This is a genomic window from Yersinia thracica (genome assembly GCF_902170565.1).
Lineage (GTDB): Bacteria > Pseudomonadota > Gammaproteobacteria > Enterobacterales > Enterobacteriaceae > Yersinia > Yersinia thracica.
The window spans coordinates 57,672-100,312 of the sequence record NZ_CABHXX010000091.1 but is presented as its reverse complement, the minus strand read 5'-3'; the positions used below and the strand labels follow the sequence as shown (position 1 = coordinate 100,312).

Sequence of the window (42,641 nt, the reverse complement as noted above, 5' to 3'; positions counted from 1 at the left end):
GAATTTTATTGCTTAAATTACCGTAAATTGTTTCATTTTATTTATGTAAAAACCACGTCATTTTTTAAAAAACTTAATTAATTTTTACTTTTACAATGAGTTATATAAATTTAATATCTTTTCTATTAATAATAAAAAACAATATCATCAGTTTCGTTTATCAAGCCATTAGGAGGAAATGTATCATTTAGCACTGCGACTGCTCACCATTTTAAAGGAAAATCATATTGAATAAGAATTCGTAATTTGTGATCTTACACGTAAAAAATACTGACAGATCCAACCAGGAATAACTTTAGCAATGATATTATCGAGTGAAGTGCAATAAATTGTATGCTGGTTGGATAATGAAAACCAGCCGCTAAGCTGATTTTCATTATTTTAAATAATCTAAGACTCACTCTGATAAGGTTTATTTTTTCAGTTGCAATGTCGTCATGCAAGTTTGGCTTTCAGCTTGAGTCGCAAAAGGTGATGTCGCCTTAAGCCCTTGATAACTCACTTCGATCGTCCCTTCTATATTACGTGGCAACCACACACCAATAAAACCATTCTGATAACTGGTCAATTTATCCTGCAAGATAACTTTCCCGGCTTGATCGGTGATTTTCACATCGAAGGGGGTATTCGCCAATTCGCCACGGCAGCCAGATAAACTGTGATTAAAACACGGGTGGGTTTGGTTGATATAAGGCGCAAATGAGAGATAGAACTTATCACCCACAGGGAAAGAAAACTGCTGTTGCCCATCAGATAATTTCAACTCAGTCCCCGTGACCGAAGCTGAATACGCCAAAGGCCGTTCTTGTTTGGATTGATCAATTGTCTCAATCATTTGCTCAGTGGTTTTTCCAGATAAGCCTTGTTGAGCCAAAAACTCTGTTGCGGCGGTGGAAGAAGATGATGATGGTGTAGAAGAAGATTGTGCCAAAGCCAAATGGCTGAAAGTGACTGCGGCTAAAGCAACAATAGCCAGTCGGGCAGTTGAAACAAATGTCTTTTTCACTGTCATGGTGTCCTTTCGATAAGAGGAAAATGTTTTAGATAAGTTGAAATAATGACTGATAATCTAAACCCTCCCCTTGGGGGAGGGTCAAAGACAGATTTGAATAGAAAGGTAAACCATTGTATAGAAATGGATTTTTTTGATTTAAATCAAATTAGAACCGTGATATTCCTCTCAAAACGTTTTAGTTAATGTCTGGATGCTGAGCAATCAGATTCTTTCTCTTTTTCTCAAGTTCGGCAATTTGCTGATCAATATCCTCAATATTCTGTTCGATATGATCATGGTGCTCCTGCAACAGCTCTTTGGCTTCTGCTTTATCTGAAGCGGCGGGTGTTGCCCCTTTCAGTGGCATATTCGCCGTTTCTTTCATAAATATTCCAGTCACCAAGCCAATAACCGCAACCACCATCAAATAATAAGCTGGCATAAACAGATTTTGGGTGGTTTCAACCAGCCACGCGGCAACTGTGGGGGTCAGGCCGGCAACCAGTACGGAAATATTAAAGGCGATAGCCAATGCGCTGTAGCGAATATGAGTGGGGAACATGGCTGGCAATATGGATGCCATCACACCGGTAAAGCAGTTAAGTAAAATCGCCAGAATCAATAGGCCACAAAATATCAAACCGATAATGCCGCTGTTAATCAAAATAAAGCTAGGGATAGCGAGAATAAACAGCCCGATACTGCCGCAAATAACAAAAGGTTTACGGCCAAATCGGTCACTCATTAAGCCCATAACCGGCTGGACGAATAACATGCCGAGCATAATAGCGATAATAATCAATACGCCATGATCTTCAGAATAATGCAGGCTATGTGACAGATAACTCGGCATATAGGTCAACAGCATATAATAAGTGACATTAGTCGCAATCACCATGCCGACACAGATAGTCAGATTCTTCCATTGCTTGGTTAATATTTCGTGGAAAGAGACCTTGGGTGGCTGAGCTATATTATGGCGCGAATCATTATCGATTTTATCGACATGCTGCTGAAAAGTCGGCGTCTCTTCAAGTGCATGGCGCAAATAGATACCAATCAGCCCTAATGGTGCCGCGACAAAGAATGGAATACGCCAGCCCCATTCAAGGAAACTGGCCTCACCCACAATACTAGAAATCAGCAGAACGACCCCTGCCCCCAGCACAAAACCGGCAATAGAACCAAAATCCAGCCAACTGCCGAGGAAACCGCGCTTTCTGTCCGGTGAATATTCAGCGACAAAAATAGCCGCACCGGTATATTCGCCACCGACCGAAAAACCCTGCGCTAATTTTGCTAATAACAGCAGTATCGGTGCCCAAATACCTATCGAAGCATAAGAGGGAATCAACCCAATACAGAAGGTACTCACTGACATAATAATGATGGTGACCGATAGGACTTTCTGTCGCCCATATTTATCACCCAATGCACCAAAAAATATCCCGCCGAGGGGCCGAACCAGGAAAGGAACGGAAAAAGTCGCCAGTGCGGCGATCATCTGAATACCGGGATCAGCGCCGGGGAAAAATACCTGACCAAGGGCGAATGCAACAAAACCATACACACCAAAGTCGAACCACTCCATGGCGTTGCCCAGCGCCGCTGCGGTGATAGCTTTCTTCAGCTTGGTATCATCAATAATCGTAATATCATTGATTTGCATAGGTTTAACATTCTTTCTTCGTAGTCCCATTTTTGCTTCCTTATGTTCCCAATAGCTCCACTGCATAAAGCCAAAGTCAAAGTCATCAATTACAGTTATCCCTGTTACGGGATTAAAATCTTTATAGGGGATTTATACCCTAAATAATTCGAGTTGCAGGAAGGCGGCAAGTGAGAGAATTCCGATGAGCTTACTGTCTTGTAAGTGATTCGGATTATTAAACATAGCCAACGCACATGCAGCTTGAAGTATGACGGGTATATAAGAATAGTTGTAAAGCAGCGGGATGTGTAGGGAAAACGAGAGGATAATCATTAGAAACTCTAATGTAACGAGATTAAAAAACTAAAACTTAGCCTGAGTCTGCCACCTATTCCGCGGTGACAGACTCAGCTAATGATTAATGCTGCGGATCAGTATCTGACGGGTGTTTGCGCGATTTTGTCCATTCCCGTAACCGCTGAATATGCAGATACAGCGCCGGAATGAAGAAGATCCCCACGGCGGTGGCCATTAACATGCCACCAAACACGGTGATACCAATAATCTGACGGCTCATCGCGCCCGCGCCACTGGCAAAGACCAGCGGCATCACGCCGAGAATAAACGAAATTGCCGTCATCATCACCGCACGGAAACGCTGTTTGGCACCATCTTGTGCCGCCTGAGCAATACTCGCGCCCTCTTCCCGTCGGGCTTTGGAGAATTCGACAATCAATATCGCATTCTTGGCCGCCAACCCTATCAGTAATACCAACCCGATTTGCGCGTACACATCATTGGCAAAGCCCATCGTTGACAATCCGGCCACTGCGCCGCCGACCGCAAACACCACTGACAGAATCACCACCAGCGGGATACTCCAACTTTCATACTGGGCAACCAAGAACAGGTAAGCGAACACTAACGCAGCCAGATAAATAAACACCACCTGCCCGCCAGTTTGCTGCTCCTGCCATGACATCCCGCTCCAGCTATAACTGTAGCCTTGCGGTAAATTCTGCGCCAATAGTGCTTCCATCGCCGCCATTGCCTGACCCGAACTGGCACCGTCGGCCGCCGAACCACTGATAGCAACTGAAGGGAACTGATTGAAATTACTGATAAAAGGTGCACCCACTGAAGGCGTCAGAGTCACCAGATTGGCCAAACTGACCAATGCGCCGTTATCACTACGCACATTCAAACTATTGATCTGAGCGGTGCGCTGACGGAAATCCATATCATTTTGTAATTGCACCCGGAACATGCGGTTATTTAAGGTGAAATCACCGGCATTCATGCCCCCAAGAGAGGTTTGCAAGGTCTGGAAAATGCGGCTGACCGGCACCTGTAGTAATGCCGCACGATCTCGGTCAATACTCAGATTGGTTTCTGGTACCGAAGCACTGAAAGTGGTAAACACACGGCTCAGTTTCGGGTCTTGATTAGCAGCAAAAATAATCCCCTGACTGACCTGCGCCAGTTCTTGCGGCGTTTGCCCCAACAGGGCTTGAATCCGCAAATCAAAGCCCGAAGCACTGCCCAAACCGGCAATCGCCGGTGGATTGACCGCCATGATCATCGCCGATGGAATCGCCGCCAAATTGGCCTGAATGTTCGCCAGAACCTGATCAATATGCGGGCGTTGCCCCCAAGGTTTAAGCATCACAATAGCAAAACCGGCATTGGGTGAATTATTGCCACTGAGCAAACTAAAACCAGTGATTTTTATCACATCCTTGACGGCATCATTAGCGGTAACCTGTTGGTACATCTGATCCATTACCGTCTGAGTCCGATTCAGAGAAGCCCCATCCGGCAACTGTAAGCTGACGAAGAAATAGCCCTGGTCCTCTTCCGGCAAGAATGACGTTGGCAGTCGGGTATAACCCCACCAGGTGGCAAATCCCACCAACAACAGCGCGACGATACTGAATACAGCGCGGCTACTGATTTTCCCCGTCAATGCGACATAACCATCACGGGCGCTGTCCAACCCGCGGTTAATCCCGCCAAATACCCCAGTTGTTGACAATGTCCGGCGCTTAAGTAATACCGCGCACAGTGCCGGGCTTAAGGTTAACGCATTGATACTGGACAAAATAACTGCCGCCGAGAGGGTGACCGCGAACTGCCGATACAGCTCACCGACAATGCCCGGTAAAATCGCAATGGGTACAAATACCGCCATCAGCACCAAGGTGGTGGCAATAATCGGCCCGGCAATCTGGCTCATCGCCTTCTTGGTTGCCTCTGCGGGGGTTAGATTTGGGTCAATCGATAATAGGCGCTCGACGTTTTCGACCACCACAATAGCGTCATCCACCACAATGGTCAGCGCCAGAATTATGGCAAACAGACTGAGGGTATTCGCCGAGTAACCAAAGACATACAGCACCGCAAAGGTGCCCAACAGCGAAACCGGAATAGTGAGCGCAACAATAAAAGTCGCGCGCATACTTTGTAAAAACAGATATACCACCGCCAGCACCACAATCAGGGTCAAGGTCAGCGAAAGTGCAATTTCATGCAAAGTTGCCGTGACCGGCAAGGTGGAATCGTAGTTAATTTCATAGGTCAGATCCGGCGGGAAAGCCGCTGACAGGCGGGCCATTTCGTCACGAACGCCATTGGCCACCTCTAATGCATTGGCACCGGGCACCGGATAAACCACTAAGAATGCTGATTCAGTCTGGTTTTGCGCCGCACTGACTTGATAATTCTGCGCCCCCAGTGCTACGCGGGCAACATCACCCAGCCGAATCATACCACCCTGCGGATTGCTACGAATAATGACATTAGCAAATTCCTGTGGGTCGGAAAGCCGCCCCTGCCCACTGATAGTCAGGGTTTGCTGTTGGTCGGGCAATGATGGCGACGAACCTATTTGCCCGGCAGCCGCCTGTACGTTCTGCTGTTGCAATGCCGCGATGATGTCTTGCACGCTAACATTCAGCGACTCCATGCGTTGTGGATTCAACCACACACGCATGCTGTAATCACGGGCACCGAACACCTGCACATCACCCACACCATTGATACGCGCAATAGCATCACGCAGCTGTATGCTGGTGTAGTTACTCACAAACAGGGCATCATGAGTCTGTTTTGGCGAAAAGACACTCACTCCCAAGAGTAGATTAGAAGCGCGTTTGCGCACTGAAATGCCGTTTTCATTCACTTCAGCCGGGAGCTGGGCGCTCACCTGAGAAATGCGGTTTTGCACTTCAACTGCGGCCATATCCGGATCAGTGCCGCTGGCGAAAGTGATACTCAGTTGATAGCTGCCGTTATTGCCACTGGTGGATTCCATATACAGCATATTGCTGACACCATTGACTTGAGCTTCCAGCGGGGAGGCAATAGCCTGCGCCACATCGCGGGCGCTGGCTCCCGGATAAACCGCACTGACAGAGACAACTGGCGGCGTGATATCCGGATATTGCTCCACCGGAATCACATGCAATGACACCCAGCCAACAATGGTTATCACCAATGCAATAACAATGGCGAACTTGGGACGACGGATAAAGAAATGCAGCATCTGTCCTTCCCCTTAGTTCGCAGTCAGCGGTGGTGCAACACTGGCGCTCACTGTCATACCGGGCCGGACATGTTGTAGCCCCGACACAATGACTCGCTCGCCGACTTTCAGCCCCTCTTTCACTTCATATTGCTGCTCAAACTGCTCGCCGAGAGTGACGGGCCGCACTTCCACCTGATCTTTATCCGTTACCACCAACACAAAATGGCCCTGCTTATTCTGTTGCAATGCGGCAATCGGAATGGCCGCGACAGCTTTTGCTGTTTCGGCGGCCAGCGACACATTCACCACCCCGCCGGGCAGTAATAGATGCCGTGGGTTGTCAAAACGAGTTCGAATAGTCACCGTACCAGTCTGTTTATCAATTTGATTATCAACAGATTCAAAGACGCCGCTGTCCGGATATTGCTTACCATTCGCCAGTTGAATGCGCGGAGTAAAATGCTCAAATGCCAGTGCGCTGTTTTCACTCGCGGATGCGCCACTTGCTGCGGATAATTGATAGGTGGCGGTAATGTAATCTCTTTCATTAACAGCAATAGCGACTCGAATAGGGTCGAGCTGCACAATACTGACCAAGGTACCACTGGCCGGGTTAATCAAACTGCCGACGTTAAAGCGGCTGTGACCAATTTGGCCGGTGATCGGGGCATAAATGCGAGTAAAACCGAGTTGTAGTTGCTGAATTTGTAGGTTTGCTTGCGCCTGAGCCACCGCCGCCCGGCTGATATCCCGCTGTGCCTGTGCTTCATCGACTTCCGCCTGACTGACTGAGCGATTATTACCCAAACGCTGCAAGCGAGTGAGAGTCACCTGCGCATGGTTGGCGCTGGCGGTTGCGCTATCTAATTGCGCCTGTGCTTGAGTGACGGATGCCTGATGTAAAACCGGATCAATTTCATACAGTAAATCCCCCTGCTTGACCATCTGCCCCTCGGTAAACAATCTGGCGGCAATAAACCCTTCGGTGCGGGTTGTTACATCCACGGCCTGAATGGCTTCCACCCGTCCGAGAAATTGCAATGCAGTATCTGGCGTCGCAGAGGTCACTATCGCGACAGTCACCGCCGGTAAAGGTGCCGCTGCCAGCGCGCTATCTGTGCTGATACCCAGCATTAACACCATTGCATATGCGGGCAGATATGCGGGTAGAGAAGATAGCCGAGCACATAGGATTCGCTGCGCGTTAAGCATTATCGCGTTGCGAACCAAATTCAGTGTAGACATGGTCATTTATTCCTTACTCTCGGCGGGCAATTAGTTTGGGTATGGGGTCAGTAAACTTAGCGCGATTAATAATAATCTTAAGCCACTTTAACGTCTTGCGACAAAAATTCATATCGCAGACTGAAGCCCGAATAACCATCATTTTGGGCAGGGTGCAAAACATTCATCTCGGCGCACTGCTAAGCACTAGAGGCTCATTTAACATGAAAGGTAAATAGTCAGTTTAGTTTTATTTTTATTCTTTTTTAATGAAAAAACCGCAGAAAAACATCATATTATTCTAAGCTAAAATAATAACTCGGCGGAGTTATGCTAGTTTATATTATCTTAGTGCCTTCACTTTCGGCTGATTAGACAGTTATTTTCTCAGCGCGCCCAGTCTATTTCTCAGTGAGGAAAGATGGCAAACAGGGGTTGCCCATGGATGGCCGAGTAATAAGTGCAGCCAACACCGCTGCAATTTGAAAGATGATGGGTATAAGGGAATTCACTATGACAAACTCCACCCCACCTGAAGCAGGGGCCAGAGGGGAAAATGTTTTCTTTGCCAAACGGGCTTTGCGGACGATGGTTTTGCTCGTTGGGGCAATCATTATTATTGCCGCCACGGGCATTATCTATCTTGCTACACAATTAAATGAACAAGCCGAGTCCAATAGCCGTTTTCTGGTGGAAAAAGCATGGGAAACGCGCCAAAAATCGATCAAAACCAGAATAAAAGATAATGCTTATTGGGGCGATGCTTATGAGCATTTACATGTAACAGTCGATCCTGACTGGGCCTTTGTTAGCCAAAATCTGGGGCCATCGCTTTATAAAAACTTTGGCTATGAAGGTATTTTTGTCATTGATGGACAGGGGAAAACCCGTTATTCCGTCATCAATGGGCAGTTGGTGAATATCCGTCTACAAGACTGGCTCGATGAAGATATTACGCCGTTTATTGATTCGGTACGCCGTCAGGTTGAAAACCAAGATGCCGCCACGAAAATCGTCAATGTTGCCGGGGCACCAGCCATTGTTGCTGCAGCGGTATTAACTACCGGCAATGACCCCCGGATTAAACCCGTGGCTGGCCCACCGTCTGTTCTGGTCTTTACCAATATACTGACCCAAACCGAACTGAATGTTTTGGGGGAAAATTATGGTATTCACCAACTTCGCACGGCCCGGGATAAAAAAGATGCGGCGTCCAGTCCCGCCATTCAGCTATCGTCAACACCATTACCTTTAAAACAATCATCTTTAAAACAACCACCTTCAAAGCAATTATCCTCAAAAGAATTAGCGCCCAATGACGACACTGTAGTGACGCTGCACTGGAACCAAAATATGCCCGGCGCGCAACTGCTCAATATTTTACTGCCATTACTGGCGCTAATTGCCCTTATTCTCTGGCTGAGCGGCTGGTGGATTCTGCGGCGCGCGTTGTCAGAAGCGCGCACAGCCGATGAAAACAAAGTGGCGTTAATTGCCAGCGAAGAGCGCTTTCGCCACATGGCGGAAGCCGCCACCGATTGGCTATGGGAAACAGATGCCAACCTGCGCATCACTTATCTGTCCCAGCGGTTTTTCACTATTACCGGGCTGAGTGTCGAGCGCTGGTTGGGCCGTAATCTCGACTCATTGCTCAATTGTGACCATATTCCGCTGCGATCCTGGCTGCAATACACGCACTTAACCGAATCCCGCAATGAGCTGCAATGCACCTATTTCTCAGCTAAAGGCGACAAACGTATTTGCCGCGTTTATGCCAAACCCATCATCAAAAATGATGAAAACATTGGTTTTCGTGGCACCGTCTCTGACATCACCCAAGAGATAGAAGCACAGGAGCGAATTCAGCATCTTTCTCTGCATGACTCGCTGACTGGTTTACCCAACCGCATGAGAATGAAAGAATTTTTGGAAAGTAAGCTGCGTAATTTAACCGCTGCGCCGCATCCGTTGGTGATCCTCAATGTTGATTTGGATAAATTTAAGCCGGTCAATGATACCTTTGGCCATATTGCCGGTGACCAGGTGCTCCATCAGGTCTCTGAACGGCTGAGAAGTTGTTTGCGCGATCAGGATTTAGTGGCTCGTCAAGGGGGAGATGAATTCATTCTAATTATTACCGGGCTGTCTTCAATCAAAGAAATTGAAGACCTCTGCGCGCGGGTTATTGACCGCATCGAAAGCCCATATATCATTAATAATCAGGATATTTTCATCAGTGCCAGTATCGGTATTGCGCTGGCGCCACAGGACTCCATGCAAGCCGAGGAGCTGTTGCGCTTTGCAGATATTGCCATGTATGAAGCCAAAAATAGTGGCCACAACCGCTGGAGTTTTTATTCCAGTGAAATGAATGACCGCCTAATGCAACGCAGCGAATTAGAGCGTTTCTTGCGCCAGGCGATTAAACACAATGAATTCAACCTTTACTATCAGCCGCGCTATCGCATTGCAGGGACAAAACTTACCGGTGCCGAGGCGCTGGTGCGCTGGAACCACCCAGTGCTGGGACTACTGATGCCAGATCAATTCATTGCTCTGGCAGAAGAAACCGGCCTGATCACCGCCATCAGCGACTGGACGATGCTTCAAGCCTGTCAGGATGCGGCGACATGGCCCGCCTCACTGATTATTTCAGTCAATATTTCTGCCATTGAATTCCGCAGCCAACATCTCATCGAACGAGTACGACAAGTTTTGCGACTAACCGGCTTACCGAGCCACCGGCTGGAGTTGGAAATCACTGAGCGGATAATGATTGAAGATGCGGATGGCGCATTTAAAACCATGACCGCATTGAAAGCGCTGGGCGTGCGTTTATCAATGGATGATTTTGGTACTGGATATTCTTCACTGAATTATCTGCGCCGCTTCCCATTCGATGGTTTGAAAATTGATAAGAGCTTTATTGATGAACTGACGCAATCCCGAGAAGGGCAGTCAATTGTGGAGGGCATTATTAACCTCGGCCACGCGCTGTCCATGACCGTGACCGCCGAGGGGGTTGAAACCACAGAACAACTTGAGCACCTGCAAGCATTAACCTGTGATGAAGCCCAAGGTTATCTTCTAGGTAAACCAATGAAGTTAAATGAATTATTAAATATTACGCATCAGGCAGATTGCGATAAATAAAATATCAAGAAAAGCGGCTCAGCCTCTGGCTGAATGGCTCATAGAGGCTGAGCAGCAACAGTTTTATTGAGTGGGTTGGCTTTTTAGTTTGAAATTAACAATATCGTAGACCAAACCATCTATTGTACTTTTGACTTGTTCCGCAGAAATGGGTACGCCGCTGTTACTGACATCCTTACCATAAGCTTTGCGTACTACGACAATAACGGGTTTGCCGGTATTGGAATCAATAACCTGTAATTCCAAATAAAGCGCAGTATGCTGAGTGCGGTTACCGGTCGCCGCCATAGTTCCAGCAACAACAGCGGCTATAGGTATCATTTCATAAACTTCAAGATCTTTATCTTCAGCAGAAACCGCAGTAATGGCTCCCCGCACAATCAAAATATTCCGTTTCTTCGGTGAATTGACGAGTGGTAATTGCTGGCTAACAGCTTCTTTCAGTCTTTTATTCGCGTAAGCTAATATTTCATCTAATGTTTTCTGACTGACTCGTTGAGTTGGACCCGATTTTGGATAATAGATCAATGGTGTGTAATAAATGCCAGTATATTTTTCAACATTAAAATCTGGGGAAACCCAACGCAATACTTTCTGGCCACTGGCAGACTCGGACTCCTGTAACTTACTGTAATCAACAAGAAAACCAGAATACTGCGCACTGGTTGTAACCTTTGAGGCGCATCCTGCCACTAATATCCCGACGGCAAACAGCACCGCTATCTTATAACTGTTCAGAATGACCATTGTATTTTCCTATATGTTAATTAGGGATCTAAAAAACAGAAATGTAGAAAAGGCCGGGAAAGCAAAAGAATGAGAATGTTCTCCATTTAAATATTAAACCATGGCAAAACATTTGCAGGATATAAATTAAAGAATTAAAAGCCCCCGTAGAGACCTATAATGAAATTTAATTTGAGAATAAAACCGTAGCAGAAAAGAAAAGTCATCGGATAAAAATTAAGACGCCAAAGTATCCAGTTGATAAAGGCCATCCAGGAATGCAGAAACAAAACTCCCCTGCCCGCCGACTTGCGACATAACTCTACACGGGTCACCGCCAGTCAACCACGGGCGGCGGCAATCACCGCCTGCCCCAGCGCCAGACCGCCATCACCGGCGGGCAGGCGCTGGGGCATCAATAGCGGGAAGTCGTGCAGTTGCTCGCGGAGTAATTCGCGCAGCAGCCGGTTATGCAGCACACCACCGGAAAAGGCAATAGTATCAATGCCATAATGCAGTGCCGCCTGTCGGGCTAAGCGGGCAAAACCCTGTGCGAGAGCAAAGTGAAAAGCATAAGCGCGCTCAGCCGGTGAAGCATCAAAAGCCAGCCATTGCCGCCAGAAAGTGGCTAAATCCAATTGATTGTCGAGCAGTGGCATAGTGACGGGCGGAACTGTTCGGGAACTTTGCCATGCCAGCGCCTCCAGCAAACACGCGGCTTCCCCCTCCCAGCTTAAGGTCGATGGCCCAATATTCAGTGCGGCGGCCACAGCATCAAATAGCCGCCCTGCCGATGAGGCCAATGGCGCATTAATACCGCGCGCAATCGCCCGCGCCAGTACCTCACCCTGCGGTTTGGGAATAGCCACCGCTGCGGGTAAGTTTTGCCAATCCGGTACAAAGCGCTGAAACTGCGCCAGTAAATTGCGCCACGGTTGGCGAGAGGCCAGATCCCCGCCGGGTAAGGCCACCGCAGGCAAACCGCCCACATATTCACAATTCACATAGTCGACCAGAAAACATTCGCCGCCCCATAGTTTCCCCTGCGCGCCATACCCCAGCCCATCCAACGCCAAACCTATCACCGCCCCCCCCTGGCGCGGCCAGCCATGTTCCGCCAAACAAGCCGCCAAATGAGCATGATGATGCAAAACTTCGGTGCAGGGGATATTTTGCTGCGCGGCCCACTCTTTGCCGAACTGGTGGCTGATATAACCGGGGTGCGCATCCACCACCACCGCCTGCGGGGTAAAATGATAAATATCGCAAAACAGCGCTAATAACTGTTGTTGCTGCTGCGCAATATCGCGGTCTGCCAGATCGCCCAGATGCTGGCTCAGCACCGCATTACTGTCTCGCAGCAAGCAAAAGGTGTTTTTCATGTCGGCCCCGAGCGCCAGAATGGCCGGGTGCTGACTAAACCCCGGCGGCAACTCGAAAGCATCTGGCACATAGCCTCGGGCGCGGCGCAGCATTTCAGCCCCTTGCGGAGTCAGGCGCACCAATGAGTCGTCGGCGCGCTGCACAATTTCCCTGTCGTGTAATAGCCAGTGATCGGCAATATCACTCAGGGCGCATAGGGCTTGTTGATTACTCAGAGCGGGCGGTTTGCCGCGGCCATTGCCGGAGGTCATGACCAACGGGCGCGCCACCTGTTGCAGCAGTAAATGTTGCAGTGGATTGGCGGGCAGCATAATGCCGATTTCAGGTAACTCTGGCGCGATCGCCGCACAAAGAGGGCTTTCCGGCGGCTTCGCCACTAAAACTATCGGGGCCGCGGGGCTGCGCAGCAAACTCAGTAATGCATCATTATCAGTCTGTTGCACACAGGTTTGCAGCCAGTCGATACCAGGTAACATCACCGCCAACGGCTTGGAAGGCCGCTGTTTGCGCTCACGCAAGCGGGCTACTGCGGCGGCATTGGTGGCGTCCACCGCCAGATGAAAACCGCCCAGTCCTTTGACAGCTACAATTTCGCCAGCCAGCAGTGCAGCGGCGGCCTGTTCTAGCGCGGCGAAGCCATGGGTCACGGCCTGCCCATCAGCTTTCGTCAACCACAGTTGCGGGCCACAATCCGCACAGGCATTGGGCTGGGCATGAAAACGGCGGTCTGCGGGGTGGTCATATTCGGCCTGACAAGCCGCGCACAGCGGGAACTTGCTCATGGCGGTATAGGGCCGGTCGTAAGGCATGCGGTGGATGATGGTAAAGCGCGGGCCACAATGGGTGCAGTTGATAAAAGGATAACGGTAGCGGCGGTTGGTAGGATTATTCATTTCACTCAGGCATGCATCACAGGTCGCGGCATCCGGTACGATTTGGGTATCCATCTGCCCGACCCCGCTATGGTGAATCACGAAATCCAGCGGCGGCTGCGCCCAGTGGTATGGCGTGGTGACGATGCTATCAATATGCGCCAATGGCGGGCAATCTTGCGGCAATGCTTGTAAAAAGTCCGCCACCGCCGGAGCTTGCCATAAATGAACCGTCACCCCCGCGCTGTCGTTACTGACATCACCGAACACCCCAAAACGATGGGCTAGTTGCCAGATATAGGGGCGAAAACCCACCCCCTGCACTTTGCCCTTTATCCGCAGACTGAGGCCGTTTATCTCCACAAAAACTCCTTAATGAAGCGACTAACAAAGCTGTTTTGTGGTTTGGCGACAGGCGGGGCGACTGCACCGATGGGCGCTCCGGCGACTGACGTCGCTACGACCCATTCGCCACATTTCCCCGCTTATCAACATTGTTATCCGCCAGTTTATTTCCGTAACAGGAGGATCAACATATACGGGGTAATGGTTCGTCTAGAGGTAAGTCTAACCGCCGTGAAACACCAAATGCGCCGCATAACCGCACTTGTTTATTCTCCGTCACCTGTCCGATAACCGCGGCATCACGGCCGAGTGGGTGGCGCTGTAACTCAGTTAAAACAGCATCTTGCGCCTCAGGTGAGACCACCAGCACCAGTTTGCCTTCATTGGCAAAGTTGAGCGCATCCAGCCCCAGTAATTCACAAATACCGCGCACCGCAGGTTTCAGTGGCAAATCTGCTTGGTTGATTTCCATGCCGCAACCACTGGCAGCGGCAAATTCGTGCAAAATTGCCGTCACACCACCACGGGTCGCATCGCGTAGCGCCCGCACACCGCTAATATGGCGCAGGGGGGCAATCAAAGGAGTCAGCAGGGCGCAATCACTGACTAACTCCGCCTCCAGCCCCAAACCTTCGCGCAAATTTAAGATTGTCGCGCCATGATCGCCCAAGGTGCCGCTGACAACTATCCGATCGCCGGCACGGATCATCGCGGTTCCCCATTGGATATCCGCTGGGATCACCCCGATGCCGGTGGTATTGATGAAGATCTTATCCGCCGCGCCGCGCTGCACCACTTTGGTATCCCCGGTGACGATCTGAATCCCCGCCTGCTGTGCCGTGGCCGCCATGGAGTGCACAATGCGCTCCAAATCCGCCATTAGCAGCCCTTCTTCCAGAATAAAACCACATGAAAGATAACGCGGAGTCGCGCCACTGACTGCCACATCATTGGCCGTGCCGCACACCGCCAATTTGCCGATGTCGCCGCCGGGGAAGAAAATAGGATCAATGACATAGCTGTCAGTCGATATCGCCAGCCGATCGCCCTGTGCTGTCAGATCTGCCAGCGCAATGCGCGCCTGATCTTCCCGCTCATTCAGTGCCGGATTAGAAAACGCCGCCAAAAACAGCGATTCGATCAAGCTCTGCATTGCCCGCCCACCACTGCCGTGTGCCAGGGTAATTTCTTGTTTATTCATTTAGTTGTGACCCATTGAAAACAATACCCAAAGTCATTGAAGTGAACGCCGCTAACACCCCTGCGGCTTCAAGTGCGAAGGGCTATCGGTATTGATAATAAGCAGAGCAAGCCCCTTCGGAGGAAACCATCAGCGCGCCGAATGCATTATCTGGCGTGCATTCACCACCAAACAGCGGGCATTGATCCGGTTTACAACGCCCGGTCAGCACATCGCCGCAACGGGATCGCGGATCATCCGCCACCCGCTGTTGCTGCGGGGTGAAACGCCGCTCCGCATCAAACGCCTGATAATCCGGGCTAAGTTGCACTCCAGAATCGGCTATTTCGCCCAATCCGCGCCACTCACTGCGGGTTTTCACCACAAACACCTCGGCCAGCGCTTGTTGCGCTAGCAGGTTGCCGCTGTCCGGCACAATGCGCCGATATTGGTTTTCCACCGCACAGCGCCCACTGACCCTCTGCTCCAGCAGCATCACCAGCCCTTGCAAAATATCCAGCGGTTCAAAGCCGGTGACCACCAGCGGCTTATTGAATTGGCTGCAAATAAAATCGTATGGCGTGGTGCCGATCACCATGCTGACATGGCCGGGCGCGAGGAAACCGTCAATGCGTACATCGGGCTGTTGCAGTAAGCTGCGCAAGGTAGGAATAATAGTAATGTGCTGGCAGAACACAGTGAAGTTGGTCAGCCCCAGCCGTTTGGCTTGTTGCAGTGTTAAGGCGGTGGCGGGCATGGTGGTTTCAAAACCGAGACCGAAAAACACCACTTCGCGATCCGGATGACGCTGTGCCAGGGTCAGGGCATCCAGCGGCGAGTAAACCACGCGAATATCAGCCCCGCGCCGCTTGGCATCCAACATCGAGCCATTGCGCCCCGGCACCCGCATCGCGTCGCCATAAGTGCAGAAGATCACCGCTGGATCGGCGGCAATTTCCAGACAACTGTCAATGCGGCCCATCGGCAACACGCACACCGGGCAACCCGGCCCGTGGACAAACTCCAAACCGTCCGGTAGCAATTGATCCAAGCCGAATTTGAAGATCGCATGAGTGTGACCGCCGCACACTTCCATAATTTGTAGCGGCAAACGCTGTTGATCCGCAAGTTGCGGCAGTAAGTTTTCGATCCGCTGTAATAATGCACTGACCAGCGCCGGATCACGGAATTCATCAACGTAGCGCATCATTGGCCCCACTGGCGATATCATCCAAATCCAGTCCCACCGCCTGCATATGCGCGAGCGCCGCGAGGGTTTGCTGGGCTTCTTCTTCATCAAGCAAGCTCATGGCAAACCCGACATGCACCAATACCCATTGGCCGAGTAAGTCAGCCGGTGACGCGTCACACACCAACGCGATATTGATTTCGCGTTTTACGCCGCTCACTTCCACCCAAGCCAGTTGGTGGATATCTTCACCCACCGCCACTATTTTGCCGGGTACGCCTAAGCACATCGCTGTGTCTCCAGCCATTCCAGCCACAAATCCATCCCCTCACCGCTGCTGGCTGACAATGCAATCACCTGAATATCCGGGTTCACCTGGCGGGCATAATTGATGCACTGCTCAATATCAAAATCCAGATACGGCAACAGGTCGATTTTATTGATAATCATCAAGGTAGAGGCGGCAAACATATGAGGATATTTCAGCGGCTTATCTTCGCCCTCTGTCACTGAAAGCACCGCGACCTTATGGCGTTCCCCCAGATCAAAGCTGGCCGGACACACCAAATTGCCCACGTTTTCAATAAATAGCAGGCTGTCATTGCTGAGATGCAGGCGGTGCGCGGCATCATGCACCATCTGCGCATCGAGATGGCAACCTTTGCCGGTATTGACCTGAATCGCGGGGACACCGGTGGCGCGAATGCGTTCGGCATCATGAGTGGTTTGCTGATCACCCTCAATCACCGCGCAGGGCACTTGCCCGGCCAACAGTTGCAAGGTGGTGGTCAACAGGGTGGTTTTGCCGGAGCCGGGACTGGAAACCAAATTCAGCGCCAAAATATGTTGCTCGACAAAATGCTCACGATTATGGCTGGCTAACTGGTTGTTTTTGCTCAGGACGTCCTGCTCGATTTGCAACAAGCGGCGCTGCCCCATACCCGGCGCATGGCTACCGGCTTCACCCTGACCATAATGCAGCCCCAGCTTGTCAGCATGAACTTGCGGAGTGAAAGGCTCGGCGGCGGGCGCGTCAGTATCCTCGGGCTGAATGTCCTCAAATTCAATGGCCGCCATCGGTTCTGGCGCTTTGCCATGATAGTGATGATGGACATCGCCCTGATGGTAATAATAGTGATGGTGAACAATGACCGGATGCGTCCCCTTGGCAACATATTTGTGTTTATGTTTATGCTGAATCTTTTGCGTCGGGGCAGCCGTTTCGTGATGATCATGCTGGTGGCCGTCATCGTGATGATGATGGTGGTGGTGGTGATCATCATGTTGATGATTGTCGTCGCCCTCGATCTTTCTCTCGCCGCTGGCGCAACCACAAGTCGTACACATAGGAATTCACTCCTTCAGGATTATTCCACTTCTATCTGTTTTACCTGCAAATTGCTGCCACTCTCTACTTGCAGAGCATGGCTGCCACAATGCGGGCACCCGGCATCATGCCGGTCAATGGCAACACTGTTGCTGCACTCCCAGCACCAGGCCACTGCGGGTAGGTAGCTGAGATGCAATTGACAATTTTCTGCCAGTGTCTGCCGGCTGGCGGCATCAAAGCTGAAGCGCAAGGCGCTTTCCTCAATACAGGAGAGCGCGCCAATTTCCAGCCAGACCGCGGTTATCCGTGAGGCACCGTTAAGCCGCGCCTGTTTTTCAATCAGCTCCAGCGTACTGAGACACAAACTGATTTCATGCATGCTGATTCTTTATTTGGCTAACTTTGTTAAACAAGGCTCGCCGCCGGGGATTAGCGGGCGCATCAGCATCCACCACCGGCAGTGAGAGCGCCATGCGCGCACTCTGCTCCGTCAACTGCAATGCCCGTTCGGCACTGAGCGTGGTGTCCAGTGGCGACATCAATGAGCGGCTGAGATACTGGCCGCAACCAGCAATTTCGCTGACGGTAAAATCTATTTCGCTGACAATAAAACTAATGCTACCGCAAGGAAGTGCCAACATCAGGCGCTCACCCACTGCGCGGCGTTGCCAACTCTGCTGCGGCCCCGGCAATACCACCAAACTGAGCATCCACGGGGTCAATAATGCGCCGATCCACTGCTGCTCAAATAGCTGAAACCCGCAGGCGCGCAGCGGAATAAGGTCGCGGTAAAATGGCAAGCCGCGCATTTCATCGGCCGCCACCTGGCCGAATACCTGTTCCAACAATGCCGCTGGGTTTTGTTCATGGCCCGCAATGACATCAAACATGACTTTCTTCTCGCGCCTTAAGGGTGATCCCGCTGGCGCGTAATGCCGCCAGAATCTGTTCCAGCGCCGGTTCAATGGCCCGCGTGACTGTCGGGGTCAGGCCAATTTTTGGCGCTAAAGACTCTGGCTCCACCCCCACCAGGGTCAGCTGGCGCGGGAACTCATCAGTCAGTTGCAGCGCCATCAGCACATCACATAGCCCCAACTGATGCGGCGACACTTTGCGGCTAAACATCGCCGGAATTTCTTTATCCCGTAATACCGCGACACTGCCCGGTGGCTGCCCGGTCAGCACCGCATCGGCGACAATCAAATGCTCGCGATTGGCCATGGCTTCCATCAGTTCCAGACCGGCGGTGCCGCCATCCAGCACCTCAACCCCCGGCGGGATGTGAAAGCGCTGCTCCAGCGCTTCGACAATGCGCACCCCGACAGCTTCATCGCTGAGTAATAAATTACCTATACCTAATACCAAAATCCCCATCACAGCACCTTGACTTTGGTCACTTCGTTGCCCGTTGTATCAACAATATGTACAGCACAGGACATACACGGGTCGAATGAGTGAATGGTCCGCACCACTTCGAGTGGTTTGGCAGGATCTGCAATCGGTGTCCCCACCAGCGCTTGCTCGTATGGCCCCGGCTCATCGTTATAATTGCGTGGGCCAGCGTTCCAGGTTGATGGCACCACCGCCTGATAGTTGGCGATTTTGCCATCCTTGATAACCACCCAGTGCGACAACATGCCGCGCGGCGCTTCTTCAAAACCCACACCACGGATCTCGCCGGTTAGCGGGATATCCGGCTTGATAAAGGTTTCGACATCACCGGTGCCAATATTGGTGACCAGCGCCGTCCATTGCTGGGCCAAAGTTTCATGCAGCACACAGCAATGCACCGCCCGACCAATAATGCGCCCCAGTGTGGACGGCAACTGTTCAGGGGTGATGGCCTGCCCGCTCAGTTTTTGGTAAGCCGCACCGATGTCAGTGAAATGCTGTTTAGTCGGAGTGTGTCCGGCGGCCAGTCCGCACATGAGCCACGCCAGCGGCCCCACTTCCACGGTTTTGCCGTAGAAAGTCGGCGCTTTTACCCACGAATATTTGCCATCTTCCTGCCAGCCGGTGTAATTCGGGTTGGTTTTGCCCTCCCACGGGGCCAGCGGTTCGTCATCTTGATACCAGGCGTGCTTGCCGCTCTCGGCGATACCTTCTATCAAGTACGGATCGTTGTGATTGGCTATCGGGCGGAAGCTGCCGTTTTCCAAATAGCCGCCCGGCAGCAGGAAGTTTTCCCCTTTGCGGTCAGTCGGCAACTCCGGCACGCTGAGATAATAATCCGCCCCTTTTCCCAGATGGAGCCAGCCAGGATAGTGGGCGGCGATCACCGCGGTATCGACCTTATAAACCTGCTCAATAAAGCTGCCCAGCCGGTCAATAAAGGATTTCACCAGCATCAGGCGCTCTAGATTGAGCACGCTGGGCATATCCAGATTGATTGGATTGGCAACGCCGCCCACGGCAAGATTCTGAATATGCGGCGTTTTTCCGCCGAGCACCGCCACAATGCGGTTGGCATCGCGCTGGCATTCCAGTGCTTGCAGATAATGCGCCACCGCAATCAGATTGACCTCTGGCGGCAATGCCATCGCCGGGTGGCCCCAGTAGCCATTAGCAAAAATACCTAACTGCCCACTGGCGACCAAATCTTTGATTTTCTGCTGCACGCGGGTAAATTCTTCCGCGCTGTTTAGCGGCCAACTGGACAAGCCACTCAGCATGGCTGCCGCCTTTTGCGGCGAAGCTTGCAGCGCCGAGGTAATATCTACCCAGTCCAACGCAGAGAGTTGATAAAAATGAACAATATGGTCATGAATACTGTGCGCCGCCAGAATCAAATTGCGGATATGCTGAGCATTAACCGGCACTTCCATCCCTAATGCATTTTCCACCGCCCGCACCGAAGCAATGGCGTGAATCGTGGTGCATACGCCGCAAATGCGCTGCACAATCATCCAGGCATCGCGCGGATCATTACCTTGTAAAATTTCTTCCATGCCACGCCACATGGTGCCGGAGGACCAGGCTTTAATGACCTTGCCGTCCTCAATTTCGCAGTCGATCCGCAGGTGCCCCTCAATGCGGGTGACGGGATCAATGGTGATGCGTTGGCTCATGCTTTACCTCTGTCTGATTATTCTTATGTAACTGGCCGTGAGCAGGAAGCACCGGCAACAGCCGAATCAATAAAATGTAGGCGCAGACCTCAATGGCGACGAAGCCGATGGAGATCAGGATTTCACTGGTGGTGGGAAAGTAGTTGTAGCCGCCGCCGGGGTTAAAGGCTAACAGCGAGTAATTGAGCCGCCAGAGCGCCGCGCCGCCTATCATGCACAGCGCGCCGATAAACAGTAAGCGGCTGTCTTCTCTTGCCCGCCGAATGCGGAAGATCAGCAGCGGCAAAGCCATCAGGACAATTTCAGCCCAGAAAGCCATCGCATAGCGGTCAAAGTGCCACAGATATTCTGTCTTATGGCGCACGATAACTTCACCGAGACGCAGTAGAATAAACAGCAGCAAGAACAGGTCGATAATGGTGGTTAATCGCGTGAACAATGGCGCTTCATTGGCCCCGCGCCCGCGCAATCCGGCCTGTACCAAAGAGCCTTCGAAAATAACAATCGAGAAACCCAAAATGGCGGCGGTTAGCAGGGAGAACAGCGGCAACATTTCATAGCTTTGCCACAGCGGATGGATCTTAGCCCCGGCGGCTATCATCAATGATCCCATGGAAGACTGGTGCATGGTCGGCAGCAACGCACCGAGCGCGATGACAAAAAACATCACTTTGTTCAGCCGCTTAAGTGAGATTTTCCAGCCCAGTCGCTCAAACAGCGCCGGGGCGAACTCCACCGCCATCACGCCGATATAAATGGTCATACAGACGGCGGTTTCGAATAGCACCGAGTTGACATTGAAATGGCCGGGAATAAAGAAGTAAGGCAAGTTCCAGTAGCGGCCCACGTCGATGGTGATGGAAAGGCCACCGAGCGCGTAACCAAACAAACTGGCGAGCAGCGCCGGGCGCACCAGCGGGTGATATTCCCCCCGATTGAACACATAAACTGCCCACGCCAATGCCCAGCCACCACAGGCCAAACCGGTGCCGACCAGTAAGTCGAAAGCAATCCAGATGCCCCACGGGAAGCCGCCATTCAAATCACTGACAGACCCCAGCCCGAGCACCAAACGTTTGACAATCAACAGCGCGCACAGCACGACAAAAGGCGCTAACAGCATCACCGGCCAACTGACCAGCCGCCCACCCAGTGGGCTGGATTTATGCATCGTCATCATGGCCGTCCTTGTTATCGTGCTTATCAGCATCGCTATCTTTGCGCTCATCGCGGGTATTGCGATGCACCAAAGCGGTGACACCGGCCAACACCGCCAGTGGCAAGATCATGCCCTTGTACAGGGTGTGCTGGACATGCTCAGAGCGCGCGCCGGTCGCCAAGTCTGCCAACGGCGGCAGATCCAGTTTCTCGGCCGGAATCCCCGTCAGCACCAATACCTGGGTACCGCCGCCCTCTTTTTCACCGTAAACATGGTGGTCATAGTGAGCGACCGGATGTTCGTAGGTGTCATTGGCGCTGAGTGTTTGCCGTGGGAAGCGGTAATTCTCGCCCGGTTTGAGAGTCAGCCGCCGCTTCGCCTCTGACAGCAATTCTTCACGAGTGCCGAAAATCACCGCACCGGTCGGGCAGACCTCGACACAGCCGGGCAAGCCGCCCTTATCAAGCCGCTCGACCCCTTGCTGATTGCATAATTCACATTTATGAATCTTGCCAAAGGGATTGTGATAATCATATTTCGGCACATTGAACGGGCACCCGACCATGCAGTAGCGGCAACCGGTGCAAACATCGGGGTCATAGTGGACAATGCCGGTTTTGGCATCTTTGCGCAGCGCACTGACCGGACAAACAGAAACACAATTCGGATCAACACAATGCATGCATTGCTTTTTGATATAGGCGTAGCCGTCTTCCAATTGATCTTTATGAATGCCCGCACCGCGAGTCCAGACCTGAATAATATTGTTGGTATAGGGGCTGAGTTTGTCATTATCTGACCAAAGCACCTCGCCACTGGCATAGGTTTTACCCTGTTCAAACAATTCACTGTGGTTCACTTGCTGGCATTTGCTCACACAGGCCTGACAGCCGACACATAATGTGGAGTCATACAACATGCTCAGCGCGCCGGGGATCGGCGGCCGATTTTGCACCTCGGCTTGGGTGCTGGGCGCAAGCCCCGCCAACAGCACACCGCCAGACGCTAATTTGAAAAAGTGACGTCGGTTCACGGCTATTCCTCCCGCGATGAGTGATCGTCATCTTTGCGGCGCTGTTTCTGTTGCCGCCCCAGTTCACGAACCGTCATCAAGCTGACGCCCGCGACCAACCCCACCACGCCGCCCAGCAATGCGGTGGCGGTGGTCGAAATTTCGCCGCCCTCCGGGTTATTAATCAGCGGTTTTTCCGCGCGCGGTGTCGGGTTCTCGACATTCGCCAGTTGGGCGATGCCTTTGGTGAAGCCAATCCCTTCTTCATTACAGCCATAGCAAGGGTGCCCAATACCGACCGGCCAGATGCCACCGCCGACATCGCAGAACTCCAGTGTCGGGCAATTGCCGTAGGTTTCCGGCCCTTTGCAACCCAGGTGATAAAGACAAAAACCCTGACGGTGCCCTTCATCACCAAATTGACGGGCAAAGCGCCCGGCATCAAAGTGTGGGCGGCGCTCGCAGTTTTCATGGATTAAACGGCCATAAGCAAAAGTCGGGCGGTTTTTGCTATCCAGCGCCGGTGGCCGCCCGAAAGTAATGATGTGGGCCACTGTCGCCAGGAAGTTATGCGGATTGGGCGGACAGCCGGGAATATTAATCACGGTTTTGCCCGGCAGCGCCGCTTGCAAACTCACCGCACCCGTCGGGTTGCCGCCCGTCGCGGGAACCCCCCCCCAAGCAGAGCACGAACCAATGGCAATAATCGCCGCCGCATGTTCCGCAGCTTCGCGGATATGCTCGACAATAGGTTTGCCCGCCACCATGCAGTAAATTCCACCGTCTTTCAGTGGAATCGACCCATCCACCACCAGCACATATTTCCCTTTGTACTGTTGGATGGCCCGGTGTTTATTCTCCTCCGCTTGTTCACCAAATGCCGCAGAGAGCACTTCGTGATACTCCATTGAGATAACACTCAACAGCAGGTTTTCAATGGTCGGGTGAGTGGAACGTAACAGTGATTCGGTGCAGCCAGTGCATTCCTGAGCACCAATCCAGATAACTGGAGGGCGCTGGGGGGAACTGACTGTGTTGGCAATTTCAGCGGCAGCCTTGCTCTCTAGCCCCATGGTGGCCGCCAATGCGGCACAAAGCTTCATAAAATCACGACGGTTAACGCCATGCTGGGAAAGCATGTTTTTTCCCCTGTCATTATTATTCTATTGTTTACATACCCGATATTAATGCCGAGCATATCCCTATAAAAAACAATATCTTATACCCAATAGATTTCAAGTTGCAGGAAGGCGGCAAACGAAATAATCCCGATGAGCTTACATAAGTAAGTGATTCGGGTAAGTGAGAGCAGCCAACACACCTGCAATTTGAAAGATGAAGGATATTCTGTTAATAGCTTGTAACTTTAGAAACTTAATTAAGTTGATCTCAATCAATGGAAATTGATTGAATTAACGCGAGGGAAATATCTGTGAACTAAAACCGTTTCAGCAAAATATTTTATTTGCCACGAAATAGAAAATCTGTCAGGAGGAAGTCTGGTGAATGCAGATGGAATTGAATATCATTAACTCAATAATGAAACCAATCTCAATAACTTTAATTAAATATTAGTTATTTTAGTTAGTTAACTAAAAATGAAAGTTTCACTTCATATAAAAATGAAACAAAAAAAAGACATAAATATAAATCATAAAGTGCAATTAATAATGAATAATACTGCGACAAAAACTGTTCATTATTAAGCCGGATATCAATCAGATTTTTATCAATTTCATTAATTTTAACGGTTTAAAGTTCTGCTTTTTCCCTCTGAATCGCCAAATCTTAATGTTACAAAATGGATCAGCCCGGCATGATGTTTAAAAAACAGCCAATATGAATTAATTGTATCTTTTGTATATAAATCAAACTTTTGGTAAATAACTCGTGCTATGATTCATTTGCCGGTCAATATTCAACCGGTTATGCGCTAAAAGGGGCTTTTATGTTAAAACCACTCATTGTTGTTGCTATCGCCGTCGCCACACTCAGTGGCTGCGCAAATAATAACACCCTTTCGGGCGATACATTCAGCAGCGCTCAGGCTGGGCAGGCCCAAACTGTCACTTACGGTACTCTGGTTTCTGTGCGCCCGGTAACTATTCAGGGCGGTGATGGGAATAATGTCGCCGGTGCTGTTGGCGGGGCGGTTGTCGGTGGTTTCCTCGGTAATACAATAGGCGGCGGAACAGGTCGGCGTCTCGGCACTGCCGCTGGTGCTGTTGCCGGTGGTGTTGTTGGCCAGCAAGTGCAGAGCATGATGAACCGCAGTAGCGGAGTTGAATTGGAAGTTCGCCGTGATAACGGCACCACCTTCCTGGTTGTTCAGACCCAAGGTGTGACTCAGTTCCAACCGGGGCAACGAGTCACCATTGCAACCCATGGTAATACTGTCACTATCACACCGCGCTAATGTTGGCCGCCCAAACGCCGTGTTTGGATGCAGCTTATAGCATGACGGGTACAACGTTAAAAAGCACCGCCCAGCCCTAAGAATTCGAGGGGTAGGATGGGCGGTGAAAAAAGAATATAATTATCCGGCTTTCTTCGCTGCCGGTTTCACTACATTCTCTCCGTGGTTACCAAAAAATTGATATAAGGTATCTGAGGCCGTTTGGGTTAATACCATGATTTCAATACGGCGGTTTCTAGCCGCAAGAGGTTCCGCCGGATCCAGTAGCATCTGATCCGCCATGGCATTAATTTGCAATACTCGCCCCTCAGTTAACCCACCTTTGACTAACGCCCTATGGGCCATCAACGCCCGCTCACCAGACAGGTTCCAGTTGTTGTACATCACTTGATCACGATAGCGGGAAGCATCGGTATGACCGGTAATAATGATTTTATTGTCCATTTCATTAAATGCCGGGGCTAATTCAGCCAGTAAACGGCCAAAGAATGGGGTCAATACCGCACTGCTACGCTGGAACATATCGCGCTGCTTATCATCCTGAATCAGAATACGCAGCCCTTGCGGCACCACTTCCATTTGCAAGTTGGATTGCGCATCGTAGGCGGAAGTAATTTGCATAATAATGCGGGATAACTCTTCCATTTCTTGACGTGATTTATCCACCACATCTTCCAGAGACTGTTCTGGCTCCGGCACTTCGACCGCCAGATTACTTTTGATTTCTTTGGCCTGTTCATGGCCATCGACACTGTCAGAGAACTTGCCAGCGCCACTTTTGCTTTGGGAGGGAATCGAAATAAATGACTGCTGCGCAAAAATGGTTTTGCCATGCAGCTGCGCGACGATTTCTTGCCGTTCTTCTTCCGAGACCACCCCGACAATCCATAGCACCATAAACAGCGCCATCATCGCTAAGGTAAAGTCGGCAAAAGCCACTTTCCATGCGCCAGAATGCCCTCGATTGTGTCTTTTTCTGGTCATGCGTCTAATTATGGTGGTTTGCCCGTTTCTGGCATGACTTCTCATTACACGCCTGCCATCATCAACTTGTTAATCCAGGAATCCAGCGTGGCAAAAGTGGGTTTGCTGTCTAATGGCAGCATCTTGCGACCGGCATCTACCGCCAGTAACGAAGGTTTACCCGCCACATGACTGACCAGCACTATGCGCACACATTCAAAGAATGCCAGCTTCTTTTTCATCTCTTGCTCCATGGCATTAGCCATCGGATCCATCAGGCAATAACAGATAAACACCCCGAGGAAGGTGCCAATCAAAGCCGCCGCCACTTTGATACCAATCAGTGCAATCGAACCATCAATAGACTGCATGGTGATGATAATGCCTAATACCGCAGCACAAATACCAAAGCCGGGCATGGCTTCTGCGGTGCGGTGAAAGGAACGCGAGGGAACCAGCAGTTCCTCTTCTACGGCGGATAACTCTTGCTGTAAGATCCCTTCAAGTTCGTATTGATTAATTTTCCCCATCGCCATTAAGCGGAAATTATCGGAGATAAAAGTCACTAAATGGTGATCATGTAAAATAAGCGGGTAGCGCTGGAATAATGGACTATTAGCCGGTATTTCAATATGTTCATCAAGGCGCTTTAATCCCCCTTCATCGACCATTTCCAGTAATTCATAGAGCAGCATTAATAATTGTTTCTGAAATTCATCGGTATATTCACTCTTGCGTGTTACCGCAATAATTTGACACCACATTTCTTTGAGGACATAACCTGGGTTCGCCAATATCATAGCACCGATACCGGAACCAAAAATAATAATAATTTCCCCTGGTTGCCAGAAGGAAGATAATATTCCGCCCGACATAATATATCCGCCAATCACACATACCATAATGACCAGCAGACCAAATAATTTCTGCATAACACCCTCGATAGTTTAAAAAAATGATTTAATTTTTTGTACTAACTTTTTATTGAGCTGACAAATTCGTGCTTCAGTAAGATCTAATACCTGAGCAATTTCTTTCATACTCATTTCTTGCTGATAATAAAGATGCAGAATCATTTGCTCTCGCTTCTCAAGTGACGCAATAGCATGGTTCAGATTATCTTCAATAATAATACTTTCTTCTAATACTCTGCTCTGTAAAGCATCAGTCGGCGTGTCTAATGACAGTATTTCGTCCAAACTCTCCATGGCACTGGCACTTTCCAAAAGCAGGTATTCTTGATATTCCTCCGCCGTCAGTTGCAGCGCGGTCGCTATCTCCTCAAAGCTCGGTTCATGGCCTAATCGCTTGGCTAATTGTCGAATTGCCTCATTAGTCTTGTGCGTTTTTTGCCTTAACCGGCGCGGCCGCCAGTCATGTTCTCGCAGTTGATCCAGCACCGCACCACGAATTCGATGGACGGCATAGGCAGCAAATTGCCCATCGGGGTGACCATAGCGGCGTAATGCCTCTAATAGACCCATCAATGCAATTTGCTGCATATCCTCCTTGCCGATAACACTGTCTGTCTGAAATGAAAGTTGTCTGACAATACGTTTTACCAGCGGTAAATACGCTTCCAGATATTTCCCTTCCTCTACAGGAGTCAGTGCTAAATTATCATTAAGTTCCATTATTGCCATATTGATTATTGGAAGACCATTCGGCTAATTACCACATCATCAAATGGCATTGGCGCATTTAATTTTTCAAAATCTTTTTTATATTCATTCATCAACTGACGACGTAAATCAACAATAGACGTATTACGTACTACTTGATAATCCATATGAGAAAATAAGTTAACTGTAGCCGATTGAATGACCGGCACCATCGCGATAACTTTCTTAATATCATCATCATCACCCGTTGCCACACCTAATTCCAGCTGCAGGTAGCGCTCAGTTTTGGTATCTTTTAGTGTGATAATCATGTTCTTAATTTCAACAAACTGAACTGTTTTATCGCCCCGTACAAAAGATTTACTGATAGCAATGGGCTTATTATTTAATTTTTCCAAAATAACATCATGATATATTACCGCCACTGCAACCAATGCAATTAACAATAACAAGCCCCACACTTTCATTGAAAATGTTTTTTTCTGTGTGTTCATTTATAGTCCTTTATACGGTGATGAGGAGCGTACCGTCGTCGGCACTCATATTTTCTTGAGCCTCAATATGACGTGCTGCCAAAATATCAGCATGCGCCTGTTGGTTCTGCTGTCGTTGCTGTTGTTGCTGCTGGCTATTCGCCGATATCTGTACCTCTACAGCAGCACTATTTTGCCCGGTTAATGTTTGTCGTAACTCTGCGCAGCTCTGTTGCAATGCCCGATAAACATCCCCCTGACTTACATTAATATGAACTTGTAACTTTCCTCCTTCCATATGCACTGAAATATCAATTTTACCCATATCCGGTGGGTCTAACCGAATAGTGGCATGTTGCACTTTGTTCTCCACCTGCAATTGCAGGCGCTCACCGAGCACATTATGTAACTGTTGCGACCACGCTTTCGGGTTAGCCGCTAATGTCAGTTGGCTCTCCATCCGAGGGGCGGCCACTTCACCGCTGTTATTGGCAATATGACTCAGCGTGGTGGGGATAGCCGCACTTATTCCCTCTGGCATAATCCGGCTAAGAAGCAAATTTTCTGCCGTTGGTGCTGTCGGTTGAGCTGTAATATCCAGTCGTGGGCTAATCGATTTCGGCAAATTTATCAATGATGATGAATTATCTGATGCAAGTTGGCTGACTATCTGATGACTATCCACCACAGGTACAAAAGGCATAGTAGCTGTAGATTGTACAGTTTTCATCGGCGTGTTCTGTCCGTGAAATTGCAGCAATACATCAAGCAGTTGCTGATTCTGTTCATCAGTTGGCGATAGCGTGCCCGCATCATCCGCCACCAAATTGCCATCAAATTTCGCGATCAAATCCATCACTACTGATGGGCGTAACAAGATAGGTTGATGGGGTACCCATGCTTGTGACAGTGCCTCATCAAACCCCGCCAGATGATCAGTGCCGCCCTCTTCTGCATTGCCCACGATCGGCGTATTTTCCACCGCCAGTTGTCTGCCAACCGGGGTAAAACCAGTTAATGTAATCACCGGGTTCCCTCTTGTTGCGCCATATTTTGGTAGGCGGTAACCGCCATGGCGGCGTAGGCGGAGATGCCCTCTTGCGCCGCTCTCATACGGGCTATTTCATCTTTTAATTGATGCTTTTGCAGACCACAACATTCATAGGCCCGTTGATACATTTCCTTTAAGCGCTGCATCGCCGACTGCTGCTCCAATGAGAACAAATTATCTGGCCGCTGTGACAACCACTGAACCACGCGGCTATCTACCGCCTCTATTTGCTCCCAATCTTGTTGCCCAATCGCCAAATCCAGGGTGGCAATACACTCATTAATTAACAACAAATCATTCATTAGCTCTCCTGGTTTGCTTCCCAACCTGAACGCAGAGTGGCTAATATCTTTTCCACTTCATCAATATATTCCAGTGACATTTTGATACTGGCGTCATATAGCCGATAAACGCAGTGGCTATATAAGCTGGCGGTACTGTTGGCCAGCTCCCCGCCATTAGCAAAATCCAATGAACCGGTCAGTGCATTTAATACATCAATACATTTATTGATGCTGTTGGCTTTGTGCTCATAGCGCTTAGCTTCAATATGCCCTCTGGCCCGAACCAACTCATCCATTAAGCCATTGAACATAATCAACACTAATTGCTGTGAGGTCGCGGCTGCCGTTTGAATACCAATATCTGCGGATTGATAATCATGAAAGTTTTGATCCAATAACATTAAAAACTCGCCTGTTGATCAAACATATTCATGGTGGCTTGCATCTTATCCATCATCTCATTCAGGCGATTAAATTTGAGTAGGTTAGTCTTTAATACTCTCGCATAATTGTTTTCCAACCCTTCCTTGGTTCTTTCCAGAGATGTTTTGCGCATCGCCAACATCTCTGAACGCGCTTTTAGTGAGCCGTCACTGGCATTCAAATAAGGGTCTAGCGCTTTATCCAGCTTATTGATTAGCCCATCGGGGCCGCTCATCAAGTCAGTGATGAGTGTTGGCGAGGTCTTCAATACTTCGGTTAATTTTTTGCTGTCTAATTTCAAATCACCATTACGATCAAATGACACCCCAATCATGCCAAGGGTTTTGCCGCCATAAAGTTTGCCGACCAGGTTATTTAAATTTTGCTTTAACGCGGTGGACAATGAATCGCTATGATTATTTGAACTGACCGCAGATTTAGCGCCATTAAAGGCATCAATAAATTTCTTAATTTGCGTTTCTGTTTGCGCCGGTTCGACTTCAACCTTGACTTCCAGCAGTGGGTCACCCACCTTTTGCACTTTAATCAGCTCAATGGTCACCCCATCAATCACTTTATCCAGCGTGTTGCTGCTGCTTTCTATCTTCAGGCCGTTCGATGGGTCGCCGATATACACCACAGAATCCTCCGCGAGGGAAAGTTCCTGTTGGTTGGTGGTGCTCAAAATAGCCGGGCGAGATGCACCGAATTCTATTTTATTGGCGGCGCCGCTTTTATCACTGGTCAGTAATAAGATTTGCTGGCCATTACTGCGCACCACCGAGGCGGTGACTCCGGGGTTATCATTATCGTGATTAATGGCATGGGCTAAATCTGCCAGGGTATCAACATCCTTCAGCTCAACACTAAAGGATTGACCATTAACCGTTAATTCCAGTGGGCTTTGTTCCGCTTTAACCGCCGTATCTGTCAAGCCGGTATAGGCCAGTTGATGGGCGCTGGCTAACTTCTCTACAAAAAATGAATAACTGCCTTTGAGCGCTTTTTCATTGGCGCTAATGGTGGCTACTTCTTTAATGCTGGTGCTGGTTTTATTTTTCAGCAAACCTTCTTCGACTTTGCCTAAATCTTTTAATGCGGTGCGAAAAGCACTTAAGCCCGATTTTTGTTTATCCAGTGCCGCTTGCTGCGTTTTTAATTGCTGCTCCAGCTTATGGTGTTTTTCTTTTCTTTTGGCGAACAGACCGTTGGTGACCTGCTTACTTAACGCATCGACATCAATTCCCATTTGTGTGTCTCCGATAATTTGTTTTATGCCACCCACTTCAGGATAGAGCGGTTAATACCCTCAATGACTCACAATAAAGCAATAGTTGTGCCAACTTTCAACTCATTGATTTTCATTGATATTATTTTTAACCTGGAAAGCTTTCTTCCTTATTATCCTCAAGGGGAAGCAAATTGCGGCCAAAAAAATACCGCCATAATCAGCGGTATTTTTGAGTGGCAAAAATGATTAGAACAACTGTGCAACCATCTGACCCATTTGGGTATTTTTGGACAGTGCTTTAATACCGCTGTTCATCAGCAACATTGCGGTGTTTTGTGCCGTAGAAGCGGCAACAGCATCCGCATTCATAATGGAATCTTTAGCGGCCTGGTTACCATCACGCATATTGGTCAGGTTGTCGCTGGAATAACCCAGGCGGTTAATACCCGCTGCCAGTGATGCGGTCACTGAGCTGTAGTCACTAATAGCAGAGGTCAGCTTAGTAATCGCTTCTTTTGCATTGTCAGCCGTGGTTAAATCCAAACCGACCAAACCACCAGATTTGTAGCGAACATCATTCTTTTTCAAATGGTCTACTGCCGCGTCGGCTTTAGCCTGATCGGCCACAAGGTCTTGATAGACCTGATTGGCATTTTCCCAGTCAACAACAGCACCAGTAGCAGTAGCACCACCTGCTTTTTGTGCGACCTCAAACACAGCCTTTGCTTTGTCAAATACATGCTGCGCATCGACCACACCCTTTTTGGCATCCTTTGCTGCATCTTCCGCAACACCTAATAGCTTTTCAATCGAGTTACTAGCACCCTTAGAATTACCGACTGTACCTGTAGATGAAACGGTATCTCTTAAACCCGTAATCTGTGAAGAAAGGTCAATTTTAATCACATCTTCAGCACTGGCACCGGTCTGGAAGACCAGCTCACCATCTAATTTACCACCGGTGGCAAACAGGGTGCCGTCACCAAAGGTAGATTTCTCTAACGTAGACTTCAATTCTTCGCCCAGTGACTTAAATTCTGCATTCAACGCGATACGGTCTTGAGTACCATTGGTGGCGTTCGAGGCCTGGGTTGCCAACTCTTTCATACGGTTCAGGATACCATCAGAACCGGCCAGCGCACCGTTAGCCGCTTCCAGCATCGCGGAGCTTTGTGAGTTGTTACGCAGTGCCACATTTTGGCCAGTGATAGCCGCATTCAGGCCAGCTGCAATTTGTGAACCCGCTGCATCATCTTTGGCACTCAGAATACGCAGGCCAGTAGACAATTGGCTGGTGGCCTTGTTGTACATGTTCTGTGATCTGTTCAGTGCTTTAGCCGCGATGAAAGCTTGTGACTGGTCGTTGATGCTTAATCCCATGATAATTTTCTCTATTTGGCGAGAGCTACCTATTAGCTCCCTGCCGGTATCTGAGAAAAGCGTCACCGCCGCTGGGAAAATTAAATACGAAATTAAAAAAGATAAAATAGTGAAGTGAAACTATATTACGGAAGGTAAAAGATAATATTTAACACGCGCAGATGAGACGACACTATTAATTTGAAAATTAAATTAATATCCTTTTTTATACCCTAAATAATTCGAGTTGCAGGAAGGCAGCAATTGAGCGAGTCCCCAGGAGCTTACACCAGTAAGTGACTGGGGTGAACGAAAGCAGCCAACGCACATGCAGCTTGAAGTATGACGGGTATATGACTATTTATTCAAAATTGACATTTAAATTGTTAGTTCCAGCATAACCATGATAGAAGTGCATTTGGTTTATCTTGCTCATAAACAGCTAATTTTATATGATGCGCCTGAGTTTATTAGGTGTGTTCAGATAATAAAATTGATAGCATAACGCATCTTACAAAAATATTTTGTTTGATATCAATACAATACGGGTAAAGTTTTCACTCTCGGTAGATTTAGGCGGGCATTTATTGCCAATAAGTTAATACCCACAATACTACAGTGGGTTACCTGCTGTTCTAGGATTATTCCTGCGAAAATAAAAATGAAAAAACACCAATATATTGTTAATAAGTGGTCGATTGACCTCACTTCCGGCTTTATCAGCCATCAGGAAACCGGTGAACAAAAACGCCTGGGTGAATATCAACTTAAATTACTGAATGTGCTACTGCAACATCCAGGGCAAATTCTCTCGCGGGATGAGCTGACCAATTTAGTGTGGAAGCGCCGGGTCATCGGTAATAATAGTTTACCGAATGCCGTCCACACTTTGCGGGTTGCCTTGGGGGATGATAAAAAGCAGCAGCGTATTATTCAAACCATCCCTAAAATCGGCTATTTATTAGACGCGACTTACTGTGAAATCATTGAAGAAGATGAGCCGCCCCTCACGCCAGGTGAGGTAGAAATTGCTGATGACCCATTAATGGTTAATAGCAATTCCCCCGAGAATGCCGATCAAACTTTACTTCTTACTGTGGCAGAACATCATGAAACGCCGCAAGAAATGAATAATTTCTCGGCAGACGGCGCCGGTTTATCTCATCATCAGCGATTAAGCACGGATATTGAACCGCAGGAAAAAGCTGCTACAGAGTTACCCTTGGCTTCTCCCCCACCGCCAATGCTGGTAGCACGTGCTCCCCAACAACAAGGAATAACAAAAAAAACCAAATGGCTGTTAGCTTTACTGGCGATGGTCACTATTGGCTGTGCCATAGCGCTCTATTGGTTTTTTCAAGGGCAAAGTGCCGCTAATTATCAAGCGACAGAACAAGAGAAAGGGACTTACAGCAATATCAGGATGTTTCAGATTGAAGACAGTCGCTTTGATAAGCAAAATGCCGATAATCTGTATACCCGGCTAAAAGACACGCTGTATAAAATTGATAAAGACCTCAAAATTAAAAATGCACATTTGACTATTTATTATCATATGTCCTTGCGGAGGCTGGATTACACTATTTCAGTTGAAACGAAATGTGATAAAAAACAGCTTAATATGACGATTTACCATTGGCGGCAAGACGACAATTTATTGAATAACGTTATCTATGATGAAACTGAGAGAAAAATAAATGAAATATCTGCCTGCTAAAATTAGTCCTATATTGCTGATCTGTGGTGTGTCATTTACTGTATTGGCGCTCACTCATATCGATGATATCTCCGTCACTCCTCATAGCGAGATGCAAATGGGGTTCTATGATCTGTTATCCCATAAAAAAGAGATCTACGATGTCCGTATTACACCAACCCCTCACGCAGTGATCAGTACCATAACCAACCCCAATGATAATAGATTTATTTTTAAGGGGAAATTCACCGTAGAAGCGATGAAGAACCAACAAGTTAATTTCAAATATACGCCGATATTCTATAACAACCCAACATCAGGGCGCATGATTGATGGTTTTATGGATTATATGACTCATAACAATATTTTTATGACGCCGATGACCGTCGCTGGCCAGCCATTACTTTACGGATTGAGTGGAATATTTCTCGATGATAGTCATATGACAAAGGGGAAAGAGTAATTTCCCCTATACCCGTCATCTTTCAAGATGCAGGGTTGTTGGCTGCCATCAATCCCCCAATTCATTGAGTTATCTCAACTCCTTGGGTTCATTTCGTTGCCGCCTACCTGCAACTCGAAATCTATTGGATATATATCTTTATCTGATTAAGTACAAAAAATTATTTTACAAATAGGTTTTTGACAATGGCACTATGCAAATAACCTTGGCTGCTGTGTGATAGCGCGGCATAAGATGGGCGCTCGGAAAATTGCTTGTGCGCTAATCGCTCCGCAATAGATATTGCACTGTTAGGTTGGATAATACCGGCCATCCCTGCCACCCGTTCACGGGCATTATCTTTGAATTTATTCAATTGGCGCAATTCGCCAGTAATATGTGTTAATACCTGTTGCAGATCTTGGGTATATTCTTTAGCCATAAATGGCTGCCCGACGATCTCTTTTACCTTGTCCGCCAACACACTCTCGGCCTGTAATTCAATAGATTGGAATTTATCTGCCGGATAACGCGAACCTTCTCCGCGCACAATCAAATTTTGGCTTAATCGCTGCCAGCGTTTCTCATCAATCTGGAATGCCAGTTGGCCGTCATTATCCAGTTTGCCATGAATGCCCAAGCGCCCTAACCCTTTATTAAGTTGCAGCATTTTTTGTTTGGCTGAACTTTGCCCAATAAGTTTGACCGCCACAACACTATTGGCAACATCAGCTAATGAAAACAGCAAGGTCTCATCTTCTGACGCCTGCAACAGCTTATTAGCCTCCTTAAAGCTAAAATTAACTTTAGGGCTTTCTTCTAAGGATATATTGAGCTGTCGATCAACTGCATCACCGGAGACAATTTCTCTTTGTTCCAGCCACAATAATAGTTTCTGCGACTGTTGCTTAATGGCCTTAGGATTATGACTGATAGCCTGTTGAAGCTCTGATAATTGACGTTCAGTGGCTAATAAATAGTGATCCGCCAGCTGCAAACTGGTTAATTGGCTATTAAGTTGCACATTGTAACGCAAAGGTTCTGTCGAAAGGTAGCCAGACTCTGGAAAGGCAGCCGGTGTGACCCGCGGCTTTAGCGGCTTTATCTGCTGAGAGGGTTCAACGCCAATGCGTTTATTAACCGCTAGCCCGGCAGCAATGCCGGGACTAACACTGGAGGATCTTACTTGCATAAATTCCTAACCTAAATATAGTTAAAAAGGGATAACTGACTTATTTTTGCTTGCATACTATGGGCAATTTTTGTTGATAACAAATTACTCTGCATAGCAGCATTAACCTGAAATATATCAATCCCTGCTAAGTCATTTTCCAGATTAGCATTCACAATTTCAACGTCATCATGAAGATTGGATAAATGATCAAGACGATTTTGTTTAGCGCCTAACTCAGTGACCATGCCGCCAATTTTTTTAGTCGCCGTTGCGATAGCCGTCAGATTATCACTAATTTCCTGGTTATAAGTAGCAGGCGCAATGCTCGAATCAATCATTTTATTGGCTAACTTTTTCAAATTAGTCAATATCTCTAAATCATTTGCCGATGTTGACAGTGCGCTACTCAGATCAGTATTTTCTTGTAAGGTGATACCATTACCGACCACCGTATCACGCCGCTCATTGTTACCATTAAAAGTATATGTTTGCGTTGCTGGGTCATACTCAACAGGCTTAATATTACTTTTAGTCCCAGAAAATAAATAATTCCCATCGGGATTTTTAGTATTAAGATCAGACATCATTCCATCAAGTAACAAATTTATTTCATGGCCAAAGGTTGCAGACTCTGTTGCAGAATGATTGCCATTTTTTGCGGCCAACATTTTATCACGCACCACGATCAATTGGTTGTCCAGCGATTTTAAACTGGCCTCTTGTACAGAATAGTTACCGGACAAACGGACGACATTGGTTTTATATTGTTCGACATCTGATTTTGAATTTTCTAATTGAACCAACTGCATACTGGCAACAGGATCATCTGATATTTTATTGACTCGCTTACCGCTGGTTAACTGCTCATTTAATTTTGCATATTCAGCCGTGCGATTCGCCATACTGTTCATCATTATTCTGGACATGCTAGTATTAGTTATTCTCATTATTTACCTCTATTTTCAAATCTATATTTTATATATTCAGCGCATGAGTGCCAAAAAGTCAGAGAAAAGCTGCTCACCGATAGAAATGACCTTCATATTTGCCCGGTATGCTTTGCTGTATTCTAAAATATTGTTGCCTTCTTCGTCGCTATCCACACCACTGAGGCTCTCGCGATTTAATATTGCGCTACTCAGTACATTTTGAGTCCGAACAATCGACTGCTGATTATTACTGCTGGCAAAGGCAACTTTTCCAACCAATGCAGTGCTGGCATCTGAAAATTTAGTTGGCCCAAGCCCCGCAATAGTGATTGTTTTATCTTTTAATGCCAATAACGCATGTAAATTAGTCGCATTTCCCACATGAGTTGCATTATCCGAAAACCCTAATTCGCCTGGCTTAATATCAGTAACAGATAACATTCCCGCTGGATTGGCAGCATCAAATGAAAATAATGCAGCACCGGCCGCACCACCTAAATCATAGCCAGCCGCTAACTGGGTATTGACCTCGGTGGTTAATACCTGCGCCATTCCTTGTACAATACTTTCAGTCTCTTTTAATAAACCTTGTTCATAGTTATTAATCGAGCCAAGGCTAGCACCGCAAGACATATTTATTTTCGCACTATTGCCAGCAAAATGGATATCTATCTGTGGCTGTGCGCTACCCGTATTTAACGCTAATGTGGCTACTGTCTGCCCATTAATTAATGGCAAACCATTTTTCATCGATATATCATAGCCACCATCAGTCCCTTTGATGACGTTAATATCTACCATTTCACTTAATTTGTTGACGAGTTGATCTCGCTGATCTTGTAATACATTGGTATTGGTCCCATCAGAACCCAGCTTGACGATTTTTTGGTTATATTCATAAATACTCTTGGTTAACCCATTAACTTGGCTAATTATCGCGGTTCGTTGAGTCGCAATAACCTGTTTCTGTTCCTGAGCTGATTGATGAAAATAATTAAAATTCAGCGCCAGCGATTTAGCTTCATTCACCACTTGTTCACGATAAGCAGATGAAGACGGGTCATTTGATGCCGATGACAAGCTATTAAAAAATGCTCGCATCCCCGCAGCTAAGCCGGTATTTTCATCACCCAGTGAATGTTCCAACTTGCTAAGAGCATTTTGAGAGGCACTAAAATATTGATGATTGCTGCTCGCTTTCCACTCTTCACTCACCAGATACTGTTCAGATAAGCGTTTAAAAGCATCAACATTAACCCCATTACCGGCGCTGTAAGCACTATTTCCGCTGGTGTTAACCGCACTTTGTTCAGCACGCTGGCGGCTATAACCCGGCGTATTGACATTAGATAAGTTCATTGCCGCCGCAGAGAGACCGGCTTGAGCCGCCTGTAAGCCACTTTGTGCAATTTTGGTAAAATTCATGATATTCCCTGCTGTAATCAATTAAATAACAGATACACGTTAGTAGCAAAAAGCGGTCAATCCACGGCCAAACTTAAATATGAATGGCTGCCCCCTGTAGCGCCAATGACCCAGGGGGTAATCAGCCGCGCTATTTCCCGCCTAACTGCTGAATCAGTAAATGAGCGATACCACTACTACGCTGCGAGGCCAGAGTGGAAGCCAGTTTGTCATCATAAAAATCCCGCATCATGCGCTGTTGTTTGCTGTTAAATGGGTCGTCATCAGCAGCCAATGCTTCAGCCGCTTTGCGCATTTGCGCCAGTAAGGTGCGCATAAATACCGCCTCAAACTGCACTGCGGCCTGCTCAAGATCCTGTGGCAGGAGTTCTCCGGTAAAGCTCCCCGGCACCACCGGGGCTGATTTACTTATTGCGTTAATCATCAGTCATCCTTAAATTACGACCAGTTCGGCATCCAGTGCACCGGCTTCATGCAAAGCTTGTAAAATGGCCATGATGTCATCAGGAGAAGCGCCTAAGCTATTGATGGTATTAACGATACTGCGCAGGCGTGTTCCCGCAGGGACGATAACCATTTGATTACGTCCCTTGGTCACTTCAATGTCACTTTCTGGCGTGGTGACGGTTTTCCCCCCGCCAAGCACATTAGGTTGGCTGACATTTTTCTTCTCACGAATACTGACCGTCAGATTGCCGTGAGAGACTGCCGCCGCGCGCACCCTGACACCTTCGCCAATCACCACCGTCCCGGTGCGGGCATTGAAGACCACCCGTGGCGACTGCTTGCCAGCATTGATTTGCACATCTTCCAACAAGGACATAAAGGCCACCCGCGCCCCCGCATCTTGTGGTGCATTGACCATCACGTTAGTGGCACTTTGCGCCACCGCGGTGTTAGAGCCAAAAGCACGGTTCAGTGCCAATGCCACATTGTTGGCTGATTTAAAGCTCGGCCGTTTCAGGTTAAGCACCACCTGGCTATTGCTTTGGAAATCACTCGGAATTTCGCGTTCAATACTGCCGCCATTGGGGATGCGCCCCACCGTTGCGGTATTCACCGTCACACTGGAACCACTATTGGCTTCGGCTTTCATCCCCCCCACAATCACGTTGCCCTGTGCCAATGCATACACTTCGCCATCAGCACCGCGCAGTTGGGTTAATAGCAAGGTGCCGCCGCGCAAGCTTTTGGCATCACCAATTGACGATACGGTGATATCAATAGATTGACCGCGCGCATAACCCGGTGGCAGGGTGGCGCTGATCGCTACCGCCGCCACATTCTTTACCTTGGGATCCATTTTTTCTGGCAGTTGCACACCAAACTGGCGCAACATGTTAGCCATTGATTGGCCGGTAAATTTCACCTGGTTTTTATCGCCAGAGCCGTCAAGCCCCACCACCAGGCTGTAGCCCACCAGTTGGTTGCCACGCACCCCTTGAATATCCACCAGCGATCCCAGTGGTTGTGCTATCGCGGCGGGCAGAGCACACCACAACCCAATCAGCACAAAATAACGTCGTAACATATTGATTCCTGGTTAGATAGGGAATAATGGGTGGTTGAAGAAGCGCGTTAACCAACCGGCGGAGTTGGCATCGCTGAGCGCGCCGCGGCCCGCGTAGGAAATACGCGCGTTGGCGATCCGCTGAGAAGAGACTGAATTATCCCGCTCAACATCATCGGCCCGGACTAATCCAGTCACGCGCATATATTCATCGCCCTGATTAAGGGTCAGCCACTTTTCGCCACGAATAACCAATACCCCGTTCGGCAATACCTGATGTACCGCGACTGTAATCGAGCCACGTAACATATTTTGCTGCGCCGAGTTGGCACTGCCGTCAAAATCACGCTTGCCGGATATTGATCCCCCCAGCTTGTTCAGCTTTTTCCCCAATATCTCGGGGATGCCCAAGCTCATGTCGTTTTTTTTGCCAAAGTTGGTTTTAGCCTGCTTACTGGATTGAGTGGATTCATCCAACTTGACCGTCAGAATGTCACCGATCCGATACGCACGCCGGTCCTGCAATAGTGACCAGTTGTACGCGGGCTGGAACAGCCCGCCGCCTTCTTTAACCGTGGTCGACTGGATCAAATTGGCTGGTGGTGCAAAAGCAGCATCGTCTTTCTGCACCAGCAGCGCTGGGGTTTCACAACCGCTCAACGCCAGCACCAATGGTGTTAATAATAAAAACCTTTTCATGCATCATTCACTTTTCAACGGAGGCGACGGCCAGTTACAGCTTCTGAGTGACAAACTTCAGCATGTCGTCGGCAGCAGAGACCATTTTGGCGTTCATCTCATAAGCTCGCTGTACGGTTATCATGTCGACCATTTCTTCGACCACTTGCACATTGGAGCCTTCCAGTGATTTATGCGCCAGTGCGCCAAAGGACTCTTCCCCTGCAACACCTTCCGTTGCGGTGCCGCTGGCAACGGTTTCTTTGTAAATATTGCCGCCCACAGCTTCCAAACCGGCCGGATTCACAAAGTTGACCAAGGTGATTTGCCCCAGTTCAGCGAATTCTGCCTCTCCCCCGATACGGGCGCTGACCGTGCCATCTTTGGCGATCGCCAGATCTCTGGCACCTGCTGGCATCTCTATTTGTGGTACCAATGGCATACCTTGCGCATTGGTCAGTACCCCATCAGCATTGAGGGAAAAATTACCGGCACGGGTGTAAGCAATACCGCCATCGGAAGTTTCAACCTGGAAAAATCCTTGGCCCACAATCGCCACATCAAAATCACCGCTGGTGACCTTAATATTGCCAACGGTAAATTGCTTTTGTGTCCCCACCACTTTGACGCCGCTACCAAACTGAATGCCATTCGGCGTGGCATTGTTTTGATCCAAGGGTGCGCCGGGGGTGCGCTGGTTTTGGTAGAACAGATCTTCAAACATCACACGATCGCGTTTAAAACCGTCGGTATTCACGTTAGCCAGGTTGTTCGAAATGGCGTTCATTTTGGCATCTTGTGCTGCCAACCCGGTTTTACTGACCCATAAAGCTGAATTCATAATGACTGCTCCCTAATTTCTCTATCAATGAAATAACGATCCATGAAATAACCTTGTGCTGACAGCAGCATTAACTGCCACGGATAATCCGGTTACCGGATTGCGCCAGCTCTTCCGCCACTTTCATCATTTTGATTTGCGCTTCAAACTGGCGGCTGAGGGAAATACTGGCGGTCATTTCGCTGATAGCGGAAATATTGCTGCTTTCCAAATGCTTACTCACCAGTTGAACATTCTCGTCGCGTGCCGCAGCACCACGGCGAGTGACCAATAAGCCACGGTTATTTTTGCTCAATTGATTAGCAGGAATATCCACCAGCTTGATGCGATCAATTTCCGCCGGTGTCTTGATACCGCCGTCTTGCGGGATAATGGCAATAGTGCCGTCATCGGCGACCGATACCGAAGAGTAAGGTGGCAACACAATCGGGCCGCCATCGCCTAATACCGGTAAGCCATTGATGGTTAAATCACCGTCCGGGCCAATGTCCATCTGGCCGTTACGGGTGTAAACCTCGCGGCCACCACTGAGCACCGCAATCAAGCCACGATCTTTAATGGCGACATCCAATTCGCGGCCCGTTTCTTGCAAACTGCCCGCCGTCATATCCACACCCGCGTTTTGGCTAAGCACCGCCACGCGGCTGTTATAACCGCCGCCCAGCACCTGAGTCGCCGTCGCGCGCTCCAGATCAGCACGGAACCCCTGCGTGTTGACATTAGCCAGGTTATTGGCATGAATCTGTTGTTGTGTCAGGCTGCGATTGGCCCCGCTGACGGCGGTATAGAGAAGTTTGTCCATTACAACACCTGGAACAGCGCATTCATCATGCTGTCATTGGTGCTGATGATTTTGGTATTCGCCTGGTAATTACGTTGCGCCGTCATCAAACCGACCAATTCAGCGGTTAAATCGACATTCGAGGATTCCAATGCACCCACTTCGATGCCGCCTAACAACCCCGTGCCGGGCGCACCTAATAGTGGTCCACCCGACTTGCCAGTGACACTCCAGGTGGTGCCATTCTGCGCAGCTAACCCATTAGGATTGGCAAAATTTGCCAATGCCAATTTGCCTTGCAGCATCCGCTCGCCATTACTAAAAGTGGCATATACCGAGCCATCACTCTCAATGCGCTCACCGTTTTTAGTGCCCGCGGTGTAACCATTGCCTTTATTCAGGGTAGGAAGAAATTCAGATTGGAACTGAGTGGTACCGGTGTAATTGAGATCAATATTGAAGCCAGCAGCACCGGCTGGGCTATAATTGCCGTTGATGTTTTGGGTGTTACCGCCCGTCAATACACCTGAT

The 42,641-nt window shown here is 48.7% G+C and carries 38 protein-coding genes and 2 pseudogenes (1 of these 40 only partly in view); 4 read left to right on the top strand and 36 right to left on the bottom strand.

The features are described from left to right. Nucleotides 1-412 precede the first annotated feature (412 nt). The 4 genes from cueP to FTA91_RS12955 form a co-directional block, all read right to left on the bottom strand. Entirely contained in the window at nucleotides 413-1,006 is a 594-nt protein-coding gene (gene cueP / locus FTA91_RS12970; RefSeq protein WP_050112488.1) for a copper-binding periplasmic metallochaperone CueP, read from the bottom strand. A gap of 184 nt (nucleotides 1,007-1,190) precedes the next feature. After that, nucleotides 1,191-2,693, bottom strand: a complete 1,503-nt coding sequence (gene proP, locus FTA91_RS12965) for a glycine betaine/L-proline transporter ProP (protein WP_145534929.1) — start codon at nucleotides 2,691-2,693, stop codon at nucleotides 1,191-1,193. Between the two features lie 370 nt (nucleotides 2,694-3,063). Then, entirely contained in the window at nucleotides 3,064-6,189 is a 3,126-nt protein-coding gene (locus tag FTA91_RS12960) for an efflux RND transporter permease subunit (protein WP_145583466.1), read from the bottom strand. Between the two features lie 12 nt (nucleotides 6,190-6,201). Continuing rightward, a complete protein-coding gene (locus FTA91_RS12955) occupies nucleotides 6,202-7,416 on the bottom strand; it encodes an efflux RND transporter periplasmic adaptor subunit (protein ID WP_050112376.1) in 1,215 nt (404 codons plus the stop codon). 492 nt (nucleotides 7,417-7,908) lie between these two features. On the opposite strand from FTA91_RS12955, the gene FTA91_RS12950 reads away from it, so the two are divergent. Then, nucleotides 7,909-10,548, top strand: coding sequence for a bifunctional diguanylate cyclase/phosphodiesterase (locus FTA91_RS12950; RefSeq protein WP_186377366.1), 2,640 nt, complete (start codon nucleotides 7,909-7,911; stop codon nucleotides 10,546-10,548). Nucleotides 10,549-10,611: 63 nt separating this feature from the next. Here the strand turns inward: FTA91_RS12950 and FTA91_RS12945 are convergent, their stop codons facing one another. The 14 genes and pseudogenes from FTA91_RS12945 to hybO form a co-directional block, all read right to left on the bottom strand. Then, nucleotides 10,612-11,295, bottom strand: coding sequence for a DUF3313 domain-containing protein (locus FTA91_RS12945; protein WP_145534926.1), 684 nt, complete (start codon nucleotides 11,293-11,295; stop codon nucleotides 10,612-10,614). Between the two features lie 216 nt (nucleotides 11,296-11,511). Continuing rightward, nucleotides 11,512-11,601 (bottom strand): annotated as a pseudogene (locus FTA91_RS20480) (hydroxyethylthiazole kinase); the annotation flags it as partial. 14 nt (nucleotides 11,602-11,615) lie between these two features. Next, nucleotides 11,616-13,892 carry a carbamoyltransferase HypF gene (hypF, locus tag FTA91_RS12935; RefSeq protein ID WP_145583464.1) on the bottom strand — a complete coding sequence of 759 codons (2,277 nt, stop codon included), beginning with the start codon at nucleotides 13,890-13,892 and terminating at the stop codon, nucleotides 11,616-11,618. A 166-nt stretch (nucleotides 13,893-14,058) separates the two neighbouring features. Further along, the gene (hypE, locus tag FTA91_RS12925) at nucleotides 14,059-15,075 is read right to left on the bottom strand and encodes a hydrogenase expression/formation protein HypE (protein ID WP_050112372.1); all 1,017 of its coding nucleotides are present in this window, start codon (nucleotides 15,073-15,075) and stop codon (nucleotides 14,059-14,061) included. An 82-nt stretch (nucleotides 15,076-15,157) separates the two neighbouring features. Further along, a complete protein-coding gene (hypD, locus tag FTA91_RS12920) occupies nucleotides 15,158-16,261 on the bottom strand; it encodes a hydrogenase formation protein HypD (RefSeq protein ID WP_145583462.1) in 1,104 nt (367 codons plus the stop codon). Then, nucleotides 16,248-16,532, bottom strand: a complete 285-nt coding sequence (hybG, locus tag FTA91_RS12915) for a hydrogenase maturation factor HybG (RefSeq protein WP_050112370.1) — start codon at nucleotides 16,530-16,532, stop codon at nucleotides 16,248-16,250. Before hybG ends, hypD begins: the two co-directional genes overlap by 14 nt. Beyond that, nucleotides 16,523-17,590, bottom strand: coding sequence for a hydrogenase nickel incorporation protein HypB (hypB, locus tag FTA91_RS12910; protein WP_050112369.1), 1,068 nt, complete (start codon nucleotides 17,588-17,590; stop codon nucleotides 16,523-16,525). Before hypB ends, hybG begins: the two co-directional genes overlap by 10 nt. A 20-nt stretch (nucleotides 17,591-17,610) precedes the next feature. Beyond that, on the bottom strand, nucleotides 17,611-17,952 hold the full coding sequence (hypA, locus tag FTA91_RS12905; protein ID WP_050112368.1) for a hydrogenase maturation nickel metallochaperone HypA: 342 nt from the start codon (nucleotides 17,950-17,952) through the stop codon (nucleotides 17,611-17,613). Beyond that, nucleotides 17,945-18,463 carry a hydrogenase-2 assembly chaperone gene (gene hybE / locus FTA91_RS12900; protein ID WP_145534918.1) on the bottom strand — a complete coding sequence of 173 codons (519 nt, stop codon included), beginning with the start codon at nucleotides 18,461-18,463 and terminating at the stop codon, nucleotides 17,945-17,947. The genes hypA and hybE overlap by 8 nt, the downstream gene beginning before the upstream one ends. Further along, entirely contained in the window at nucleotides 18,456-18,947 is a 492-nt protein-coding gene (locus FTA91_RS12895; RefSeq protein ID WP_050112366.1) for a HyaD/HybD family hydrogenase maturation endopeptidase, read from the bottom strand. Before FTA91_RS12895 ends, hybE begins: the two co-directional genes overlap by 8 nt. Further along, nucleotides 18,947-20,641, bottom strand: coding sequence for a hydrogenase 2 large subunit (gene hybC / locus FTA91_RS12890; RefSeq protein WP_145534916.1), 1,695 nt, complete (start codon nucleotides 20,639-20,641; stop codon nucleotides 18,947-18,949). Before hybC ends, FTA91_RS12895 begins: the two co-directional genes overlap by 1 nt. Continuing rightward, nucleotides 20,619-21,818: a Ni/Fe-hydrogenase cytochrome b subunit gene (gene hybB, locus FTA91_RS12885; RefSeq protein ID WP_186377367.1), complete on the bottom strand. Its 1,200-nt coding sequence runs from the start codon at nucleotides 21,816-21,818 to the stop codon at nucleotides 20,619-20,621. Before hybB ends, hybC begins: the two co-directional genes overlap by 23 nt. Beyond that, nucleotides 21,805-22,833 carry a hydrogenase 2 operon protein HybA gene (hybA, locus tag FTA91_RS12880; RefSeq protein ID WP_145583460.1) on the bottom strand — a complete coding sequence of 343 codons (1,029 nt, stop codon included), beginning with the start codon at nucleotides 22,831-22,833 and terminating at the stop codon, nucleotides 21,805-21,807. Before hybA ends, hybB begins: the two co-directional genes overlap by 14 nt. A 2-nt stretch (nucleotides 22,834-22,835) precedes the next feature. Further along, nucleotides 22,836-23,968, bottom strand: a pseudogene (gene hybO, locus FTA91_RS12875) (hydrogenase 2 small subunit). A gap of 792 nt (nucleotides 23,969-24,760) precedes the next feature. Between hybO and FTA91_RS12870 the strand changes: the two are divergent. Next, nucleotides 24,761-25,228 (top strand): outer membrane lipoprotein, encoded by a 468-nt coding sequence (locus tag FTA91_RS12870; protein ID WP_145534909.1) that lies wholly within the window; start codon nucleotides 24,761-24,763, stop codon nucleotides 25,226-25,228. Between the two features lie 120 nt (nucleotides 25,229-25,348). On the opposite strand, the gene lafU is transcribed toward FTA91_RS12870, so the two are convergent. From lafU to FTA91_RS12825, 9 genes are all read right to left on the bottom strand, one after another. After that, entirely contained in the window at nucleotides 25,349-26,257 is a 909-nt protein-coding gene (gene lafU / locus FTA91_RS12865) for a putative lateral flagellar export/assembly protein LafU (RefSeq protein WP_145583458.1), read from the bottom strand. Continuing rightward, nucleotides 26,257-27,123 (bottom strand): flagellar motor stator protein MotA, encoded by an 867-nt coding sequence (motA, locus tag FTA91_RS12860; RefSeq protein WP_145534903.1) that lies wholly within the window; start codon nucleotides 27,121-27,123, stop codon nucleotides 26,257-26,259. The genes lafU and motA overlap by 1 nt, the downstream gene beginning before the upstream one ends. Nucleotides 27,124-27,138: 15 nt before the next feature. Continuing rightward, on the bottom strand, nucleotides 27,139-27,825 hold the full coding sequence (locus tag FTA91_RS12855; protein ID WP_145534900.1) for a FliA/WhiG family RNA polymerase sigma factor: 687 nt from the start codon (nucleotides 27,823-27,825) through the stop codon (nucleotides 27,139-27,141). Between the two features lie 14 nt (nucleotides 27,826-27,839). After that, the gene (locus FTA91_RS12850; protein ID WP_145534897.1) at nucleotides 27,840-28,307 is read right to left on the bottom strand and encodes a flagellar basal body-associated FliL family protein; all 468 of its coding nucleotides are present in this window, start codon (nucleotides 28,305-28,307) and stop codon (nucleotides 27,840-27,842) included. A gap of 10 nt (nucleotides 28,308-28,317) precedes the next feature. Then, nucleotides 28,318-29,313 carry a flagellar hook-length control protein FliK gene (locus FTA91_RS12845; RefSeq protein ID WP_145534894.1) on the bottom strand — a complete coding sequence of 332 codons (996 nt, stop codon included), beginning with the start codon at nucleotides 29,311-29,313 and terminating at the stop codon, nucleotides 28,318-28,320. Continuing rightward, complete coding sequence (locus FTA91_RS12840; protein ID WP_050112355.1) at nucleotides 29,310-29,639, bottom strand: hypothetical protein; 330 nt, start codon at nucleotides 29,637-29,639, stop codon at nucleotides 29,310-29,312. The genes FTA91_RS12845 and FTA91_RS12840 overlap by 4 nt, the downstream gene beginning before the upstream one ends. Beyond that, nucleotides 29,639-30,022, bottom strand: a complete 384-nt coding sequence (gene fliS / locus FTA91_RS12835; RefSeq protein ID WP_050112354.1) for a flagellar export chaperone FliS — start codon at nucleotides 30,020-30,022, stop codon at nucleotides 29,639-29,641. Before fliS ends, FTA91_RS12840 begins: the two co-directional genes overlap by 1 nt. Next, a complete protein-coding gene (fliD, locus tag FTA91_RS12830; protein ID WP_145534888.1) occupies nucleotides 30,022-31,293 on the bottom strand; it encodes a flagellar filament capping protein FliD in 1,272 nt (423 codons plus the stop codon). Before fliD ends, fliS begins: the two co-directional genes overlap by 1 nt. A 228-nt stretch (nucleotides 31,294-31,521) precedes the next feature. Continuing rightward, on the bottom strand, nucleotides 31,522-32,655 hold the full coding sequence (locus FTA91_RS12825; protein ID WP_145534885.1) for a flagellin N-terminal helical domain-containing protein: 1,134 nt from the start codon (nucleotides 32,653-32,655) through the stop codon (nucleotides 31,522-31,524). A 640-nt stretch (nucleotides 32,656-33,295) separates the two neighbouring features. Here FTA91_RS12825 and FTA91_RS12815 point away from each other — a divergent pair. Both FTA91_RS12815 and FTA91_RS12810 read left to right on the top strand, forming a co-directional pair. Continuing rightward, nucleotides 33,296-34,351 carry a winged helix-turn-helix domain-containing protein gene (locus FTA91_RS12815; protein WP_145583456.1) on the top strand — a complete coding sequence of 352 codons (1,056 nt, stop codon included), beginning with the start codon at nucleotides 33,296-33,298 and terminating at the stop codon, nucleotides 34,349-34,351. Continuing rightward, the gene (locus tag FTA91_RS12810) at nucleotides 34,332-34,793 is read left to right on the top strand and encodes a hypothetical protein (RefSeq protein WP_050112349.1); all 462 of its coding nucleotides are present in this window, start codon (nucleotides 34,332-34,334) and stop codon (nucleotides 34,791-34,793) included. Before FTA91_RS12815 ends, FTA91_RS12810 begins: the two co-directional genes overlap by 20 nt. Before the next feature lie 160 nt (nucleotides 34,794-34,953). On the opposite strand, the gene FTA91_RS12805 is transcribed toward FTA91_RS12810, so the two are convergent. From FTA91_RS12805 to flgE, 9 genes are all read right to left on the bottom strand, one after another. Next, nucleotides 34,954-35,964: a hypothetical protein gene (locus FTA91_RS12805; RefSeq protein ID WP_145534882.1), complete on the bottom strand. Its 1,011-nt coding sequence runs from the start codon at nucleotides 35,962-35,964 to the stop codon at nucleotides 34,954-34,956. Between the two features lie 11 nt (nucleotides 35,965-35,975). Next, nucleotides 35,976-36,893, bottom strand: coding sequence for a flagellar hook-associated protein FlgL (gene flgL / locus FTA91_RS12800; protein ID WP_145534879.1), 918 nt, complete (start codon nucleotides 36,891-36,893; stop codon nucleotides 35,976-35,978). Between the two features lie 36 nt (nucleotides 36,894-36,929). After that, nucleotides 36,930-38,300: a flagellar hook-associated protein FlgK gene (gene flgK, locus FTA91_RS12795; protein ID WP_145583453.1), complete on the bottom strand. Its 1,371-nt coding sequence runs from the start codon at nucleotides 38,298-38,300 to the stop codon at nucleotides 36,930-36,932. Between the two features lie 130 nt (nucleotides 38,301-38,430). Then, entirely contained in the window at nucleotides 38,431-38,724 is a 294-nt protein-coding gene (locus FTA91_RS12790) for a rod-binding protein (protein ID WP_050112346.1), read from the bottom strand. Between the two features lie 9 nt (nucleotides 38,725-38,733). Continuing rightward, complete coding sequence (locus FTA91_RS12785; RefSeq protein WP_050112345.1) at nucleotides 38,734-39,831, bottom strand: flagellar basal body P-ring protein FlgI; 1,098 nt, start codon at nucleotides 39,829-39,831, stop codon at nucleotides 38,734-38,736. A gap of 12 nt (nucleotides 39,832-39,843) precedes the next feature. Next, nucleotides 39,844-40,509 (bottom strand): flagellar basal body L-ring protein FlgH, encoded by a 666-nt coding sequence (flgH, locus tag FTA91_RS12780; RefSeq protein ID WP_050112344.1) that lies wholly within the window; start codon nucleotides 40,507-40,509, stop codon nucleotides 39,844-39,846. A 34-nt stretch (nucleotides 40,510-40,543) separates the two neighbouring features. Further along, the gene (gene flgG, locus FTA91_RS12775; RefSeq protein WP_145583449.1) at nucleotides 40,544-41,329 is read right to left on the bottom strand and encodes a flagellar basal-body rod protein FlgG; all 786 of its coding nucleotides are present in this window, start codon (nucleotides 41,327-41,329) and stop codon (nucleotides 40,544-40,546) included. A gap of 70 nt (nucleotides 41,330-41,399) precedes the next feature. Beyond that, a complete protein-coding gene (gene flgF, locus FTA91_RS12770; RefSeq protein ID WP_145534869.1) occupies nucleotides 41,400-42,131 on the bottom strand; it encodes a flagellar basal-body rod protein FlgF in 732 nt (243 codons plus the stop codon). Further along, nucleotides 42,131-42,641, bottom strand: partial view of a flagellar hook protein FlgE gene (flgE, locus tag FTA91_RS12765; protein WP_145583447.1) — the final stretch only. 683 nt of this gene lie beyond the right edge of the window; 511 of the gene's 1,194 nt are visible here — the last part of the coding sequence; the start codon falls outside the window, past its right edge; it ends in the stop codon at nucleotides 42,131-42,133. The genes flgF and flgE overlap by 1 nt, the downstream gene beginning before the upstream one ends.

Bases quoted from the DNA above. Each gene is read 5' to 3' on its own strand.
- proP (WP_145534929.1), bottom strand. From the start codon at position 2,693: ATGGGACTACGAAGAAAGAATGTTAAACCTATGCAAATCAATGATATT.
- FTA91_RS12960 (WP_145583466.1), bottom strand. From the start codon at position 6,189: ATGCTGCATTTCTTTATCCGTCGTCCCAAGTTCGCCATTGTTATTGCA.
- FTA91_RS12955 (WP_050112376.1), bottom strand. From the start codon at position 7,416: ATGTCTACACTGAATTTGGTTCGCAACGCGATAATGCTTAACGCGCAG.
- FTA91_RS12950 (WP_186377366.1), top strand. From the start codon at position 7,909: ATGACAAACTCCACCCCACCTGAAGCAGGGGCCAGAGGGGAAAATGTT.
- FTA91_RS12945 (WP_145534926.1), bottom strand. From the start codon at position 11,295: ATGGTCATTCTGAACAGTTATAAGATAGCGGTGCTGTTTGCCGTCGGG.
- hypE (WP_050112372.1), bottom strand. From the start codon at position 15,075: ATGAATAAACAAGAAATTACCCTGGCACACGGCAGTGGTGGGCGGGCA.
- hypD (WP_145583462.1), bottom strand. From the start codon at position 16,261: ATGCGCTACGTTGATGAATTCCGTGATCCGGCGCTGGTCAGTGCATTA.
- hybG (WP_050112370.1), bottom strand. From the start codon at position 16,532: ATGTGCTTAGGCGTACCCGGCAAAATAGTGGCGGTGGGTGAAGATATC.
- hypB (WP_050112369.1), bottom strand. From the start codon at position 17,590: ATGTGTACGACTTGTGGTTGCGCCAGCGGCGAGAGAAAGATCGAGGGC.
- hypA (WP_050112368.1), bottom strand. From the start codon at position 17,952: ATGCATGAAATCAGTTTGTGTCTCAGTACGCTGGAGCTGATTGAAAAA.
- hybE (WP_145534918.1), bottom strand. From the start codon at position 18,463: ATGTTTGATGTCATTGCGGGCCATGAACAAAACCCAGCGGCATTGTTG.
- FTA91_RS12895 (WP_050112366.1), bottom strand. From the start codon at position 18,947: ATGGGGATTTTGGTATTAGGTATAGGTAATTTATTACTCAGCGATGAA.
- hybC (WP_145534916.1), bottom strand. From the start codon at position 20,641: ATGAGCCAACGCATCACCATTGATCCCGTCACCCGCATTGAGGGGCAC.
- hybB (WP_186377367.1), bottom strand. From the start codon at position 21,818: ATGACGATGCATAAATCCAGCCCACTGGGTGGGCGGCTGGTCAGTTGG.
- FTA91_RS12870 (WP_145534909.1), top strand. From the start codon at position 24,761: ATGTTAAAACCACTCATTGTTGTTGCTATCGCCGTCGCCACACTCAGT.
- lafU (WP_145583458.1), bottom strand. From the start codon at position 26,257: ATGAGAAGTCATGCCAGAAACGGGCAAACCACCATAATTAGACGCATG.
- motA (WP_145534903.1), bottom strand. From the start codon at position 27,123: ATGCAGAAATTATTTGGTCTGCTGGTCATTATGGTATGTGTGATTGGC.
- FTA91_RS12855 (WP_145534900.1), bottom strand. From the start codon at position 27,825: ATGGAACTTAATGATAATTTAGCACTGACTCCTGTAGAGGAAGGGAAA.
- FTA91_RS12850 (WP_145534897.1), bottom strand. From the start codon at position 28,307: ATGAACACACAGAAAAAAACATTTTCAATGAAAGTGTGGGGCTTGTTA.
- FTA91_RS12840 (WP_050112355.1), bottom strand. From the start codon at position 29,639: ATGAATGATTTGTTGTTAATTAATGAGTGTATTGCCACCCTGGATTTG.
- fliS (WP_050112354.1), bottom strand. From the start codon at position 30,022: ATGTTATTGGATCAAAACTTTCATGATTATCAATCCGCAGATATTGGT.
- fliD (WP_145534888.1), bottom strand. From the start codon at position 31,293: ATGGGAATTGATGTCGATGCGTTAAGTAAGCAGGTCACCAACGGTCTG.
- FTA91_RS12825 (WP_145534885.1), bottom strand. From the start codon at position 32,655: ATGGGATTAAGCATCAACGACCAGTCACAAGCTTTCATCGCGGCTAAA.
- FTA91_RS12815 (WP_145583456.1), top strand. From the start codon at position 33,296: ATGAAAAAACACCAATATATTGTTAATAAGTGGTCGATTGACCTCACT.
- FTA91_RS12810 (WP_050112349.1), top strand. From the start codon at position 34,332: ATGAAATATCTGCCTGCTAAAATTAGTCCTATATTGCTGATCTGTGGT.
- FTA91_RS12805 (WP_145534882.1), bottom strand. From the start codon at position 35,964: ATGCAAGTAAGATCCTCCAGTGTTAGTCCCGGCATTGCTGCCGGGCTA.
- flgL (WP_145534879.1), bottom strand. From the start codon at position 36,893: ATGAGAATAACTAATACTAGCATGTCCAGAATAATGATGAACAGTATG.
- flgK (WP_145583453.1), bottom strand. From the start codon at position 38,300: ATGAATTTTACCAAAATTGCACAAAGTGGCTTACAGGCGGCTCAAGCC.
- FTA91_RS12790 (WP_050112346.1), bottom strand. From the start codon at position 38,724: ATGATTAACGCAATAAGTAAATCAGCCCCGGTGGTGCCGGGGAGCTTT.
- FTA91_RS12785 (WP_050112345.1), bottom strand. From the start codon at position 39,831: ATGTTACGACGTTATTTTGTGCTGATTGGGTTGTGGTGTGCTCTGCCC.
- flgH (WP_050112344.1), bottom strand. From the start codon at position 40,509: ATGAAAAGGTTTTTATTATTAACACCATTGGTGCTGGCGTTGAGCGGT.
- flgG (WP_145583449.1), bottom strand. From the start codon at position 41,329: ATGAATTCAGCTTTATGGGTCAGTAAAACCGGGTTGGCAGCACAAGAT.
- flgF (WP_145534869.1), bottom strand. From the start codon at position 42,131: ATGGACAAACTTCTCTATACCGCCGTCAGCGGGGCCAATCGCAGCCTG.